The 57,411-nt window shown below is 43.2% G+C and carries 54 protein-coding genes, 2 pseudogenes, 1 riboswitch and 2 other annotated features (2 of these 59 only partly in view); of the genes and pseudogenes, 34 read left to right on the top strand and 22 right to left on the bottom strand.

The window, feature by feature from the left end; translation table 11 throughout:
• The 4 genes and pseudogenes from R8389_RS00595 to R8389_RS00610 form a co-directional block, all read left to right on the top strand.
• Positions 1–1,136 (top strand): annotated as a pseudogene (locus R8389_RS00595) (replication-associated recombination protein A); it begins 186 nt to the left of the window's first position.
• Between the two features lie 55 nt (positions 1,137–1,191).
• Positions 1,192–2,106 (top strand): alpha/beta fold hydrolase, encoded by a 915-nt coding sequence (locus tag R8389_RS00600; RefSeq protein ID WP_317637578.1) that lies wholly within the window; start codon positions 1,192–1,194, stop codon positions 2,104–2,106.
• A 126-nt stretch (positions 2,107–2,232) separates the two neighbouring features.
• A complete protein-coding gene (locus R8389_RS00605) occupies positions 2,233–3,492 on the top strand; it encodes an SLAP domain-containing protein (RefSeq protein ID WP_317637579.1) in 1,260 nt (419 codons plus the stop codon).
• Between the two features lie 213 nt (positions 3,493–3,705).
• Positions 3,706–4,764, top strand: a complete 1,059-nt coding sequence (locus R8389_RS00610) for a helveticin J family class III bacteriocin (protein WP_317637580.1) — start codon at positions 3,706–3,708, stop codon at positions 4,762–4,764.
• Between the two features lie 150 nt (positions 4,765–4,914).
• Here the strand turns inward: R8389_RS00610 and R8389_RS00615 are convergent, their stop codons facing one another.
• The 6 genes from R8389_RS00615 to asnA all read right to left on the bottom strand — a co-directional run bounded on the left by R8389_RS00615 (position 4,915) and on the right by asnA (position 10,962).
• On the bottom strand, positions 4,915–5,664 hold the full coding sequence (locus tag R8389_RS00615; protein ID WP_317637581.1) for an amino acid ABC transporter ATP-binding protein: 750 nt from the start codon (positions 5,662–5,664) through the stop codon (positions 4,915–4,917).
• Complete coding sequence (locus tag R8389_RS00620) at positions 5,664–7,274, bottom strand: ABC transporter substrate-binding protein/permease (protein ID WP_317637582.1); 1,611 nt, start codon at positions 7,272–7,274, stop codon at positions 5,664–5,666. Before R8389_RS00620 ends, R8389_RS00615 begins: the two co-directional genes overlap by 1 nt.
• A 384-nt stretch (positions 7,275–7,658) precedes the next feature.
• Positions 7,659–8,291 carry a DNA-3-methyladenine glycosylase gene (locus R8389_RS00625; RefSeq protein ID WP_317637583.1) on the bottom strand — a complete coding sequence of 211 codons (633 nt, stop codon included), beginning with the start codon at positions 8,289–8,291 and terminating at the stop codon, positions 7,659–7,661.
• 29 nt (positions 8,292–8,320) lie between these two features.
• On the bottom strand, positions 8,321–9,079 hold the full coding sequence (locus R8389_RS00630) for a TerC family protein (RefSeq protein ID WP_317637584.1): 759 nt from the start codon (positions 9,077–9,079) through the stop codon (positions 8,321–8,323).
• A gap of 49 nt (positions 9,080–9,128) precedes the next feature.
• Positions 9,129–9,833, bottom strand: a complete 705-nt coding sequence (locus R8389_RS00635) for an NAD-dependent protein deacylase (RefSeq protein ID WP_317637585.1) — start codon at positions 9,831–9,833, stop codon at positions 9,129–9,131.
• A 118-nt stretch (positions 9,834–9,951) separates the two neighbouring features.
• Positions 9,952–10,962 carry an aspartate--ammonia ligase gene (gene asnA / locus R8389_RS00640; protein ID WP_317637586.1) on the bottom strand — a complete coding sequence of 337 codons (1,011 nt, stop codon included), beginning with the start codon at positions 10,960–10,962 and terminating at the stop codon, positions 9,952–9,954.
• 54 nt (positions 10,963–11,016) lie between these two features.
• Positions 11,017–11,259 (bottom strand) — a binding site (T-box leader).
• A 122-nt stretch (positions 11,260–11,381) separates the two neighbouring features.
• Between asnA and R8389_RS00645 the strand changes: the two genes are divergently transcribed.
• Entirely contained in the window at positions 11,382–11,858 is a 477-nt protein-coding gene (locus R8389_RS00645) for a hypothetical protein (protein ID WP_317637587.1), read from the top strand.
• 748 nt (positions 11,859–12,606) lie between these two features.
• Positions 12,607–13,248: a nitroreductase family protein gene (locus R8389_RS00650; protein WP_425604638.1), complete on the top strand. Its 642-nt coding sequence runs from the start codon at positions 12,607–12,609 to the stop codon at positions 13,246–13,248.
• Between the two features lie 51 nt (positions 13,249–13,299).
• Here the strand turns inward: R8389_RS00650 and cls are convergent, their stop codons facing one another.
• Positions 13,300–14,757 (bottom strand): cardiolipin synthase, encoded by a 1,458-nt coding sequence (gene cls, locus R8389_RS00655; protein ID WP_317637589.1) that lies wholly within the window; start codon positions 14,755–14,757, stop codon positions 13,300–13,302.
• A gap of 22 nt (positions 14,758–14,779) precedes the next feature.
• A complete protein-coding gene (locus R8389_RS00660) occupies positions 14,780–15,715 on the bottom strand; it encodes an alpha/beta hydrolase (protein WP_317637590.1) in 936 nt (311 codons plus the stop codon).
• A gap of 71 nt (positions 15,716–15,786) precedes the next feature.
• Between R8389_RS00660 and R8389_RS00665 the strand changes: the two genes are divergently transcribed.
• Positions 15,787–16,575 carry a ribonuclease H family protein gene (locus tag R8389_RS00665; RefSeq protein WP_317637591.1) on the top strand — a complete coding sequence of 263 codons (789 nt, stop codon included), beginning with the start codon at positions 15,787–15,789 and terminating at the stop codon, positions 16,573–16,575.
• Position 16,576: 1 nt separating this feature from the next.
• Here the strand turns inward: R8389_RS00665 and R8389_RS00670 are convergent, their stop codons facing one another.
• Positions 16,577–17,542, bottom strand: coding sequence for a DUF1002 domain-containing protein (locus tag R8389_RS00670; RefSeq protein WP_317637592.1), 966 nt, complete (start codon positions 17,540–17,542; stop codon positions 16,577–16,579).
• 146 nt (positions 17,543–17,688) lie between these two features.
• Here R8389_RS00670 and R8389_RS00675 point away from each other — a divergent pair, with 146 nt between their 5' ends.
• The 5 genes from R8389_RS00675 (at position 17,689) to R8389_RS00695 (ending at position 21,994) form a co-directional block, all read left to right on the top strand.
• The gene (locus R8389_RS00675) at positions 17,689–18,537 is read left to right on the top strand and encodes a glycosyltransferase family 2 protein (RefSeq protein WP_317637593.1); all 849 of its coding nucleotides are present in this window, start codon (positions 17,689–17,691) and stop codon (positions 18,535–18,537) included.
• Positions 18,534–19,190, top strand: coding sequence for an alpha/beta fold hydrolase (locus tag R8389_RS00680; protein ID WP_317637594.1), 657 nt, complete (start codon positions 18,534–18,536; stop codon positions 19,188–19,190). The genes R8389_RS00675 and R8389_RS00680 overlap by 4 nt, the downstream gene beginning before the upstream one ends.
• 159 nt (positions 19,191–19,349) lie before the next feature.
• The gene (locus R8389_RS00685; protein WP_317637595.1) at positions 19,350–20,330 is read left to right on the top strand and encodes a ribose-phosphate diphosphokinase; all 981 of its coding nucleotides are present in this window, start codon (positions 19,350–19,352) and stop codon (positions 20,328–20,330) included.
• Between the two features lie 138 nt (positions 20,331–20,468).
• Positions 20,469–21,152 (top strand): TetR/AcrR family transcriptional regulator, encoded by a 684-nt coding sequence (locus tag R8389_RS00690; protein ID WP_317637596.1) that lies wholly within the window; start codon positions 20,469–20,471, stop codon positions 21,150–21,152.
• 11 nt (positions 21,153–21,163) lie between these two features.
• Positions 21,164–21,994, top strand: coding sequence for a hypothetical protein (locus tag R8389_RS00695; protein ID WP_317637597.1), 831 nt, complete (start codon positions 21,164–21,166; stop codon positions 21,992–21,994).
• 47 nt (positions 21,995–22,041) lie between these two features.
• On the opposite strand, the gene R8389_RS00700 is transcribed toward R8389_RS00695, so the two are convergent.
• The 3 genes from R8389_RS00700 to R8389_RS00710 form a co-directional block, all read right to left on the bottom strand.
• Positions 22,042–22,968, bottom strand: a complete 927-nt coding sequence (locus R8389_RS00700) for a LysR family transcriptional regulator (protein ID WP_317637598.1) — start codon at positions 22,966–22,968, stop codon at positions 22,042–22,044.
• Positions 22,969–23,098: 130 nt separating this feature from the next.
• Positions 23,099–23,587, bottom strand: coding sequence for a hypothetical protein (locus R8389_RS00705; protein WP_317637599.1), 489 nt, complete (start codon positions 23,585–23,587; stop codon positions 23,099–23,101).
• Positions 23,588–23,608: 21 nt separating this feature from the next.
• Positions 23,609–25,495, bottom strand: a complete 1,887-nt coding sequence (locus R8389_RS00710; RefSeq protein WP_317637600.1) for an FAD-dependent oxidoreductase — start codon at positions 25,493–25,495, stop codon at positions 23,609–23,611.
• A gap of 339 nt (positions 25,496–25,834) precedes the next feature.
• Here R8389_RS00710 and R8389_RS00715 point away from each other — a divergent pair, with 339 nt between their 5' ends.
• The 5 genes from R8389_RS00715 to R8389_RS00735 all read left to right on the top strand — a co-directional run bounded on the left by R8389_RS00715 (position 25,835) and on the right by R8389_RS00735 (position 30,480).
• Complete coding sequence (locus tag R8389_RS00715) at positions 25,835–26,923, top strand: D-alanine--D-alanine ligase family protein (RefSeq protein WP_317637601.1); 1,089 nt, start codon at positions 25,835–25,837, stop codon at positions 26,921–26,923.
• 24 nt (positions 26,924–26,947) lie between these two features.
• Positions 26,948–27,685 carry a MerR family transcriptional regulator gene (locus R8389_RS00720; protein ID WP_317637602.1) on the top strand — a complete coding sequence of 246 codons (738 nt, stop codon included), beginning with the start codon at positions 26,948–26,950 and terminating at the stop codon, positions 27,683–27,685.
• A gap of 110 nt (positions 27,686–27,795) precedes the next feature.
• The gene (locus R8389_RS00725; RefSeq protein ID WP_317637603.1) at positions 27,796–28,905 is read left to right on the top strand and encodes a YibE/F family protein; all 1,110 of its coding nucleotides are present in this window, start codon (positions 27,796–27,798) and stop codon (positions 28,903–28,905) included.
• A 1-nt stretch (position 28,906) separates the two neighbouring features.
• Entirely contained in the window at positions 28,907–29,668 is a 762-nt protein-coding gene (locus R8389_RS00730) for a YibE/F family protein (RefSeq protein WP_317637604.1), read from the top strand.
• Positions 29,665–30,480, top strand: coding sequence for an alpha/beta hydrolase (locus tag R8389_RS00735; RefSeq protein ID WP_317637605.1), 816 nt, complete (start codon positions 29,665–29,667; stop codon positions 30,478–30,480). Before R8389_RS00730 ends, R8389_RS00735 begins: the two co-directional genes overlap by 4 nt.
• 145 nt (positions 30,481–30,625) lie before the next feature.
• Here the strand turns inward: R8389_RS00735 and R8389_RS00740 are convergent, their stop codons facing one another.
• The 6 genes and pseudogenes from R8389_RS00740 to R8389_RS00765 all read right to left on the bottom strand — a co-directional run bounded on the left by R8389_RS00740 (position 30,626) and on the right by R8389_RS00765 (position 36,298).
• The gene (locus R8389_RS00740; RefSeq protein ID WP_317637606.1) at positions 30,626–30,781 is read right to left on the bottom strand and encodes a hypothetical protein; all 156 of its coding nucleotides are present in this window, start codon (positions 30,779–30,781) and stop codon (positions 30,626–30,628) included.
• Positions 30,778–33,357 carry a magnesium-translocating P-type ATPase gene (mgtA, locus tag R8389_RS00745; RefSeq protein ID WP_317637607.1) on the bottom strand — a complete coding sequence of 860 codons (2,580 nt, stop codon included), beginning with the start codon at positions 33,355–33,357 and terminating at the stop codon, positions 30,778–30,780. Before mgtA ends, R8389_RS00740 begins: the two co-directional genes overlap by 4 nt.
• 101 nt (positions 33,358–33,458) lie before the next feature.
• A riboswitch (M-box (ykoK) riboswitch) is annotated at positions 33,459–33,623 on the bottom strand.
• Positions 33,624–33,811: 188 nt separating this feature from the next.
• A pseudogene (locus R8389_RS00750) lies at positions 33,812–34,000 on the bottom strand (helix-turn-helix domain-containing protein); the annotation flags it as partial.
• 185 nt (positions 34,001–34,185) lie between these two features.
• The gene (locus R8389_RS00755; protein WP_317637609.1) at positions 34,186–35,001 is read right to left on the bottom strand and encodes an amino acid ABC transporter substrate-binding protein; all 816 of its coding nucleotides are present in this window, start codon (positions 34,999–35,001) and stop codon (positions 34,186–34,188) included.
• Positions 35,002–35,012: 11 nt separating this feature from the next.
• Positions 35,013–35,645 (bottom strand): amino acid ABC transporter ATP-binding protein, encoded by a 633-nt coding sequence (locus R8389_RS00760; RefSeq protein ID WP_317637610.1) that lies wholly within the window; start codon positions 35,643–35,645, stop codon positions 35,013–35,015.
• Positions 35,646–35,656: 11 nt separating this feature from the next.
• Positions 35,657–36,298, bottom strand: coding sequence for an amino acid ABC transporter permease (locus tag R8389_RS00765; RefSeq protein WP_317637611.1), 642 nt, complete (start codon positions 36,296–36,298; stop codon positions 35,657–35,659).
• A 42-nt stretch (positions 36,299–36,340) separates the two neighbouring features.
• Positions 36,341–36,571, bottom strand: a binding site (T-box leader).
• Between the two features lie 157 nt (positions 36,572–36,728).
• On the opposite strand from R8389_RS00765, the gene R8389_RS00770 reads away from it, so the two are divergent.
• Entirely contained in the window at positions 36,729–36,986 is a 258-nt protein-coding gene (locus R8389_RS00770) for a hypothetical protein (protein ID WP_317637612.1), read from the top strand.
• Between the two features lie 200 nt (positions 36,987–37,186).
• Here the strand turns inward: R8389_RS00770 and R8389_RS00775 are convergent, their stop codons facing one another.
• On the bottom strand, positions 37,187–37,672 hold the full coding sequence (locus R8389_RS00775; RefSeq protein ID WP_317637613.1) for a hypothetical protein: 486 nt from the start codon (positions 37,670–37,672) through the stop codon (positions 37,187–37,189).
• Between the two features lie 10 nt (positions 37,673–37,682).
• Positions 37,683–39,221 (bottom strand): FAD-dependent oxidoreductase, encoded by a 1,539-nt coding sequence (locus tag R8389_RS00780; protein ID WP_317637614.1) that lies wholly within the window; start codon positions 39,219–39,221, stop codon positions 37,683–37,685.
• Between the two features lie 120 nt (positions 39,222–39,341).
• Between R8389_RS00780 and R8389_RS00785 the strand changes: the two genes are divergently transcribed.
• On the top strand, positions 39,342–40,229 hold the full coding sequence (locus R8389_RS00785; protein ID WP_317637615.1) for a LysR family transcriptional regulator: 888 nt from the start codon (positions 39,342–39,344) through the stop codon (positions 40,227–40,229).
• A 23-nt stretch (positions 40,230–40,252) separates the two neighbouring features.
• Entirely contained in the window at positions 40,253–40,789 is a 537-nt protein-coding gene (locus R8389_RS00790) for a hypothetical protein (RefSeq protein ID WP_317637616.1), read from the top strand.
• A 58-nt stretch (positions 40,790–40,847) separates the two neighbouring features.
• On the opposite strand, the gene R8389_RS00795 is transcribed toward R8389_RS00790, so the two are convergent.
• Positions 40,848–41,213 carry an aggregation-promoting factor C-terminal-like domain-containing protein gene (locus R8389_RS00795; protein WP_317637617.1) on the bottom strand — a complete coding sequence of 122 codons (366 nt, stop codon included), beginning with the start codon at positions 41,211–41,213 and terminating at the stop codon, positions 40,848–40,850.
• A 158-nt stretch (positions 41,214–41,371) separates the two neighbouring features.
• Between R8389_RS00795 and R8389_RS00800 the strand changes: the two genes are divergently transcribed.
• The 4 genes from R8389_RS00800 (at position 41,372) to R8389_RS00815 (ending at position 45,330) form a co-directional block, all read left to right on the top strand.
• Positions 41,372–43,903 carry a M1 family metallopeptidase gene (locus R8389_RS00800; protein WP_317637618.1) on the top strand — a complete coding sequence of 844 codons (2,532 nt, stop codon included), beginning with the start codon at positions 41,372–41,374 and terminating at the stop codon, positions 43,901–43,903.
• An 81-nt stretch (positions 43,904–43,984) separates the two neighbouring features.
• Entirely contained in the window at positions 43,985–44,149 is a 165-nt protein-coding gene (locus R8389_RS00805) for a terminase gpP N-terminus-related DNA-binding protein (protein ID WP_317637619.1), read from the top strand.
• 189 nt (positions 44,150–44,338) lie between these two features.
• Entirely contained in the window at positions 44,339–44,518 is a 180-nt protein-coding gene (locus tag R8389_RS00810; RefSeq protein WP_317637621.1) for a hypothetical protein, read from the top strand.
• Positions 44,500–45,330 carry an IS3 family transposase gene (locus R8389_RS00815; RefSeq protein WP_317637622.1) on the top strand — a complete coding sequence of 277 codons (831 nt, stop codon included), beginning with the start codon at positions 44,500–44,502 and terminating at the stop codon, positions 45,328–45,330. The genes R8389_RS00810 and R8389_RS00815 overlap by 19 nt, the downstream gene beginning before the upstream one ends.
• 63 nt (positions 45,331–45,393) lie before the next feature.
• On the opposite strand, the gene R8389_RS00820 is transcribed toward R8389_RS00815, so the two are convergent.
• Complete coding sequence (locus tag R8389_RS00820) at positions 45,394–46,605, bottom strand: L,D-transpeptidase family protein (protein ID WP_317637623.1); 1,212 nt, start codon at positions 46,603–46,605, stop codon at positions 45,394–45,396.
• A gap of 123 nt (positions 46,606–46,728) precedes the next feature.
• Between R8389_RS00820 and R8389_RS00825 the strand changes: the two genes are divergently transcribed.
• From R8389_RS00825 to R8389_RS00870, 10 genes are all read left to right on the top strand, one after another.
• On the top strand, positions 46,729–47,523 hold the full coding sequence (locus R8389_RS00825) for a DUF4931 domain-containing protein (protein ID WP_317637624.1): 795 nt from the start codon (positions 46,729–46,731) through the stop codon (positions 47,521–47,523).
• A gap of 80 nt (positions 47,524–47,603) precedes the next feature.
• Positions 47,604–48,218, top strand: coding sequence for an ECF transporter S component (locus R8389_RS00830; RefSeq protein WP_317637625.1), 615 nt, complete (start codon positions 47,604–47,606; stop codon positions 48,216–48,218).
• 177 nt (positions 48,219–48,395) lie between these two features.
• On the top strand, positions 48,396–49,145 hold the full coding sequence (locus tag R8389_RS00835) for an ABC transporter ATP-binding protein (RefSeq protein ID WP_317638219.1): 750 nt from the start codon (positions 48,396–48,398) through the stop codon (positions 49,143–49,145).
• 10 nt (positions 49,146–49,155) lie between these two features.
• Positions 49,156–50,961, top strand: coding sequence for an ABC transporter permease (locus R8389_RS00840; RefSeq protein WP_317637626.1), 1,806 nt, complete (start codon positions 49,156–49,158; stop codon positions 50,959–50,961).
• Between the two features lie 37 nt (positions 50,962–50,998).
• On the top strand, positions 50,999–52,813 hold the full coding sequence (locus R8389_RS00845) for an FtsX-like permease family protein (protein ID WP_317637627.1): 1,815 nt from the start codon (positions 50,999–51,001) through the stop codon (positions 52,811–52,813).
• A 317-nt stretch (positions 52,814–53,130) separates the two neighbouring features.
• Positions 53,131–54,327 carry an ABC transporter substrate-binding protein gene (locus R8389_RS00850; RefSeq protein WP_317637628.1) on the top strand — a complete coding sequence of 399 codons (1,197 nt, stop codon included), beginning with the start codon at positions 53,131–53,133 and terminating at the stop codon, positions 54,325–54,327.
• A gap of 32 nt (positions 54,328–54,359) precedes the next feature.
• A complete protein-coding gene (locus tag R8389_RS00855; RefSeq protein WP_317637629.1) occupies positions 54,360–55,238 on the top strand; it encodes a branched-chain amino acid ABC transporter permease in 879 nt (292 codons plus the stop codon).
• Between the two features lie 8 nt (positions 55,239–55,246).
• Positions 55,247–56,200: a branched-chain amino acid ABC transporter permease gene (locus R8389_RS00860; RefSeq protein WP_317637631.1), complete on the top strand. Its 954-nt coding sequence runs from the start codon at positions 55,247–55,249 to the stop codon at positions 56,198–56,200.
• A gap of 4 nt (positions 56,201–56,204) precedes the next feature.
• The gene (locus R8389_RS00865) at positions 56,205–56,987 is read left to right on the top strand and encodes an ABC transporter ATP-binding protein (protein ID WP_317637632.1); all 783 of its coding nucleotides are present in this window, start codon (positions 56,205–56,207) and stop codon (positions 56,985–56,987) included.
• A protein-coding gene (locus R8389_RS00870) for an ABC transporter ATP-binding protein (protein WP_317637633.1) crosses the window boundary here: on the top strand, positions 56,988–57,411 show its 5' portion. The gene runs 287 nt beyond the window's last position; 424 of the gene's 711 nt are visible here — the first part of the coding sequence; it begins with the start codon at positions 56,988–56,990; the stop codon falls past the right edge of the window.

The raw sequence follows: 57,411 nt of genomic DNA on the forward strand, positions 1-57,411 counted from the left end.
AAGACCACACTGGCCGAAATCATTGCGCGACAGTCGCAGTCTGCTTTTTACCGTTTCAGCGCCGTTGACAGCAGCATTACCAAGATTCGCAAGATTATGAAGGAGGCTGAAGCCGCGCACGACTTGGGTGAGAAGACGCTGGTCTTCATTGATGAAATTCACCGCTTCAACAAGGCTCAGCAAGACGTCTTTCTGCCCTACGTTGAGCGGGGCACGATTACCCTGATTGGTGCAACCACGGAGAACCCATCCTTTGAGGTCAATTCGGCCCTGCTTTCGCGCTGCAAGGTCTTTGTGCTAAAGCCGCTCGCAGTTGCGGATATCGTCCAATTGCTCCAGAATGCGCTGCATAACCCCCAGGGTTTTGGTAAGTTGCACCTTGCAATCAGTGACCGGGAAGTTAAGGCGATTGCCCGGTTTGCTAACGGTGATGCCCGCACCGCACTCAACACGTTGGAGATGGCGGTGTTGAACGGCGACAAACAGGGCGACCGGGTGATCATCACCATGGATAGCTTGGGTCAGCTGATTACGCAAAAGTCTGTTCTCTATGACAAGAACGGCGAAGAGCATTACAACATCATCTCGGCGCTCCATAAGTCGATGCGCAACAGCGACGCCAACGCGGCCATCTACTGGCTGTCGCGGATGCTTGAAGGTGGGGAAGACCCGCTCTACATTGCCCGTCGCCTAGTGCGCTTTGCCAGCGAGGACGAGGTCTGGCCGACACGAACGCGCTCAACGTGGCCATCAACGTTTTTCAGGCCTGCCAGTTTATAGGGATGCCCGAGTGTGACGTCCACCTGGTTGAAGCCGTGACTTACTTGGCTCTTGCACCCAAGTCCAATGCCATTTATAAGGCCCGCCTGGCCGCTGCCAAGGACGTGAAGGAAACCATCGACGAGCCGGTGCCGCTGCAGATTCGCAACGCCCCGACCAAGCTGATGAAGGGCTTGGGCTACGGCAAGGACTACCAGCTGGCGCACGCTACTAAAGACAAGTTAACGACGATGAAGACGATGCCGACTAGCCTGGAGGGACACGAATACTATCTGCCAACCAGTCAGGGGCACGAGGACCGCTTTAAGGCGCGGCTGGAACAGATCAAGCAGTGGCACGAGAAGCATCCGGAATGAGTTGTATGAGAAGTAGTTAGAGTCAAATTTATTTTAAGAAAGAGATAGAGATTAAATGAGTACCTCTGTTATAGAAAATGTTCAGATCAACAATACTGAGCTTTATTTTTCGATTAGTAAAAATCAGAAAAATAAACCAATTATATTATATTTACATGGTGGTCCTGGCGATTCTTGTATTCCACTAACAAAAAAATTTAATGCTGAACTAGAAAACACTTTTACTTTTGTTAATCTTGAACAAAGGGGTAGCGGGCTTTCATACTACAGATTTTCAGAAACAGAAGACTTGACTATGAAAGTGATTTTAGATGATATTTATGAGTTTGTGCTTTACTTATTAAAACGCTTAAATCAAAGGAAATTAGTTGTCATGGGACATTCTTGGGGCTCAGTCCTTGGTATGTTGTTCATTCAGGCTCATCCAGAACTCATATCGCAATATATTGGAATTGGTCAAGTTATTAATATGAAGAAAACTATTGAAGCTCAGAAAGATTTTTTGACAAGTCAAAATAAAGTAAATCACAAAATCAGCCGTTTAGATTTTGATAGGAATCCGGAATATGCTAGTGTGACCTTGACTAAAAAAATTGTATCTAATGGAGGATCAATATATGGTGCTAAGAATTATCGAAAATTAATACTACCATTTATTTTTTCGAAAGATTATTCATTGACAGATTTGATCCATCGTTTGCAAGGTTCTAAACAGTCGATTCAGTTTTTTTGGAAAGATTTAATGAACATTAACTTTGAAAACAAGTTAAATTATGAGGTACCCATACTGTTTTGTGAAGGTCGCAATGATTTTCATGTCACATCTAAACTTGTTTCAGAATATGCCGAAAAAATTACCAGTCCATGTAGAATTATGTGGTTTGAAAATTCTGGTCACTTTCCACAGTGGGAAGAAGCATCTAAATTCAACTGCGATATTACAAAATTTCTAAATAATGAGCATAAATAAATCTTCTATCAAGTAAAAAGCAGTAAGTTATGGCGCTAATATAAAAATGGTATTGTCTTCAAGTTTAGGTTGCTCCAATGTACTATAATTAGCGTGAGAGATTAATTTTATGTTCGAGGTATTATTATGAAAATTAGTAAAAAACTCATCCTAGGAGCAGTTGCTGGTACCCTGGCTCTCGGTACAGCTATTCCATTAGCAACCACCACCAGTAACACAGTTACTGCTGCCACTTCAACTAATAAATTAAAATTAGCCCATGGTGCCTATGTTTTCAACAAGAAGGGTAAACGCCTGCGTACTTATCGCGGCAGCACATGGAAGACCCACCTTAAAAAAGGCGCTACCGTTAAATTTACTGGCACAATCGAACCGACCGAGCGCGATAGCAAACGCTTCTTCTTACTCGATGATGATAACTATAACCAGTCCTGGCTCCCTTATAAGCAAATAAAGGGACAATATTACTATGGCATTGGTGCTGGTGGCTACATTAAAGCTGGCAATGTCAGCCAAATTGCTGGCAAGCCGTTGTATACCTCTGAAGCAACTGTAACCATTACGAATATGGGACCAACGGTGAACCCAATTACCACTGGAACTGGTAACAGTAAAGTAATTTTGAAAAATGGCAAAACTTTTAAGGTTGACTACGTTTACTCTGACTACGGTGGCAATCAAAAACAAAATTATTACCATATATCAAATACAGCTGATGCAAGTTTTGCTTCTAGACTAGTTAAAAGTAAACCAAAACAGAGATTGGCAACACGAACGACAAACACATATGTCAGCTTTATTAATAATAGTAGCGCTTATAGTATTGCTGGTATCCTCAACCCCAATTCTACCAATCAAATTAGTGGCTTTAATAAAAATGAGTATGTTCCTGTAATCGAAGAGCTTTATATTTGGGTAGCACAAGATCAAAAAGCCGAATTATTTTATCGCTTAATGGACAACTCTCTTACAGCTTCTATAAATTCAGAAAGCGCTGCTTTAAACGGACTTCGTTATATTAAGGTTTCAGATACTAAATACTTATCAGGTCCTCAACAAATTCCAATTAACACAGCTGAAGAGGCTCGGCTAGACGCTAAAACAGCTAGTAAAAAGGATAAACAGGCCCTACAAGACCTAATTAACCAAGAAAATACAGTTAAAACTTCAATCAATTATCAAAATACAGATTATAATATTTATGCTTCAACTTATAATGATTACCTTAACAAAGCTAAAGATGTCAATGAATCACTTACAGCAAGTATAAGTGAAGTTAAGCAAACTACTTGGCTGCTATATGAAGCACAGCAAAATTTATTAAATGCGGGAATAGGTCTACCAATTACAGGCGGTACAATGCCAGTCATCTATAGTGAAAAATAAATATTTTAAGGTTACAAATTAAATTCTAATATTGAAATAAAAAACTGACAAATCAACGTTATAAACAACCGAGATTTGTCATTTTTTTATTTACATAATTATAATTTTAGAACATAGGTTTGCTTATTTAGAAAATATGTGCTAAATTAATTATGATCTCGAGATCAAATTAACTTGTTTCAAAATTATTTTTTAATATCGAAAGGAAAAATTATGAACGTTTTTAAAAATCTCAATATTTCATTGAAAGCAAACTTAAAAACTGGTGGAGCTACAGGAGTATACCAAAATGTAGTTCAAAAAGGACATGTCGGTTCAGGCTACATTTATGCCATGCAGTTACACAAAGATACAGATAAAAATGAACTTAATTCTGTTCTCCGTGCTACACCAACTTCCACTCCTTCTACTCCAATTACCTATGGCAATGCAATATTAAATATGAAAAGTTTGGCAGGCGGACATAGCCAAACTTGGGAGTACGCTGGGAAAAAAGGCCAATGGTTTATTGGTACTAAAGGAGTCAATACAGCTAATGATGGCTATAACTGGGCTACACAAATTGCACGGGTTACAATCCCACCTGATACTACAACTCATTATACAAACACTGATTTTCCAAGACTATCCCATTTGAGTAGTGCCGGTAACCAGGAAATCGAACTTAGACGTGCAGAAGCAGCAGTTTCACCTAATTACACATATTTCTTAATTGCAACAATTGATTTAGACGGTAACGGCTATTTCTCATTGTACTATCTAGATGATGTTAACAACGCTTTAACTGGTAAAAGTGCATACAGTATCGCTAACTTAACACCCGTTTCAGATTTTCCACCATTCAAAATTTCTAATATGACACAAAATGTATCAAAAACTATAAAACCTGGTGAGGTGAAAATTGGTTCTATTCAAGGTTACGACATTGATGAAACAGTAGATAAATATAATAACAAGCAGGTAAATATTTATATTTCTAGTGAGTACTCACCTGATAAAGGAGGTCAATCAGAAAAACGCCATATTTACAAAATTCCATGGGGCGCAACTGATAAGTCTGATTGGACTGATATAGACTTAAGCAGAGATGCTAGTGTTGATTACAATGGTTATCCAACTGAATTTGAAAGTGTTCAAGTTATTGGTGAAAACCATTTATACTTGACTGTAGCCTACCATGGCTACTATAACAAAGTAAAGAATGGTAAAAAAGTAAAGACATGGGGCACAATCGCTAATAGAATTTATGAAGTTTCTTGGGAAAACGAGTAGACCAATCGAACTTAACATAATACAGTTTAAACGAAGTAGGTTTAATACTTAGAGCCACAAGGCTCAATTTGGCAATAAATAATTGTTTGTGAATTTTAACTCAGATAGCAAAAGGGCAGACTGTTAACAACTCAGTCTGCCCTTTTGTATTTAACTGTTTTGGAAATTGCTAAGAAATTTTTCGGTCAGTTCATTTTGCGGGTGGTTGAAGAGCTGGTCAGGATTTCCCTGTTCGGCAATGATGCCGCCGCTAATGAAGAAAATTTGGTCAGAAATGTCGCGGGCAAAGGCCATCTCATGGGTGACGATAATCATGGTTAAGCCGGTTGTCGCCAGGTTTTGCATAACACTCAGGACTTCACCCACCATCTCGGGGTCAAGGGCACTGGTGGGCTCGTCGAAGAGCAGGATCTCCGGATCCATGCAGATGGCCCGGGCAATCGCTACCCGCTGCTGCTGACCGCCTGAAAGTTGATTTGGCCGCGCATTGATGTATTCTTCCATACCGACTTTGGTCAGGTTTTTGAGGGCAACTTCGCGGGCTTCTTCCTTAGACCGCTTCAAGACCAGTTCCTGGCCGACCATGCAGTTGGCGAGAACGTTCTTGTTTTCGAATAGGTCGAACTGCTGGAAGACCATGCCGACCTTGGCCCGGTAGATGTTGCGGTTGTAGCTCGGATCCAAGACGTTTTGGCCGTGAAAGATAACTTCACCAGCGGTTGGCTCTTCCAGTAAGTTGATGCAGCGCAAGGTGGTTGACTTACCACCACCGGACGGTCCAATAATCGTGGCAATCTCACCTTTGTTGATGTCAAGGGAGATGTCGCGCAGAACCTGGTGATCACCAAAAGACTTTTGAATCTGCTTTAAGCTTAAAATAGCTTCATTTGTTTCAGTCATTACTTGTTTCCTCCTTGTTTGCTAGTCGAGCCCACTTGTACTTGATTGGCCATTAAGTTGTAATTCTTGTTGCCTGCGAGCCGCCGTTCAATCAAATTGAAGATCCGCGTGATGGTAAAGGTCAGGATTAAGTAGATAGCGGAAATAGTCAGGTAAGTTGGGAAGAACTTGAAGGTCTGGCTGGCCACAGTAGTTCCGACAAAGAACAATTCAGAGACGGAAATGATGCTCAAAACAGAAGTATCTTTAATGTTGACGATAAACTCATTGGTAATGGATGGCAGACAGTTTTTGATTGCCTGCGGGAGGATAATGTGCCACATCCGCTGATTGTGGGTCATACCTAAGGCGCTAGCCGCTTCAAATTGACCTTCAGGCGTGGACAAAATTCCGCCACGAATTATTTCGGCTAAGTATGCGCCAGTGTTAATGGAAACAATGATTAGGGCAGCGGCCGTCCGGTCAATGTTAATGTGCCAGAACTGGGCAATACCGTAGTAGATTACGGCTGCTTGGACCATCATTGGGGTACCGCGGAAGACTTCAATATAGATTGAAAGTAACCAATTGATAACTTTCAGCAACCATTTTTTTCCTAAGGTTGCAGGAGTTGGAATAGTTCTAATAATGCCGACAACGAGACCGATGAAAAAGCCCGCGATGGTACCAACAAAGGCGAGTAGCAGGGTCATACCAATCCCGCTTAGTAGCATCCCGCCATACTGCTTCCACATTGAAACTAGCCAGTTCTCTTGGTTGCCTTTTTTGCCATTGTCAGTTTTGGGCTGCACTTTAATAGCATTGGTCATGAGCTTAGTACGTTCGGCTTCAGGAATAGTTGCCAAGGCATTATTGACCTTTTTTAAGAGGTCCTTGTTTGGCTTGGCAATTCCAATCGAAGTAACGGATTCTTCTTTGGTTACGTGGAAGCCCGGCATTTTGCTGATTGGAATCGCTTTGATATCAGGATCAACCAGCTTGAAAGAGGTTGCTTCTGTATCTTCTGCTAAGTAGCCGTCGATTGTACCCGAAATTAAGCTTTGCCGCATTGCCGCAAAGTCACGCATGGCAGTTTGTTTTTTGGCTCCGCGCAGCTGATTAATCATCGCATAGTGCGAAGTGCCCTGTTGCGCCGTTATTTTTGCGCCCTTAAAGTCATTAAGGGTCTTAGCGTTAGCATATTTGCTGTTAATTTTGGTGATAACGACAAATGTGCCGTGGCGGTATGGTTTAGAAAAGTTAATGGCCTTTTCACGCTCAGTAGTTGGACTCATGCCGGCAATAATCAGGTCGGCCTTGCCACTGGTTAAAGCGGGTAAGAGACCATCCCACTCAGTTTTGACTACTACCACTTTTTGGTGCAGTTTTTGACCAATAATTTTTGCGATCATGACGTCATAACCATTGGCATAGGTATGCGAACCCTCAATCGGAAGTGCGCCGTTGGCATCATTGGTCTGAGTCCAGTTGTAGGGCTGATAGTTAGCCTCCATTGCAACTTTTAAGACACCATTGTCCTTTTTGGCGTATACCTGATTAAAATTGGCCCCGAGGGCTAAACTAACTAGTAATGCGATGAAGATCGACATCCACTTGTATCTTGACTTCATTTTGAAAACCTCCGAAAATATTTTTCAAATAAAGCCAATACAATAAAAAGCGTAAATAAAAACCTCGTTGTGCTTCAAAACAACGAGGAGTGAAAATCTAATTTAGTTAGACAAACAGATAGCGCTCCCTAGCTACTAACTAGGACAGTCTGCAAGATCTTCTCCGGCAGCCCAACAAAAATATTGAAACGAACAATACTTTTATTTCGGCGGTAATTCTTACGGTAGCCTTCCTAGTGTTCGTTCACTCAGGCTATGTTCGTAATCACCGCGACCTCTATTGCATTGGTAATTATTTAATTGTAGCAAATGATAGGCTAAAATAGCCTGCTTGTCAACTTCCTTATTAAAAAAGCTGTTATTATTATTTCATCATTAACTTATTTATTGCCAGCCATGGTCAGTGCGCCAGTTCCGTTTCTTCATGCGGGAAACATAGGGATTACCAGCCACGTAAAAACGGAGCGGTTTGTCAGCCCATTCACGCTCGGACTGGTTGACCCCGATACGCGGGCTACGGACAATTTGGCGGGCCGGCCGCTGGTGTGAACTGTCAAGTTCGATGGTAAAGGGTGAAGCTTGTAGGGAATGAAGGTTCCAGCTTAGATCGTGGATACCGAAAGCCTGCATCATTTTAGCTGGTCCGTTGGTTAGCAACACCCCGCCCTTGCCATGGCGATTTACTAGCATTTGCTCAATGCCCCAAACGGGTTCAATGGCCCGAATTAGGATGCCCTGTGGTTCATTACCGGCCTGGGTAGCCACGTTAAAGAAGAAGTACTGTCTTTGGGCATAGAGATAGATAGTGCCACCACTGCGGTACAGGCCCTCATTGGCAAGACTACGGTGGCCGCCATAAGAGTGGGCCGCGCGGTCTTCTTTACCTAAATAGGCTTCAGCTTCGACAATGTAACCGCCCATTGTCTGGCTACCGGCAGTATAGGTCAAGGGCCGTCCAATGATGTCAGCTGTAATTTCAGTAGTTGATCGGTTGGTAAAAAAGGTTGAATAATCCATACTGACTCCTCTGTGGGGTAGATTAACACTTACTTACGTCCGTGTTGCTTAACTCGCCAGAAGTGAAAGACGATGGTGAGCAGCAACACGCCAAAGACAATTAAAGCAAAGATAGTGTTAGGTAACTCAAAGGGAAGAGGTGGCAGTGAAACTAGTAACTTGGTAGCGATGATGCCAATCAGGAGGTAGGCCATTGGCTGTAGTTCAGGGATCAGGTCCATCAATTTAATAATTGCTTCAGCAACACCCCGCATGCACAAAATGCCGATCATACCACCGATCAACACAATGACCGGATTGTTTGAAACGGCGAGTGCTGCCAATACCGAGTCAATTGAGAAAACAATATCCATGGCTTCAATGGAGATGACTGTGCGCCAGAAGAGCGAAAGGCCATGGCCGGCATTCTTTTTGATTGACTTGCCGGCAGCTGGCTGACTGGCTTTTTGGGGGTGGCGCTGGTCATAGTAGAACTTAAGTGCGAGGTAGAAGAGGTATAGACTACCAGCGAGTTTAATCTCCCAAAAGTTAATTAGGTAAGTGCCAAGCCCAATCACCACAAAACGAAAAATATATGCACCCCAAAGCCCATAAAATAAGGACTTCTCTTGTTGACGTTGATCTGGCAATGCCTTGGTTTGAGCGGCCAGCACAACCGCATTATCAACTGACAGGAGGCATTCCATCAAGATAAGGGTAAGAATAACCAGCCAGTCCTGACCGCTCGTTAGGACGTGGAGCCAGTTACTGCTATCAAAGAAGGGGGCATACATTTTGATAATTGACATTAATAACTCTTTTCTAGTTAAGGTTGAATCGTGACATTAGACAGGTAATTTAAAGCTGCTGAAAAACATCCAGGGCATCACCGATAATGGCGGAGATACCAGGAGCAGGGATCGCGGTCTTGTTGATGGCCCAGACTTTGGCGCCGCTTTGCCGGTAGGAGAGGAGCTGAGCGAAAGGGTAAACAACAAAACTAGTACCAGAAATAATGACTAAATCGGAATGTTGCATGGCATTAACAGCCTTAGCCAGGTTATCGCCGTTGATAGCTTCGCCGTATAGAACAATTCCAGGTCGAATAATACCACCGCACGCTTCATGCCGGTAAGACTGGGCGTAGGCTTCGTAGCTGACCGGGTTGTGACACTTAGTACAATAAATATTGTAGAGGCTGCCATGGAATTCAGTCAGGTGCTGATTGCCTGCTTTCTGATCCAGGCTATCAACATTCTGGGTAATAAGGTCACCTTTATCATGGCAAATTGCCGCGATTTTTTGATGGATAATATTAGGTTGGGCGGTGGGGAAATACATGTTATCCATGACAAACCGGTAGAAAAATTCCGGTCGCTGATAGAGCGTTTCTTCACTCAGGATGGTTTCCGGACTCTCTGCAACGCCACCATAGATACCATTTTTGGAACGGTAATCGGGGATGCCCGAGTGAGTAGATACACCTGCACCAGTCAAAAAAGTAATGTGCTGGGCTTGCTTAATATCAGTTGCTAGTTCATTGATTTGGGAAGAATTAATCATCAGTTGGGTCCTTTCTGTAGACTGCTTGCTTTATATGATAGTCTACTACAAGAATCCGAATTGGCCCCATCTTTATCACCAAAAAATCCGCCTGCTTTTACAGGTGGATCTGTTTGGCTTATAAAATTTGCATATGATTGTCCTGGCACTGCTTAATCATTTCTGCTGACCAGACACTGGCTTGGACTTCGCCGATATGGGCCTTGCCCAAAAGTAGCATGCAGAGCCGGGACTGACCGATGCCACCGCCAATTGAATACGGAAGTTTTCCGGCTAGAAGCATGTGGTGGAAAGTCAATTGTTCGCGGTCCAGGCAATTCGCCTTTTTAAGTTGGTCATGCAGACTTTCCGGGCTGACCCGAATACCCATCGATGATATTTCCATTTTTTGCTGGAGCGGTTCATACCAAAATAACAGGTCACCGTTTAGTTGCCAGTCGTCATAGTCGGGTGCGCGACCATCGTGGGGTTGGCCGCTTCGGCGCAGTTTATCACCAATTTTCATAATAAAGACCGCTTTTTCTTCTTGGGCAATCTTATTTTCACGCTCTTCAGGAGACAAGGCGGGCCACCGATCTTCCAACTCTTGTGTACTGACAAAATGGACTTCATCCGGCAAGCGATAAGTGGAGGCTGGATAGCGTTCGGCACATTCTTTTTCAATCTGCTTGATTGCAGCATAAATTTGCTCAACCGTATTCTTTAAAGTCACGGTGGTACGTTCTTCTTTGGTGATCACCTTTTCCCAATCCCATTGGTCGACGTAAAGCGAATGGAAGTTATCTAGTTCCTCGTCGCGTCGAATGGCATTCATATTAGTATAAAGCCCTTCATGAATCCCAAAACCATACTTTTTTAAGGCCAGTCTTTTCCACTTGGCGAGCGAATGAACAATTTCTAGATCGTCTTCCCTAATATCTTTAGCATCAAAGGCAACCGGGCGCTCAATTCCGTTTAAGTTATCGTTTAAGCCAGTGTGATGCTCAACAAACAGTGGTGCAGACATCCGTTGTAGATTAAGCTTTTCAGCTAGAATGGCCTGGAACTGTTCGCGAATAAAGACAATTGCGGCCTCCGTATCCCGAATGGTCAGGGTTGGTTGGTAGTCTTCCGGTAAAATTAAAGTCATAATGTTAACCTCCCAAGATTTGAGTCAAAGAAAAAGCCCTTCGCCCCTTAACTAAACAAGGACGAAAGGCTTTTTTCCGCGGTACCACCTAAATTGTCCCCTATGGGGACCAACTCATGAAGCACAATCATGCTTCACCAGCTTGATAACGTACTGGAGACGGCGCCACCTACTTTAACAATGATTTCAGTGTGCTGCTAAAAGGGTTTTTCAATAATCCAGGGTCTGCCGCCTTCCCACTATCGCCGGCTCACTTCAAGAGATAGATTATCTACTCGTCTTTTTCACTGCATTTAGTTTAATATTAATTTAACAAAACTATTAATTAAAAGCAAGTCTAAAATAAACGCAGCCGCACTAATCAACTAAAAATGACTTGTCTGTTATAATGAGTAAAAATAAAGGACGAGGAGTAAATTATGGTAAGTTTTTATCTTATTTTAGATGCCGTGTTGCTCTGCTATACCTGCTATAGCTGGTATTGGCAGGCTAATATTGACTTAAAAGGACAATATCGAACTTCTTCAGTAATTTGGATGGTAATTTTAATTTGGGCCGGTTTTGTTTGGCAATTTATTCAAAAAGGTGACCCCGGCCTAGGGGTCTTTTTGGCAATTTTTCTAATGATTGGGCTACTTGACGGCTTTACTGGTTTTGCGCCTAAGCGGGCCGTGGTATCAGGGTATTTTCGTCGGACCGTGCCCTATACTGAAATCATGATGGTAACTTTGATTAAAGTGCCCAATCCAAAGAAAGAAATGGTTATTTGCATCCTCACGACACAGAAAAACAAGCAGTATTATCTCCGCTTTACTCATGGTGTTACCCAGATTATTGGAGCAATTAAAGAACACATTCACCACGATATTAAAATAGAAGTCCAAGACATTTTATAAAAGTCCGTAGTCTGACCAGTTAGGGCTAAAGCAAAAATCAGTTGACTAAAAGCGGCAGATACTATAAGATGAGTTTTGTAACCGCTTTAAATATGGTATTACTGCGCCGTCAAACTGATAAAGAGAGTCTATAAAATCCCGCTACTAGAATATGCGCTAGCACCATAAACGGAGCCAGATGATGCGAAAAAACCTTACAAAATCACTACCTACGTCCTCGGATGTTTACTGGTACCTACACTGCTCTGCTTGATCAATGCCAGCAAAAATCCGGCTACTCCGACTCCTAGAGGGGACTTTGATAATAATGTCAATCCCCCCAATAATGTTCATGTTGCGGTGAACGTACATGAACATCAGGATTACATATTTTACTTTAATGGCGCTGAATTCGACCGGGGTACATACAAGAGAGCAATAGCTGACCCAAACAATGGTAAATTCAAACATGAGACCGATAAGCGTGCAAGCGATAATGCATATGTCTTAAAGCCCCAAAAGGGCCGTGGCGGCATTTTGGTCGTTACAAATAAAAAATCATATTTGTATTACCCCAAGTTAAGAGACCAGGTGATTGTTGTTGAGAAAACCTCGGATGTGCCAACAACGATAGGAGAATCGAAGTAATTTCATACGAATACCTAGAGAAGTAACGATGGGAAAATTCAATAGGAGTTAGATAAAGAAAGCCAGTAGTAAACGCTTTAAAACAAGTAAAATTGCATATAATATGGAAAGTGTGATAAATATGCGTAATAATGACTTTAATGATGTTGTTCAAAACCGTCATTCTGTCCGAAATTTTGACCGGACAGTTAAAATTCCACGGTTTGAGTTTAAACAGATGATTGAAGAGACAATTACTGCTCCCTCGGCCTGTAATTTGCAGGCTTGGCACTTTGAAATTGCAGATACAGCAGCCAGTTTAGCTAGGGTAAAAAAATACATGATGAAATTCAATTATCCGCAAGTGGATTCCTGTGCAGCTATTGTACAGCTTTTTGGTTATAGTGATGCTTATAAGGCTTACCGCAAAATGTGGACCAAAACTTATGAAGAGGGACATATCACTAAAGAAAAACTGGACGAAGTATTGAGTACTTTTTTGCCGCTCTATGAGAATGGGTCAAGACAAATGCGAGCAATGGATGCCATTATTGATAGTTCGTTGGCGGCAATGCAGTTTATGTTAGTAGCACGTAATCATGGTTATGATACTAACCCAATTGCTGGTTATGATGCTAATCAAGTTCCTGCCACTTTCGGCCTTGATCCAGAGCTCTATGTTCCGGTTATGGCAATTGCAATTGGCAAAAGCACAAAACAGATGAATGATGCAGTTAAGACAGTTCGTTATCCAGTTGAGCAAAATTATCATTTCGCAGATTAAGGTCCACGATTGACATCAGTAAAAAAGACTTCCAATCATTGGGAGTCTTTTTTAGAGAATTGGTGAGAGCATTCTTGAGAAGCTCTGAAGCGTCTTGAGCCAGCGACTTTGCTGGGCAATTGCTTGCGGCGTTAACAAAGTTGAATCCTTCATGTCTGCTTCAAAAGAGCGGGCGACCTCGCCAGTAAAGTCACGGTCATAGAAAACAGCAATATCTTCGAAGTTGAGATCATAAGAGCGGTAATCCTGATTCATTGAACCGACTGTTGAAAAGTTATCGTCCACCACAATGGTTTTGGCATGGATGAAGCCCTTGTTGTAGATATAGATCTTGACGCCATAACGTGACAATTCATTGGCATACCACTGTGTTGCCCGATAAATGAAAGGATGGTCAGGCTTACATGGGATCATGATGCGAAGGTCGACCCCCGACATGGCCATAGTAAGCATTGTAGCAAACATGGCGTCGTCAGGAATCAAATACGGGGTTTGAATCCAGACCCGCTTCTTGGCCATGGCCATCAACCGCATGACGCCGTTGCGCATGTTGGCATTATAATGGTCCGGCCCGTCAGAAACAATTTGAGTTGCGACATCACCAGGATGAATGTCGTTTTCGTCAAGATTAGGAAAGAGTAGCTGATTAAAGGTGATAATCTGCTCTTCCTTCTGGACCGAGGCATTCCAATCCATAACAAAACGCTCTTGCAAGAGCAGTGAGGCCGAACCAACAATTCTAACCTGACTGTCGCGCCAGTAGCCAAACTTCTTTTTTCGGCTCAGATACTGGTCCCCAATGTTGAAGCCGCCGGTCCACGAGGTTTTGCCATCAACGATGACAATTTTGCGGTGGAGGTGGTAGTTGATACGGTATCTAGTGATCATATTACGTGAGGTGATGAAGGGTAAGACTTGACCGCCTGCCTTACGTAGCTGATTGAACCAAGTTTTGGTGGCTCCCATCGAGCCCCAAGCATCATAAAGTACACGGACATTAACCCCCTCCTTAGCCTTATTAATTAACAGGTCAAGGAATTCATTGCCAATCTGGTCATTATAAAAAGTATAAAATTCAATGTTGACCGTTTGCTGGGCGTTTTTAATGTCACGCATCATATCCTGAAACATTGGCTGCCCATCGGTGTAGAGCTTGACGTGGTTGTTTTTGCTTAAGGGCGAATCACCGTTATGATCGAAAAAATGCACGACCATTTTAGCTTGATTGGAGGTATCAGAGGTGCTGATCTTTTTTGGGGCCTTGGTAATTGATTTTTGGACGTTACGCAAGCCAATGTGGTGTTGCTTATTAATAGCAAAAATATTTTCTTGCGAGATTCCCCGTCCAAAAAAGCCGTAAAGAATCAGGCCAATTACTGGCAGAACTAGCAGAATGATTAACCAAGCCCAGGTCGTTGAAACAGAACGGCGCCTGTGAAAGACAATGTAGAAAGCTAAAATGGTGTTAGTGATGATAATGATGCGGATGATGTCGTGAAGGATGATCACTGCTTACCTCCAAAAAGATTGATTATTTTGATAATCCGATGAACTCGTCAATAATGTTAATCACAAATGGGTTGTCATGCATCCAGCTGTGCTCAGCATACTTTTGCCCCCGAATTTCTACTTCATGGTAGGAATTAGCATTAGGTGCTAGAATATAGCGAATGCTTTTGGCGGAAGTAACAGAGATGAACTTGTCACTATTAGTGTTATCCAAAACATTGCCATAAATGTTGAGAATGGCAATATTGGGGTTGAAACGCTTGCGGTAAAGCAACAAGTAAAAGTAGTGCGGGTAGACTACAGTCGGACGGCCGTTTTGGTTGAAGCCATTGACGTTGGGGATATCTCCCATGTAAGTTGTGCCATTGAAGGGTCCAGCAACGAAAGCACACTTGGTTAGTCGCGGGAAGTTTGCTTTGCGAGCGGTGCGCATTTCCGTGCGGACAATGCAGGGGCAAGCCAGCGAATGGGCAACTGCAGCGTAGTTTTTGAAGTGATACCGGTTAGCCAAAAAGGGTAAAACAAAACTTAAGTAATAGTCAATCGTGTAAACGTTGACTAGGCGCTGGCGAAAGATGACCTGAACAATTGGATTAGGATCACCGGTCCAGGTACCCTCAAGCTTGAAGTTGCCGAGCAAGTCGGCAGTTACTTTAAGAAACTGGGTAGATCCCTTATCTTTTAGCGCCTGTTTGACCATTGCATTGGTAGTATAATCACCGCCGCGGAAGCCGTGGAAGTAGATAATGGGGACCTGGGCGAAGTCGCCGTGCTTGTCCTCGATGGTAGCCTGGTCGGTGACTGTCTTCTTAGGATGGAAACGGAGAAAAGCCCGCAGCGGAACAAAGGTAGCTAACGCAGCTAAAAAGAGCATATTGAACTGGCTGGGTTCTTTTGATAAATTGTGTTTGCGGTTTTTTTCCGCTTCTTCCTTATATTTTTTGGTATTGAAGAACATAATGGCCGCCTTAAAATTAAACTACTTGTATTTTAACATTGACGAGAACTTTTTAGGGAATAGAGGTACGGATGAAATTTTATGCAGTTAGAAAGGGCCGTAAACCAGGTGTTTATCGCACTTGGGCAGCGGCCAAAGAGCAAGTTGAGGGTTTTTCTGGAGCAGAGTATAAGTCATTTACCAAGGTAACCGATGCTACTGAATACCTGAATTGGAATCAGCGAAAAATCAACCAAGTTTTTCAAAAAGATGAAGAAGCATTAGAGCGAGCAATTGCCAAAATCCAGCAAACGAGCCGTACAGTTAACCAAGTTAGTCAAGATCAGGCAGGGCGCCGCGAACCAGCTGCTAAAAAAAGCAAGCCAGGTGGTTATTTTGCTACGACTTATACCGATGGCGGCACCCGTAACACGGGGAATTACAAGGGCGGGCACGTCCGCACCACGGATAAAGCGGCCTGGGCCTACCTGATCGAATGGCAGGATCACGGGCAGCAGCAGACAGTCCATGATGCCAATGGTGAATTGGGTGCAACTAACAATAAGATGGAGTTGACTGCCCTAATTGAAGCACTAAAAAAATTACTGGAATTGGGTTTTAACCAAAAACCCTTACTGTTTGTGCTTGACTCGCAGTATGTGCTAAATCCGATTACCAAGGGTTGGCTTAAGGGTTGGAAAAAACGGGGTTGGAAAAAAAGCACCCCAGGCGAAATTGCAAACCTGGAGTGCTGGCAAAAATTAGATCAACTACTTGAGCAATTTTCACAAAGTCACTTTGAGTGGACCAAGGGTCATGCCAATAATCGTGGTAACGAGTATGTTGACCATGCCCTGAATGAGGTTATGGATCAGATGTGAATCAACCGATGCGAATGACTGCAGATCCACCAAAGAGGTGACTGAAAAAGTCGGTAATATTGTGCCAAGCTTGCTGGAACCAGTTACGGTTTTCCGTAGTATTGATTTTAGCAAAAATATCCTTGGCGTTCTTTTCGATATTTTTAGAAAGCGTGGCGGCTTGGTCCTTAAAGCGGTGGTCTTTCAAAGCACCGGAGTCACGGATTTCAATCATAAAGTTAACGATTTCTTGTTTTTGGTTAGTGGTAATCACGTCACCGAGGTGGTTGATGTTGATTTGGTTATTCACAATGGTTTGGATTTGACTATTGGAAATATTGTTGCCAATTTTACCCATGTCTTGCTTGGCACCAGCCACTGCGTTATTCAATTGGGCGTCACTATAGCCATCTTTGTCCTGGTTTTCCTTGGTGATTTTGCTCAAAGCACCCATTTCATCTTGAGCAGCATTAACCTGGTCTTGATTTAAGTGTTCGCCCGTTTTACCGTATGCTGCATAAACGCTGGCCAGAGCACCAGAACCATCAATCGGAACGGCACTGGTCACGTAGATATTGGCATCAGTAATGCCGGCAGTTAAGGCAGCATTTTTGTATTGGTTGGCAGTGATGGTGGTAATGTTGTTGTGGCTCTGGTAATTTAAAATTTGAACATTGATTCCGCTGCCAGCAGCGGTTTTTTGAATCATGGCACTGGACCAAACACCAGAAGTGGTGGTAAAGTTGGCGCCCGAAGGGTTGAGATATTTGACTAGATCAGCACCAGTGATAGTAGTAGTCTGGTAACTATCGCCGTTCAGGGATGCGGCTAGCGTCTGCACGGTGCCACTTTTTTGTCCTGCTGTTAGTGATGTGCCCAGGCAAACAATGGGCAGGTCGTCTGCCTTGCTGGTCTGCCCGGATAAGGTGAGCGCGGTTGCCGAAAAGAGGACGGCAAGCAGCACTAGAATAACTTTGTTTCTTTTCATAAAGATGGTTAACTCCTTTTACGATAATGATTAATTATACTAAAGACAGCTTGGAAAAGTTCACTAATGAGGTCTTTGTTTTTTGGTTTTATGTTATTTTTAAGAATTATGATGGTATAATATAGAATTAGCAGAGGAGAGATGAAATGATTCAGCAACCTGAATTGACGGTTATCATGCCAGTTTATAACCTTGAAAAGTACCTGGGTCGAGCTTTGGACCACTTAGCTAAGCAAGACAATGCCAACTTTAAGTTATTAATTGTCAATGATGGCTCAACGGACAATACCAGAAAAGTAGCAGAGAGCTACCGTGATCAGTTCCGTTATTTTAAAATCATTAATAAAACAAATGGTGGGTTGTCAGATGCCCGTAATGTCGGTCTGGCTCACGTGGATACTCCATATTTTACTTTTCATGATGGAGATGATTGGGTTGCCCCCAGCTACACGGATTTCTTTGTGCGGGCCTTTCATGAACATCCAGACGCTGCCATGGTTTCGTGTGGTTTTTGGATAGATTATGAGAATAAGGAAGGCTCAGTACAGGTTGGCAGAAAAGTTGCTTGTGGAATGAAGCGTAAGGCGAGTGCGTATCGCTTAATTGTCAACTTTGTAGGCTCACTATTTAACAACCGGATTTGCCCTTCTCCCGTTAAAGGCTATACCTGGAATAAGGGTTATCGACTTGCAATTGTGCAGCAAAACCACCTATCTTTCATGAAAAATTTAGCTTTTATGGAAGATCAAATTTTCACTGTCCAATATTTAGCTGCAAGTAGCGGTTTTTATTGTGATAATCAGCCGCTATATCATTACTGGCAGCGTAAGGACAGTATGGTTCATAACTATAGCCTAAAAATGATTCCAGATAATTTTAAAACTAATTACATTGTGGGTAAAATTATCCTGAAAGATCTGTGGCAAGAACGCAGAAAGAAGAAACCTATTTCAGAGCAAGAACTTGCTGAGGTCACTGAGAGGAACCAGCAATGATTGAAAAAGTTAATGGGACCGAGCTTTATTACAGTAAACTAGGTAAGGGCCAGCCACTGTTATTGTTGCACGGCCACCACTTGGATGGTGGCATGTTTGATAAGATTGTTGCGCCCTTGGCCCTGTATTACACAGTTTATGTGCTCGATATGCGAGGCCATGGACTTAGTCGGGGCGAGAGTGCTCAACACTATCAGACTGAAGTTGCCGACCTGGCTGCTTTCGTTAAGCAGGTGGGGATTAGGGGCTGTTACTGTTTTGGTTTTGATGCTGGCGGCCTTGTTGCAATGATGCTAGCCAGTCAGGACCAGCAGATTTTCAAAAAGTTGATGGTTGCTGGTGTTTTTGTCAATGGAAATGGTATTAGACCGTACCACTACTTAACTGAAGGCTTTTTGCGCTTTCTGCAGATGAACCGTGATAGCCAGGTCGAATTAACTGAAAGTTTTATGTCAGTTGATAGTTTGAAGGCAATTGCAATTCCAACCTACTGTGTTGTCGGCGAAAAAGACTGGGTTAAGGTTGAGCATGTGCGCTGGTACAGCCAGATCATGCTGCATGGCCAGCTGCTGATTATGCCCCGTCAAAAGCATGACAGCTACGTAGTCGATAGTTTTAAGCTATTGGATTTAATGGAAGAATTTTTTAAATAAAAAAGTTTCAAAAACGCTGAACAAAAGCTAGATTAAAATTATGATTTGATACAGGAATGTTTTTTCGGATTTTTAAGTGAATTTCCCACTTTTTTCAACATTGGGGGCTTTTTTTGTTTATAATAGATGAGAAAGAATTATTTTAATAAAGAGGTAGCTATGAACAAAGAAGAAATTCTTCAATTGTTGCATCCAATGAAAGTGATTGGACTGGGCGGAAATCCCGCGTTAAACGAGAAAATTGCCACTATTTTGAAAAAACCACTGATTGAAACTGCGGTGCAGCATTTTAGTGACGGTGAGATTCAAGTTAACATTGGTGAGAGCGTCAGGGGCTGTGACGTCTTTGTTATTCAATCAATTCAAGACCCAGTGAATGAAAACTTTATGGAACTAGAAATAGTACTGGATGCATTGCATCGGGCCTCAGCGCATCGGATTAATGTGGTGGTACCATATCTAGCCTATTCCCGTTCAGATACCAAAACCAGATCACGTGAGCCAATTACAGGTAAGTTGGTTGCTAACTTGTTGCAAATTACCGGCATGGACCACTTAATTGTACTCGACTTGCATGCTGCCCAAATACAGGGCTTTTACAATGTTCCAGTTGACCATTTGCATGCAATGCCGCTCTTAGCTCAATATTTTCTCGATAATGGAATTGCTACCAAAGAAGACGATAACATTGTCGTAGTTTCACCGGATCATTCTGGTGCTAAGCTGGCACGTAACTTTGGGCAGTTCTTTAATGCTCCGATTGCAATTGTGGATCAGCGTCATGCGCGTTATGATGCCGATGTTCATGACATGATTGGTAACGTCAAGGGCAAGAAATGTATCATTGTTGATGACTTAATTGATACAGGCTCACGCATTTCTTCTTCCACCAAGTCAGTTTTGGCTGCAGGCGCCGAAAAGGTTTACGTTGCGGCTACGCACGCCCTGTTATCGCAAAATGCTACTGAGATTCTCAATGGGTTGCCCATTGAACAAATTGTGGTTACCGATACAATCAAGCATAACCGCTATCCTGATCGCATGGTCCGCATCTCAGTTGACTTACTTTTAGCGCGCGGCATTAACTATGTCTATAATGACCGTTCGATGCACTTACTGAGCGAAAGTGAACTAAAATAAGCAAATTACCAATAACCTAATAAAAATTTAAAAGGATAAATGCTCTAATGAGTGAAATCTATTCGTTATTTTTCGTTGATTTATCCAGTGGCATTGGTATGATAAAATAAAATCGTATATAAAAACGGAGAAATAACTATGGCTCGACGGAAAAACTATAAAAGAAGACGAATTATCTTGGGTAACACGCTCTCGTTGATTAGAGAAAATGGATTAGATAATGTCTCTTTCCAGATGATTGCGGAGAAATCTGGAATTTCAAAATCGTTGTTGCAATCATACTATCCATATAAGGCAAAATTAATTGATGATGTTGTGCGCAATATCCTCAATACTCTGGACGGAGAAGTTAAAAAGCTCAATTATCGTGATGGTGACAAAGTTTGCGCCCGGACCAAGGCTTTCATCTATACAATTGCGAAGCTCGGAATTTATGATCAGGGCTTGAAGCGGATCATTACCGAAGTTTTTAGCAGTAACGAAACTCTTGATATCTGGAGCGGGATGCTGAATGGTTGGATTAAGGAAAATCAGATTTTTGATAGCTCCTTCTTTGACCTCAATGATGTACAGCACGGTATTGCTTTTGTGGTTACTGGAGCAGGCCGCCTGTTTTATGATCGCAAAGAGTTTGATTTGAATGCGGAACAGCTGGCAGACTATGCTACTAGCTCTTTGATGTATAGTTTTCTGCATTCTGCCCCAAAGCAAATCGACCAAGCACTTAAAGACGGACATGAAATTATTTCTGTGATTGACATCAAAGATATTCATCATGCAATTGATACAATGTTTGATGAAGACAAGGAAATTGTCTGTTAGGAAGGAAGAATATGGCAAATGGCGTGCGGGATGGCTTACACAGAGTGAGTCAGGAGCAGAACAGCCAATACAAAACAACCCTAACTTTTCTTATTTACTTACTTGTTACGCTGCTGATGATAACGGCAACTTTTCTTAATCCGCCATTTATGAAGAGGCAGATTAGGACAAGTAATAACGAAGCTGTAGTTGTGAGACAAGTCAACAAGCATTTTAACACTTTGGCTAATACGATTGGTGCCAGTCAAAGTAGTAATGCTAACTTGCTGACTTCTAAGCAAACACAGCCGATTGCTGATCATATTATTGACTATGCTTTGGGTTTTCCCTGGATAAAGGTTAATAACACTAAGCTGGCGAGACAGATTTTGCATGACATTAACCTTTATATTGACCAGGGCTCGTCAAGTGACGCGCAATTAGTGCAGGAAAAATTGAAAGAGCAGGGAAGTAATGCCTTGTACGAGGTAGTCGATGCCTTTAGTTTAAATACTATGATGATTGGTGGTAATATCGCGTTTATCCTCTTGCTTGGCAACTTGACGATAATTGTGATGGTTGCCCTGAGCCTAAAATCGTTGCTGAGTGAAATGCGCATGGTGATGAACGGTAAAAGATTGCTCCATAATATCACGGCGGCTGGGATGTGGGCTGGCTTTTGGGTGATTCTCATTGCCGGTCTGTTGGCCCTTTTTCCAGTTATCTTTAACATTACGGGCTTGGCGGTGCTAGGTTACGTATTGGAAATTGCTAGCAGCATTTTCTTAGACTTTGTCATTGTCGGTGTCATCTTATATATTGTAATGGCAATTCCATGGGAGATTAGCTCGCCGAATAATTAACTAAAAAACCCCTCTAGCATTAAGGCTAGGGGGTTTTTTAGTTGCCGCTAGGTGATTTTAGGTTGTAAATTTTTATGCTTGAAGATAGTGACCAAGTTCTGCAAGGCTGGTGAAGTCTCTACGGAGTGCCTAGTTGCAATAAAGAAAATCAAGTTGAGGATACTACTGTCCAAAGGAAAAAGGTTGATTGGAGTCTGGGCAATCCGCTTGATAATACTGGCTGAGGAAATAGTTAGCCCAATGCCATGGATGGCCAGATTAGTCGCTGTGATCACACTCTTGGATTCCATGACAATGTTGCCCTCAATTCTTAAGCGCTGAAAGAGACCATTAACCTGGTGTCTGACTGCCGAACCAGCTGCACTCAAGACCAGTGGTTCTTGTAACAAGTCTCTCAAATTGAGCTCGCCTGGATCAAGAATAAAGCGTCCCGCTTGATAATACGGGGAAGCGGGCGAGATTACGACGTAATAGCGTTCCCCGCCATTGATTACAACATCAAGACTGGAGTTAATGGCCTCTGGAGTTTGTCCAATGTAACAATCAATTTCCCCATTTAGTAACCTTTTTTCGCTTTCTCGCGGAAAATCCTCAACTAATTGGATGCTGACTTGCGGATTATTTTGCAGAAATTGGGGCAGGAGTTCCGGTAGCAGGTAAGTACCCAAGCTTTCTAGGATACCAATGCGGATAACTTGTTGCTTCGGGTTAGTGTATGAAGCAAGGCGACGATTTAGTTGTTGCTTGTCATAGGAGATGCTTTCGAGGTAGTGGTAATAGATTAAGCCGGCTGGAGTTAAGGTATAAGGCGGTTTACTACGCTCAATTATTTTGACGCCAAGATTGCGCTCAATCCGGCCAATTAGTTGGGTAAGATATGGTTGCGAGATAAAAAGCTCTTTAGCCGCTCTGGTAAAGCTGCTCTCTTTGAGCAAGACATCTAAGAAATGCTGCAATTCTTCTGGATTGTTCATAATAACTCCATTTCTAAGCTGATGTTGTTGGTTTAAGGTTTAAATTTACTTTCTTAAATATACAAAAAAACTGATAATTCTGGCAAATATGATTGGCAAAAAATATCAGTTTTTAACTTCTAAAAGTGGCTTAGATTGACCGTGATGCTGGTTTACCCAAAATTACTGTAGCGGTCTTAGTACCAACCCAAACAGCAACAAAGGAAGCAAGATATGAAATAATAAAGAAAATTAGCCAATCATGTGTCCAACCGTTAATCCAGGTTTGCATCCGGATTGACTGGGGAATTTCAGCGTTATAGAAAATACTCTGGCCACTACAAATCAAGGTATTGAAAGTGTTCAAAATAGCGGAAGGGATGATAGCCTGGACCAGCTTAAAGCTCAAGGTTCCTGGCTTCAAGCCTAATAATTGGGCAAAGCGGTCACCCCAACTGTTATATGGAATGAAAAGACTAACAACGAAGACAATAAAGAAAATTTCTGCCCAGAGCTTGAATAAAACTGTCCAGGTCAAGCCAAGTTGGTCAACCAGGATAACAGCAATTGCCATGATGAAGCCCATCACTAGAGCTAAAATGGCGGTAATAATAGTGCCGAAGTGGCTTTTTAAAAACATGGTTTGTTCCTTTCTTAAAGCTTAATTTTGGGAAGCTGCGCTAGCTGCATCTAGGTCCTGGCTTTCTTCATAAGCGGTGTTAGCAGCAATCCGGCCGAAGGTGAAGATATCGGCAAGTGAGTTACCCCCCAAACGGTTACCGGCATGAAGCCCGCCGGCATTTTCACCGGCTGAGTAGAGGCCGCTAATGATTTGTCCCGCTGGGTTCAAAACTCGGGCCTGGGGATCAATGGTCAGCCCGCCCATGGTGTGGTGGATGGCTGGCTTTCTTGGTGTGGCATAGAAAGGTGCAACTTCGCACTTAAGACCAAAGACGTTCTTGTGGAATTCAGGATCATTTTTTTGGTCGACAGCGTGGTTGTAAGTTTTAATGGTTTTAACTAAAGTGTCTGGATCCATACCTGCTTTTTGAGCTAGTTCTGTGAGTGTGTCTGCCTTGAGTAAGGAACCAGCCTTGACTTGGGCATCAATTGCTGCCTGACTAGTATTATAGGCAGTTTCCTTAATCTGATCGTCAGCAATCAGGTAGAATAAGCCCCCATTGTCAATCGCTGCCTTGGCCAAGGTATCTCGTTCGGCAAACTCGTTGACGAAGCGTTGGCCCTTTTGGTTGACCATGATGAAGTTGGCTGGAGGTGTTTGTAGTCCGGTAAATAATTCCCCCGTCTGCGGATCAGAAACGGGCATTAACTGAATAAAGCCCATGCCGAACAAGTCAGCGCCAGCCTCAAGCCCTAGTCGAATACCATCGCCAGTGATTGCAGGGGAATTGGTGGTAGCAATGTCGTCAGCAATGCTGGTCCAGTACGTATTGAACTTTTGGACCATCTTGGTGTTAGCGCCAAAGCCGCCGGCCGTTAAAATCACTGCCTTGGCGTGGACAGTTAACATACTACCGTCAGCGCGGGTGGCAATTACGCCGCAGACCTTGTCGTGCTCAATAATTAAGTGCTCAGCTTGAGTTTCCAGGTGTGGTTCGACGCCATGATTTTTCACCCAATCGCCCAAGATATGAATGTAGGCATAACCCATCGGTTCTACCGGTTTGTGCCCGCGCCGCCAGAGTCCGCCCACCGGCTCGGTAACCTCACTATTATCAAACTTAACGCCTAAATCCGTCAGCCACTTAACCGAGTTCAGAGCGTTGGTAACTAACTCATGGACCAAGTTATACTTGCCGTGAATTTCATTACCTTTTAAGTCGGTGCGCTTTCCGCCAAGATAGGTTTGGATTTCGTGCAAGAGGGTGGAATCAAATAAGTGGTCTGCCCCAGTTGCCACATAATCCTTGATTTGTGCCTGCAACTGCTCAAAGTCTTCCTGGTATTCTGGGTCAATCTGATCGAGCGGCAGTGCTGCTAGTTCCTCCAAAGTTTCTTTTTCACCAGGCAGAGCCGCGAACTTGCCCTGCCACTCTGGATCAGCTGCATTCAGAGGACCACCAGCCCGGCTTGTGTTGCCGCCAACTTGTGGGTATTTTTCAAGGATGACGACCTGTTCACCGTGTTGAATAGAGCGCACCGCTGCAGCCAGGCCAGCACCACCGGCACCAACAATAACCACATCAGTGGTTATCACTTCGTCTTGCTGTTGAGCAACGGCCGGTTTTGGCCGGTGCTTCCAAGCGGCAGCATCACCACCGGCTTGGGTAATTGCAGCGGCTACACCAGCGATCACGCCGTGGCTAGAAATGGTGGCACCGCTGACCGCATCAAGGTTGAGCGTTTGGTTGGCGACAATCTCTTGGGGGAGTCGGTGAAAAACCTCATCCGCCACGCCCTTAGTCTCGCTAGCTGAATCAACCGTGATCTTAGTAATTTTATTATCATTAATTTCCACCGTCATCGGCATGGCTTCAGATCCGTGTCCCATCGCCTTGACATTGTATTGACCACTTTTTAGTTCCATTTTTTACTACCTCGCTAATGTTTGTTTTAAATCCTTTTGAAAATAGCATAGCGCTTACAGCTGGGGCGAATCAAATAGTTTTTTTGCAATTTTTAAATAACAAAATTGCTATAACTAGATTTTTTACAACACTGTAGGGATTACTACTATCCTGTATAGTTAGACTAAATTTAGCTTGTTTCTACATAACATAGCCATTAAATTATTGGCGCTTTAAGGCCGGCTCGATGAGGTTTTAACCGGATCCGAAAATTATTTGCTAAAAATTAGTGAATTTGTAATTTTTCTGCTAGTAAATGCCGTATAATAAAAAAAGCTAAAACATATGAGGTAGAAACAATGACTAGGAAAACACAGGTTGGTCTTATTTTTGGTGGTAATTCATCTGAGTATGAAGTTTCAATTATGTCGGGCCACAACATTTATAGTGCGATCGATAAAAACAAGTTTGAAGTTCATCCGATTTGGATTACTAATTCAGGCTATATTGCTAGCGAAGAGGATGCATTCAAGGTACTTGAAAATCCGCAGTACACGGTTAAAAATCCCCATCAGGCAGCTAATATCGCCAACTTGGTGGAGTTAGCCAACTTGGCTGAAATTGATGTTTTCTTTCCGATTGTTCACGGCAATCTAGGCGAAGATGGCAGTTTGCAAGGCCTTTTTCGCGTGCTGGACAAGGCCTTTGTCGGTGATGATGTATTGTCTGCCGCGGTAACGATGGATAAGGAATTCACTAAAATTCTGGCCCAACGAGTTGGTGTGCCTGTAGCGAATTGGATTGCGATTAAACGGTTTGAATATGAAGATCCAAGCAATGATCACGATGCGTATGCTAAAGTTAGTGCCAAATTAGGTAATGACCTCTTTGTTAAGCCTGCTAACCAAGGCTCGTCCGTTGGCGTACACCATGTAACTACTGCCAAGGAGTATGAAGCAGCTTTGGCTGATGCATTTAGATATGACGACAAGGTTTTGGTCGAAGAGACTATCCACGGCACTGAAGTTGAGACTGCGGTGTTGGGCAATGACCAACCGCAAGTTTCAGGGGTGGGTCAAATTATCAACGCTGAGGGTACTTTTTACAGTTATGAAAACAAGTACGATGAAAATTCAACTACAACTTTGCAGATTCCGGCTGCTATTCCGCCCGAGATTGCAGAGCAGGTTAGGACCAATGCCCTGAAAATTTACCAGGTAACAGAGTGTAGTGGGTTTGCGCGAATTGATTCGACGTTGCGTGCAAGCGATCAGAAGGTTATCTTGACCGAGGTCAATGCCCTGCCAGGATTTACTAATATCAGCATGTATCCTAAACTTTTTGAGCAAGTAGGTATTTCCTATACCGCTTTGATTACCAAACTGATTGAATTGGGATTAGAGCGATATGAGCATAAACAGACCTTGTTGCACAAGATTGGTCAATAACAATGGGTGAGGGAGTATTCTTTTATGACTAGTGACAAGCATCATTTTGAAGAATTAACCGCGCCGGCGGCGACTGCCAAAGAGTTGCAGATTAGTGTTGCGACCTTACGTAAGTATTCGCTTATCGTTGAGCGCGTTACCGGTAAAGCAGATTATTACGTCAGAACCAAGCAGAAAGCCCGGTTATACAGCAAGCAAGACTTGCAGGATTTAAAGGACTTTCATCAGTTGGCTCAAGAGCATGGTCTAACCTTGCAAGAGGCGGCCCAGCAAGTTTTTGCAGTTAGTGACCAGAATACAAAAACTGAAGCTGAAGACAAGGGCGCAAAACAGGAAGTAATGTCGACACCGCAAATGACCAAATTGCTTAATGCCTTCCAACAAACAATTGAGCAGCAAAATACGGAACTGGCTAATTTGCACCAGCAGTTAGACCGGATTGAAAAGCAAAATCAAGAACTCCTTGAAAACCAGCAAACTGCCGTTGATTCAGAAAAGTTGGCTGCCCTGCCGGATATTTCGGGGATTGTGAGTGAAACCGGCCTTGAGGCTGAAGTGCCAGTAGAGCGGCCGCTGACTGCAACCGAGAAGCGGGCTCAAGTTATGCAAGACGAACAAAAGCCTAGCGACCAAGTACACGAAGAAATTTTGTCTAAGGCCAAGGAAAATGCTGAAAAAATTGCTAATGACCACCGAACTTTAGCGGATATGCAGGTAGAACCAACAAAGCAGCATTGGTGGCATCGCTTTATTGATATGTAAATGAAAACGACTTTTAATAAAAGTCGTCTTTTTGATGAAATTTAAGTAAATTTTTAAGGAAGTGGACCTACTTTTGGGGTACAGTAAACAGAAGAGATCGGACTGATGAAATGAACAAGATTAAGCATCGCCATTTGCTTGCACTAGTTGTGGCCGTTATTGGACTGGTGTTAACAGCCGGGACTTACTTTGCCACTAATATTTATGTCAAAGATGATGTGGCGGTTATTACCGACAAGACAATCAAAGATACACTGGTGGAAAAAAGTACAGATGTCTATGGTAATAAGGATGAAACCAGAAAACAAGTCTTACACTTAAAGGTCTTATCAGGAGAGCACCAGGGTCGGCACTTTACGACGCAAAACTTTTACTATCCGTCCCAGCTAGTAACGCAAAAATATCGAGCGGGTCAGCGGATTTTTGTTAATATCAAAAAAGGTGAACCCGCCATCCAAAATCCGAAACGAGACTGGGTATTGGTGCTGGCGCTGACCGTTACAGCGGCTTTATTAATTGCCGTTTCAGGCAAAAAAGCGCTCGGTCTAATTGCTTCTATGACGCTGAGCTGGGTGCTCTTCTACCTGGTTATTATGCTGAACATTAAATTAAACGGTTCTTACATTGTCTTACTATTTGGTGTTGCCGATGTGGTCTTCTCCTTCTTCAGTCTACTGCTGGTACAGGGCTTTAATCGCAAGATGCTGGCAACCTGGGCCGCGACCCTGCTGGGGGTGTTTGTGTCGTTTGTTTTGTGTTATGTGATTATGCGCCTGACGGGCGAGTCTGAAATCAAGTATGAGACAGGTGACTATGCTACCCAAGATCCGCGCGGGATCTTCTTAGCCCAAACGCTATTGGGTATACTGGGTGCGGTTATGGATGAGGCAACGGATATCGTTTCCAGTCTGTATGAGTTAGTCCAGACTACGACAGACCTGACTGCCAAGCAATTAATTAATAGTGGGCGGACCATGGGGCAAGAGATCATGGGTCCGCTAATCAATGTTTTAGTGTTGATTTTTATGTCGGAAGCTTTGCCGCAGACAATTATTTATTTGCGCGATAATAACAGCCTTAAATCGGCCTTTGGTTTTACGTTGTCATTAGGGGTCACCCAGAGTGTTATTTCTGCCATTGGGATTGTTTTGACCGTGGTCTTTGCGACGGGTTGCAGTCTTTGGTTTTTGGAAAATAAACCAGCAAAGGTGGGTGAATAAAATGAGCACGTTAACAGCCTTATTAATTGTCCTAGCCGTCTTGATGGCTGTGGTTGGTGGTGAAACTGGAATTCGCAGTTTTTTCAGTGTCTTGATTAATACTTTACTACTAATTTTATTGGCCGTTTTTATTTCTTGGGGAATCAGTATTCCCATTCTCATTCTAATTTTTATTCCGCTAAAGCTGGTGACGATAATCTTCTTAGGTACACATGACTATCTAGTTGCCAAAAATTCCTTTTTTTCGGCATTGTGGATTTGCTTGACGGTCAGTGTACTGATTCTGGGCTTTGAGTGGTTGGCTCAAGCGGCCGGTTTGGGACCGGAGGCCGGTGAAATGCTGGTGGGCTTATCACAGATGCCAGGCCTTAGTTATCCCTTGATTGCAGTTGCGGTGGCAATTTTTTCAATGCTCGGTGCGGTTGCGGAGGCAGCCGTCGCAATGAGTTCGGGTTTGCTTGAAATCAAGAAGCACAAGCCGGAGATTTCGACTGCAGAATTACGGGCAAGTGGAGTTAAGATTGGCGATGACGTTTTGGGCACGGCCATGAATACGATTTTGTTTGGGATGTTTGGCAGCTTCTTATCGCTGTTTTTATGGTATATCCGCTTAAACTATACCTTGGGTGAGGTTTTGAACGAAAAAATGTTTGTTAATGAAGCGCTAATTATCTTGTATTCACTCATTGGTGTATTATTAACAGTACCATTATCAACCGCCTTGATCACAAGAGCAATGGCAAAAAATAAGGTGAAAAAATGAAAGTAACAGATTTAACATTAACTAACTTTAATGGACGTAAGTTCAAGGTTCATACCTACACTTTGGCGACAATTGGTGACTTGGTTACCCCCCAGCATCCACTGGCAATTGTGATTCCAGGTGGCAGCTTCGATCACCTCTCCAAGCGAGAGGGCGAACCCGTTGCACTTGCCTTTAACAATTATGGTTTCAATAGTGTGGTAATGGAATACAACTTGGTGCAGGAAGGAGACATTTACCCTGATGCGGGGCTTGATGTCTTAACGACGATCAAGTATTTCCGCGACCACGCCGCAGAATACCAGATTGATCCAGAAAAGATTGTGACCATTGGCTTCTCAGCTGGCGGCCATGTTGCAAGCTTTGCCAATAGCATGGCTAATGCCGCTGCTTATCAAGAACAGTTTGCCTTTAAGCAAGTAGATGTGTTGCCCAATAAGACCATTTTAGGTTATCCTTTGATTAACTTGGCTAAGTTGGGCTTTGAAGTTCCGGAAGGAGAAGTGGATCTGGTACCGGAGGATGAATTTATTAAAAACAGCTCGTTAGGGGTCACAAGTGACACACCGGCGACCTTCATCTTTCATGCTTGGGATGATCCAATTGTTTTAGTCACTAATACGTTGGAATATGTCACTGCTCTCCATGACCAAAACGTACCGTGCGAGGTTCATCTCTTTAACCGGGGCGGCCATGGTTTTTCGCTTGGCCGCACGGATATGGTCGTTAAGGGACAGGAGTGGCAAGATAATCCGCATGCCGCCCACTGGTTTGACCTGGCCCAAGAATGGCTGGCCAGCGAGTGGCAGTGAGAAAGGTGCACTGATAAATAGTTGAAATCGCAAAAGATAACCGCTGTCCGGTTATCTTTTGTTGCGTGACTAGTGCTAGTTTGAAAATCAATTGGATAAAATAAAACCCACCAGGAAGAATTGTCATTGCCTAGTGGGTTTTTGGTTAATTCATGATGGTATCAACCAGCATAAACGCACCTGAAGTGGTAAATAAAATTGCTGGTGCAAGCTGTTGATGCAATAACCAGGCGATTCCCAAGCCTATCCATGTTAGTGCAAGTGCGGTTTGGACAGGGTAAGTAATAGTTTTTCTTTTCATAATAATGCTCCTGTTTTGTTAATGTACCAGCGTTTGACGATGGTGACTAGGATAATGTAAGCAAGGCAGGTAACTGTCAGTAGGCACCAGAAACTAGCGGGTAAGGGGGACAACTGCAAGAACTGGCCAATTACTGTGAACGGCAGAACGGAACCGAAGACCAAGGCAAGTGAGGTTACCAAGGTGACGAGGCCAGCAGCGCGGCTTTGGATAAAGGGGATTTTTTCCGTGCGCAAAACGTGCAAGACCAGTGTCTGCGTCCAGAGCGACTCGACAAACCAACCGCTATTAAAGAGCTTGATGAAGTTTTGCTGCATAGTTCCTGAGGTTGCTCCGTAGCCATGTCCAATCACGGCTGGACAGATGATAAAATACATTGCTAAATAGGTGGTAATGTCAAAGACGGAACTAGTTGGACCAATATATTTCATGAAACTGGCAATGCTTTTAGCCTCCCATTTGCGCGGAACTTTTAGGTATTCGGGATCCATGTTGTCCCAGGGAATCGAGAGACAGGATAGATCATAGACCAAGTTGAGAAATAGTAATTGCATTGGCTGCATGGGTAGAAAGGGGAGAAATGCGCTGGCACATAAAACCGACAATACGTTACCAAAGTTAGAAGAGCAAGTTGCCTTGATATATTTCATAATATTGCCAAAGGTTTGTCGTCCGACCACAACGCCCCGTTCTAAGATCATTAAATCTTTTTGGAGTAAGACAATCGATGGTGCATCATTAATTCCATCACCTAAGAAGCCGACCACGTGACCATTATCACGGAGAGTCTTAACGATCAGTGCCTTCTGCTCGGGAGAGACTTTGACAAAAACGTTGCTGCTTTCGACTGCCTGACCTAATTCATGTGGACTGAAACTTTGGATGTCCCGTCCAGTGATAATATTGGTGACGTCGAAGCCAATGTTGCGGCACACGGCCTCTGTAACTGGGAGACTATCGCCAGTGATGATTTTAACTTTGGTTCCGTGTTCAGCTAACGCCTTAATGGCTTTGGCCGCGGTGTTTTTGGGTGGATCCAGAAAAGCTAGATATCCTAAGAAGATCATATTAGTTTCATCGGTTGTGGATAATTCATCACCTGCACTTGGCTGAGGATTATTTTTGATGGCCAGACCTAAAACTCGTAACCCGTCCTGATTTAAATCGGCTACCTGCTGCAAAATATTTTTCTTCCAGTCCTTGGTCAGGATTTCTTCTTGGCCGTGTGACAATACGCGATTAGACACTGAGAGCATTTCCTCGATTGCTCCTTTGGTGACCATTTGTACCAATCCATCAGCTGTTTCTACGATTGTGCTCATTCGGCGCCGGGAAAAATCGAAAGGCAATTCATCAATTTTTTCGTATTGCCGATCGTCAATTTTTAGTTCGCTTGCAGCCGCTTTAATAACTGCCTGGTCCATTAAATTTTTCAGGCCAGTTTGAAACCGACTATTTAAATACGCATATTTTAGAACCTGGTCTTCTTCCTGATGATTGACGTTATAATGATACTCTAAAATGATCTTGTCTTGGGTTAAGGTACCAGTTTTATCGGTACACAATACGTCCATGGCTCCAAAATTTTGGATTGAATTAACATTTTTTACAATGGTGCCACCCTTTGACATGCGCAAAGCTCCCCGCACTAAGTTGGTCGTTACAATTACCGGGAGCATTTCGGGGGTCAAGCCTACTGCGGTTGAAAGTCCAAATAACAATGCTTGCCCCCAATCGCCTTTGGTTAGACCATTCAGAATACAGACAATCGGGGCCATCACTGCCATGAAGCGAATGAGTAGCCATGACGTCTTGCTGATTCCCAGGTCAAAGTTAGTGGGGGTGGGTTTATTATTGGTGATGCTTTGGGTAACTTGTCCGAAACGGGTATTTTGTCCAACCGCGATCACTAGACCGGTTGCTGTCCCACTGACGACGTTACTCCCCATAAAGGCGAGTGTCGGATAATCGGTTATGTCTTCATAGCTGCCCTGCTGGTGTTTAGCACGTTTTTCAACGGGGTAACTTTCTCCCGTCAGCGCAGCCTGAGAAATGAACAAGTCCCGAGTGTTGATCAGCCGGATATCAGCCGGAATCATATCACCCGCCGATAGCTTGACTAAGTCACCAACAACTAAGTCTTCGAGCAGAATTTCCTGGAGCTCGCCATCACGATATACATCGGCTTTCACTTTGACCAATAATTGAAGCTTGTCAGCGGCATTGTTGGATTTAACTGTCTGAATTAAGGACATAACCCCACTGGTCAAAACCATGATTGAAATAATGATTGTCCCCGTTAGATCACGATCGGCTGGAGCACTCCAGAGATAATCGGTACAGAATGAGATTATCCCTAACACGGTTAATACAAGCGTAAACGGGGTGACAAAGGCTTGTAAAAATTGGACGGATAAGGGCGTTTTGCGCCGGTAAGCAAGTTTGTTGCTGCCGTACTTTTTACGGTGTTCGGCTAGGTCTTGTCGTCTGAGCCCGCCAGGCCCAGAAGCAAATACCTTTAATGCCAACTGCGGGGCTTGTTGGGCGACTCTGTTGTAATCTTCTGTCTTATACATAATAAAAAAACCTCCTGACAATTAAGTCAAAGAGGTTCCTACAAAAAGCCGCAATTATAAATACAGCAACAAAAATGCCGCGAATAAATCGCGGCTCCCTAAAATAAATCTTGTTATTTTAGCACTACCCGGCGTAAAGACGTCAGTCATTAGCTACTTGGGAAATAACCTTCGTTCGGTTATTTCTGTCCTATACATTGGCGTTTCGCAACGTTTCTGTACAGTAGCTTATGTCCGTGTAGGAGCCTCGTATATTAAATCAACGTTGTGAATTTACCATGCCAATTAGTTAATGTCAAGGAAGAATTATAATTAAATTGAAAATTGCAATTTTAAGTTGAACACCTTACTTGATTTGATAGATGCAATCTAATCTTCTCTTCTCTCATATAATTCATCGGGTGTGTGGTAGGCTAAGATTTTGCGCTGCTTGGGCATCATAGCGGTGCCGTTAACCATGGTATAAAGAAATTTGGCTCCGTTCAAGCTCATATTTCACGGTTGTGGGCGAACAAGTAAGACTAGCGGCAATTTGACGCAGGGACTGGCCCTGCTGGCGCAAGACTTGGATAAGCACGCGGTCTTGCCAAGCAAGATGTTGGCCCTTTTGGTGAGCAGATATGGTAGAATTAAGCGAGTTCATTGGCAACTTCTTTCTAGAATTTGGTGTGTTAATTACATTCTATCAGAGAAGTCCAATGGACTTTTTTTCATTTTCTAATCAGGGCAAGTGTTCAACTTCATTTTACAATTTACCATGATTTTTAAGTTCTTATTTCAATCCACTTGGATTGAAACTAGCAAAAGATAAATCGTTAACTTTTTGACTTAGTCTGGGCGCTCTGTGCCAAACCACTTATGTTTAATTTTGGCTAGTTTACCGGACCTTTTTAAGGTTTTAAGGCCAGCGTTAAGCTTGCGCGATAATTCGCGGTCGGACTTTCTGATCCCAACGACAAAACTTTCATGCTTAAAGTTACCAGCTACCAGTTTGTACCTGGCAGGATTGCGGTCATGGGACAAATAATAGTCGGCGTACGTCCGATCGATTAGTAAACCGTCAATTCTACCCGCGTTCAAGTCCATAAAGGCTTCGTTAAAGCTATCATATAGAACAGGGGTCCGGTTTTGGATGAAGTCTTTCAAGAGCTGGGGTTGTTGTTCGAAGCGATCATAACCGGAAGACCCGTTTTGTACGCCCAGTCTCTTCCCCTTCATGTCGTTAAACCGGCGAATACCCCTTTTTTTGAGGGCGACGATAACTTGGTCATTTTTCATGTAGCTGTTGCTAAAGTTGACTTTTTTAGCTCTTTCAGCCGTCTTGGAATAACCGTTCCAAATCAGGTCAATGGTCTGATTTTGCAACTCGTTTTCCTTCATGGACCAGTCAATCGGTTGAAAGTCGACCTTAACCCCGTATAAGTTAAAGACAGCCCTGGCCAGGTCAACATCAAAGCCCACAATCTGCCCAGCCTTATTCTGGAAACCTAGTGGTACAAATGTATCATCAAGGCCGACAATGACGCGCTTGGTGGCCTTAATGCGCGGCCACTGGTCAGTGTTGGTTTTAGCCCGGCCACAAGCAGTTAGCAGGGGGAAAAGCAAAAATAGCAGTAGCGGTAGCCAAATTTTTTTCTTCTTCATGGTGACCTCCCTTAAATTGCTTCCACTTTCAACATCTCATCGGCGATGTGCTTGGCAAAGTCAAAATCATGGGTCACCACGATTTGTGTAATGCCTTGTTCTTTCAGGGTCAAGATTACCTTTTCCACTTGTTCACGCAGCTCGGGGTCAAGGGCACTGGTCGGCTCATCATAACCGATTACCTTAGGCTTCATGGCTAGGGCCCTAGCCAAGGCAACCCGCTGCTTCTGTCCGCCCGACAGCTGGTAAGGAAACAGTTCTTCCTTGCCAGCTAGCCCCAAATCCGTCAGCAAATTTTGGGCTTGAACAATACTGGCTTTTTTAGACTGCTGTAAAACCAGACGCGGGGCCAGAGTGATGTTTTCGATAACGGATAGGTGGGGGAATAACTGAAAGTCTTGAAAGACAATGCCCACCACTTGATCGGCATTGGCCATTTGCGCGGGGTCGAAGGGCACACCGTCCATCGTTAATTCGCCGGCATCAATCGTTTCCAGTCCGGCCAGGCAGCGCAGCAAAGTTGTTTTTCCGGCACCGGAAGGACCAACAATGGCAAGGATTTCGCCATCCGTAATTTCTAGGTTTAAATTGGCAATAATTTTGCGACCATTAAAGCTTTTAACTAAGTTTTTGATTTTAAGCATGGATCGTCCTCCTACTTGTAATACTGATAGTGCTTTTCTAGTTTTCTTGCTAGAAAGGTCAAACAAGCGGTTAATAGCAAGTAGATGAAACCGACTAAAAAGAGGGGGATTAGGGTAACATCGCGGCTCATGGCAATTTGGCCGGCCCGCAATAAGTCGCCCAAGCCTAAAACGTAAATTAGCGAGGTATCCTTGACGAGGTTAATAACCTCATTGCCGATTGAGGGCAGCACGATCTTGATTACTTGGGGCAGAATAATTTTCGTAATGGTCTGCTTTTTGGTCAAGCGGAGTACTTTGGCCGCTTCATACTGACCCTCTGGAATAGACTGGATGCCCCCACGGAAAATTTCGGCAAAGTAGGCCGCATAGTTGAGAAAAAAGGCAAATAGGGCTGCATCATACCGTTCAAAGACAATGCCCATTAACGGTAGACCATAAAAGACAAAAATCAATTGGAGCAATAAAGGGGTCCCGCGCATTAACCAAATATAAAAATTGATTAGCCAGCGCAGAGGCTTAACCCTTGTCAGTAGGGCAAAAGAAAGCAATATCCCGAGCGGAACGGAGCTTAAAAAGGTAAAGCAAAATACTTTCAGGGTCATTCCAACACCATTAAACAAGGCTGGAAAAATTTCTAGAGCATAGTTCATTTAATTTCTCCTTAAAACAAAAAAGTCCTTTAGCTCTAAGAGCTAAAGGACGAATAACCGTGGTTCCACCTTTGTTCGCTATTGCCTCGCGACAATAACCTCAAGAAGTCTAGCAACTTCTACAGCGCTAACGGGCCAGCCCGTCCCCTCTTACTAACTTTCAAAGGAGATACTTCCAGATGTGATTCACTTTATTCTTCTGCCTTTTTCCATCAACCAAAGGTTCTCTGTTCTAGAATAAAATAAAGCTACTCTTCTGTTCAAAGTAGTTAATTTTTATCTATGTTACCTGATTATCCGATATTTTAAAAGACCTGTTTTTTTCAGGGAGATTAATTACCAAAAAATCAACTTTTTTCAGCTCATGTCTTGCAATTATTTTATAAAGGTATATAATACGCATATTTACATCGAAAGAAGGGACATGGTTTTGAAGTTGACCAAGATAAAAATTTTAACAGCGGTAAACGGTTTATTAACTTTGAGTAGTCTAATCATGTTATTCTTTGGATTATGCAATCAAGTTAATGAGCCCCATCGTCTGCTTAATGAAAGCCAGACGTTTACATTGAACGGCAACAGCATGATGATTATGGGTGCGGTGGTTGCATTTACCGTATTTGGCTTAGCCTTTTTTGCTACTTGGCTGCGATGTGGACGCGTGAAGGCCCACTTGTCTCACCACTAGTATTAAGTTAAGAAACTGTGCTTTAGGATAAAGCACAGTTTTTTGGTGGACAAAGTAGAGTCTGGGGTAAAAATCAAAGCTAATCAAAAAGACTGATAAATCACGGTAATAAACGGTGATTTATTAGTCTTTTTAAATTATGGAATTTTTTAGTTTAAGTTAAGGAGCATTTTTTCCAGATTTTGCATGATCGTATTCAGTTAACGCTCAAGTGCTGGTGTCGGTACGAATTTTTGGGCAATCGTCTTACCCAGCCAAACACCAATAAATGAAGCAAAATAAGAAACGATGAAACAGGGCAACCAGGCCTTGGCGCAACTTTGCAGATAGACCGTCATTCTAGCGGCTTTCGGAATAGCATCATGGTAAAAAATGCTGGTGCCGGTACAAATCAAGGTATTGCAGCTGTTTAAAACGATAGAAGGGATGAGTGCTTGAAGCAACTTAAAAAGTGGGCTGTCCGTTTGGACGGGGAACAAGTTAGCAAACCAATCGCCCCAAGCGTTATAGGGCACGAATAAACTGACCACAAAAACAATTAAGTTTATTTCAGCTGTAAGTTCAAATAAGTTGACCCAGTTAAAGGGGAGGGCATTTAAAACAATGATAAACATGGCCATCACGAGTCCCATGAAGAGGGCTAAGACAGAGGTTAGAACGGTCCCAAAGTGACTTTTATAAAACATCAGTTGGCTCCTAATTATTGAGGTATTGAACAGCATGTTCTGCTGCCATCCGCCCTGAATTCCAGGCAAAAGCACAGGTTACGCCCTCAACGTCCGAGTATGAATTATCATACATCCCAGTAGCATTGGCGCCAACAACATAGACACCTGGAATAACTTGCTCATTTTCACCAATTGCCCGACAATTTTCATCAATTTCGATGCCACCAATTGTTCCTAGAACAGCTGAGCGGACTTTAATGGCATAAAATGGTCCGTGGTCAACCCCAAATTGCAAGAGGACCTTGTCCTTGTTGAATTCTGGGTCATACTGATTGGCGATTGCTTCGTTGTAACGTGCTACCGTACTTTCCAAGTTACTTACGGGTACGCCCATTTGTTGGGCTAATTCCGTTAAGTCATTGGCTTTCAGTACATAGCCATCGGTCGTTGCCTGCTGCCAGTCACGGTCTAGAGTTGATAGCGGACCAGTAGTGGCATCACAACTCCATTGCCGCATTAGCTGGGTCGGTTCGTTAACGTCTTCAGGTTTTAAGCTATCGATGAAGTTCTTGGCAGCGCCATAGCGCGTGTATGAATTCAACATCGGAACTTTTTCTTGGCTAAATTTATCAAGAGTTGCCTGGTCCAAAATTTCAAAATACTTACCGTTTTGTTTGGCCGTCACATTTCCCCACAGCACACTGTCGTAGACGACCCGTTCGTCGGTAAATCGCTCACCGCGGCGGTTAACCCAGAGCAATGGCAAAGAATATAGTTGATTAATCGAATAATTTCCCTCTTCGCCGCCGGTAGCCTCAAAAGTAGGGTAAACACAGGCATTGTGGTTTTGGAAGTTATAAAAGCCGCGCATCTGGCCCCCAACCGCATGAACCATTTGAATACCATCACCGGTAGCCTTAGTTTCTCCGGCAACATACCAGTCACTAATATCCTGGTCGACGTATTTTTTGACCATTTCTGTGTTACCAATGAAGCCGCCATCAGCGACGATTACTACCGGTGTATTAGCTAGCAGGCTTTGACCATGATGCTCATATTTAACCCCAGTTAGTTTTCCCGCAGTCATAACTAATTCTTGACCACTTGCCTTAGTTAAGACGTCACCGCCATGCGCTTGAAAATAGCTGACCAAGTTGTCAAAAGAGTTAAGCTTATCAATAAACATATGGTAAGTTCCAGGCTTGCCCCAATGGTAGTCCTGCACATCTCCGACTAATAAAGTCTTCAAACCATGATCTTGGAGCCAGTCGATCGTGTCCGCTGACTTGTCAATAAACTTACGGACTAGCAGGCCATTATTACGCCAATGAGCCCAGCTCATGAGGTGATGGAACATGTCATCACGCGTGGTATAATCGCCAGCATTAATCTGTTGTTGCGACTCAATAGCAAAAATACCTTCAGCTGCCCACTTAGAAGCGCCACCCCAGTCTTGTCCTTTTTCTAACGCTAAGACGGACTTTCCTTGCTCAACTAACTCTACACCGGCAGCTAGTCCGGCGCCACCTAACCCAATAATTACTGCATCATAATTTTGCTTAGCCATCTTTCAATTCCTCCATAGCTAAATTAATTAAATTTATCACAAGCTTATAATATAGCGTTTACAAACTTCATAATAGGCATTATTCTTTTGGATAGAGGAAAAAAGATTTCGGGTGGTATGATGGATTCAAACCAATTACAAAACTTTATTGCGGTAGTTGATGCTGGCAGTTTTCAAAAGGCAGCGAAGTTGAAATTTTTAACGCAACGAGCCATCTCAATTAGCATGGCTCAACTGGAAGCTGAATTAGGTTTTAAGTTGTTTTTGCGCGGAAAAAACAAAATCGTGGTGACACAGGCGGGACAACAATTCTATGCCCATGTGCGTGACATGATGCAAAACTTAGGCTCAACGATTGAAATTTTAAAAACAAACCAGCAGGCGGAGTATCAGGAGCTAAATATCGGCTATTTTTCTCCTTTTGATGGGCTCTTGTTAGCTCAGCATCTCAACGCAACGCAACTAAAAGGAAAGGTAAAAATCAATGTTAGTGAAGAAAGTGTCGAAAATCTGATTTCAGATGTGGTGCTGGGTGTTTTGGATGGAGCTTACGTGATGGATTACCATAGCCAGAATTCTTACTTAAAACACCCGCTGCAAACGACGACGATTTTTAACAATCAAATTATGATTGGGATTAGTCGGCAAAATCCCTTGAGCCAGATGCCATTTTTAGATGTCGAAATTTTAAGCCAGTACCCGCTACTTTATTATGCACCTGAAGATTCGAATTATATTAAGAATGGTTTTGTCAGCCATCTCCATCTTGAACTTAAGCAACTGGATATTAGGCGCGCGCCCAGTATTGAGCATATGCAGCTTCTTGTAGCTGCCAACCAAGCAATTGCCCATTATGCGGGTGGGCTAATTGATTTGCCCTTAAACCAGCGGGTCGCTTATCTTCCGTTGGACGGTGTGGATACCAGTTACTCAATCCAGTTTATCTACCAAAAGCAAGGGCCCAAAGCCGACTTAATTAAGAAGTATCTGTCGGTTATTCAGCAGTAAAAATCAGATATCATGAGGTAACGATGATGAATAAACTTAAAAGCACGATGTACGACCCATTTTTGCCCACCTTGTTAATCTCGATGCATGGCGAATATGTTCAGCAAATCCTGCAAGGGCAGAAGATTATTGAATACCGCAAGCGTTTTTTTAAAGACAGTTTCCAGGCCTTTGTCTATACTACCGGGAGCAGGGGCGGAATTCAGCTTTTCCTGAAATGCAGTCCCGCGATTAGCAGTGATGCTGCTACTCTGGCCAAGATCGGGCAAGTCATCCAGGGCGATGAATATACGGAAATCTATGATTACTTCAAGGAAAAAGATGAGGGTTGCATTATTCCGATTGTCGAAACTTGTGAAATCGCCAAAGTTTCACTGGCCCAGTTACGTAGTCTTGAGCCCGCGATTACGATGCCACAAAATTATCTTTTTTTGGAGCGGCCAGAAAAGAAAAAAATTTTTGACTTTTTAATTAATCAAAGTTGTCAAAATAAGCAAGTCCACGATTGGGCTGAGCGCTTTAAGCAAATTCAGCAGGTGGTTCAGCCAAGAAGCAGATAAAAACACAGCTTAGTAAGTAACTAAGCTGTGTTTTATGAGCACAAAATTATTGGAGTTTTTAGTACCAGCGGTTGACCAGCCAAAACTTCTTGGCATTAACCCATGAACCATATCGGCTGTATACGTAGTTGTCAGCCGTTTGTTCTTGATTTTTCGGAGATAAATCACCACGGAGGTAAGCAACATTTAATTGGTATTTGCCGTAACAAACACCGTTTTTAGCATTATATTTGCCGCCTGATTCGTGTTGAGCGATCCATCTTTTGGCAGCTTGTTCTTTCTTTGATAACTTTCTTGCGGCTTGAACGGTTTGAACGCTTGCATCACTATTACTAGTTTCGATAACTGCAACCAAGCTAAACGTAAGCGCCAGCGCTGCGATTAACTTTAAAATCAAACTTTTACTTTTCTTCAATTTGTTCATTCCTCATAATTAATTCAAATCTTATTATCGTCCATGATACACAGCCAATGTTTCATTGCTGTTACAGAAAGAACACGCATCGCTTACAATCAGCTTTTAATGTTATCTTGGGGTAACTTTGGTAGAATTAAGACAATAAACTATTTAGGAGGCAGAATATGTCAGAAAAACATTTTTATGAAACTTTTCACCCTGAACACTATGAGCTGTTAATTGACGTTAATCGTAAGCAAAAGACCATTACTGGTACTACAACCATTACTGGTGAGGCAATGGAAGACACCATTTTGGTTAACCAAAAGTACATGACCATTACGGCGGTGAAGTGCGGTGGCCAAAGTCTGCCCTTCACTGTTGATGACGAGCGTGAAGCCATTAAGATCAGTCTTGGTAAGACGGGTCAAGTAACAGTTGAAATCGCTTATACGGCTCCCTTGACTGATACGATGATGGGCATTTACCCGTCATATTACACCCTTGATGGAGTAAAAAAGCAGATTATCGGTACGCAGTTTGAAACTACTGCGGCCCGCCAGGCCTTTCCTTGTGTCGATGAGCCAGAAGCAAAGGCGACTTTTTCACTTGCCCTGAAATATGATGAGCAAGCCGGCGAGACTACGATTGCCAACATGCCTGAAGTTAAAGTCGAAAACGGCGTTCACTATTTTGCTGAAACAGTCAGAATGTCTAGCTACCTAATTGCCTTTGCCTTTGGTGACTTACAGTCCAAGCTGACTGAAACTAAGGATGGGGTAAAGGTTGGAGTTTTTGCCACTAAGGCCCACCAGGCTAAGGAATTAGACTTTGCTCTGGACATTGCCAAGCGCGCAATCGAATTTTATGAGGATTTCTACGAAACAAAATACCCTCTGCCTCATTCCTGGCAACTAGCTCTGCCAGACTTTTCTGCTGGTGCAATGGAAAACTGGGGCTTAATTACTTACCGTGAGGCTGCTATCTTACTCGATCCAGATAACGCGACGGTTGAGCAAAAAATCTATGTAGCAACAGTCATCGCCCATGAGCTGGCCCACCAGTGGTTCGGCGATCTGGTTACGATGAAATGGTGGGACGACCTGTGGCTCAATGAAAGCTTTGCCAACATGATGGAGTATGTTTCAGTCGATGCATTAGAGCCAGAATGGCATGTTTGGGATAATACCTACCAGATATCTGAAGTTCCGGCAGCCTTGCGGCGAGATGCAACAGATGGTGTCCAATCCGTTCACGTGGAAGTTGAACATCCAGCTGATATTGATTCACTTTTTGATAGTGCCATTGTTTACGCTAAGGGGTCGCGGATGCTGGTCATGGTGCGGGCCCTGATGGGTGATGACGCCTTGCGTCAGGGGCTCAAATACTACTTCAACCAGCACAGCTACGGTAATGCAACGGGCGACGACTTGTGGAATGCCTTATCTACCGCGACTGACCTCGACATTGGTAAAATCATGCACACTTGGCTGGATCAGCCGGGCTACCCAGTAGTTAGGGTCAAGGTTAATGACCAAGGACACCTGGTTCTGCACCAGCAACAATTCTTTACTGGCGCTGGCCAGGATATAGGGCGGAAGTGGGCAATTCCTTTGAACGCTAACTTTACCGCACCGCAGATTATGGAGGATCCCGATCTTGATCTGGGTGACTACCAGGAACTGCGCGCAGCAGCAGGGCATGCGCTGCGCCTTAACGTGGGCAATAGCTCACACTTCATTGTTAATTATGATGAAACCTTGATGGCAGATATTATGGCTAGCCTTGACGTCCTCCAGCCAGTTGACCAATTGCAGCTACTTCAAGACCTGGGGCTGCTGGCTGAAGGCAAGCAGATTTCCTTTGCTGAACTGGTACCGCTTTTGCCTAAGTTTGCCGATTCTCGTTCAAACATTGTCATCAACGCAATGTTTAATGCAGCTGAAAAATTACGGATGTTCACTAAACCAGATTCAGCGGCAGCAAAGAATTTGCAGTCCTTTACCCACAAGCTGGCGCACCAGCAAATGGCTCGCCTTGGGTGGCAACCTAAAGCGGCAGACAATGCTGATGACCGATTAATCAGACCAATGGCCTTGTCAGCTGAACTATACGCTGAAGACCAGGCAACGATTGAAGCAGGCCACCAACTTTTTATCGCCAATGAGCAAAATCTGGCAGCCATTGATGCGGCGATTCGGCCCTATGTGTTGATTAATGAGGTCAAGAACTATCATAAGTCCGGCTTGATTGATCATCTGCTAGAGGAATACCAAACGACTGTTGACCCATATTACAAGGGTGACTTGCTGGCTGCAATCCGGTCAGCTAAAGATGCCAACGATCTTAAGCAAGTCGTTGCCAACTTCAAAAATGCCGATATCATTAAACCGCAAGACTTACGCAGTTGGTACTTCGGTGTCTTGGCTAATGCTAAAGGTGAGCAAGCCGCTTGGGATTGGTTACGGCGTGAATGGTCCTGGCTGGAGAAGACAATTGGTGGTGATATGGAATTTACTACCTATATCACGATCACGGCGCGGGCGTTCCATACGGCTAACCGACTCAAAGAATTCCAGGAATTCTTTGAGCCGAAGGTTGATCAACCTGGCTTAGGCCGTGAAATCAAGATGGATACCAAGGTGATTGCGACCAAGGTAGACTTGGTTGAAAACGAGCAGGATGCAGTTAATAAGGCAGTTCAAGCCGCAATCTGATGGAATTAAAGACAAAGAAAAAGCATTACCAATGAAGTTAACCCTCTAGATTGGACCAAAATCCATCTGGAGGGTTTTACTATGGTTAAATTTACCGTTGAACAAAAATTACAAGCACTTAACTTGCTCAAAGAAGGCTATAGCAGCTGCTCTGTGGCCCAAATAATTGGTGCTGGCTCACATCAAACAATTGATACTTGGGCAGGGCAATACCAGCACTTTGGCGTGCAGGGTTTAGAAATTTAGCGCACTTGGCAAAATTATCGTGGTCAATTCAAGCTCCAAGTCTTAAACTGGAGAAAAGAACATGACGAGACCTATCAAAATACCGCCATTCACTTCAAGATTTCCTCCCCTAGCTTAATTTATACTTGGGAAAAACGTTTTGACGAGGGCGGACTTGATGCACTCTTTACCAAACGAGGCCGACCACCGATGAATAAATCACCTAAAAAACCAGGTAAGTATACCAGCAGCGAGTTATCTGAATTAGAGCGGCTGCGCTTAGAAAATCGCCAGCTCCACATTGAGAACGACTACTTAAAAAAAGTCGAGGCCTTAGCTCGGCGCAAAGACGCTCAACGCAAGAAGAACTATTGCACTATAGCTTTTTAGCCAAGAGCACCTATGAGTATCACCCGCGCAGCAGGCGGAAAAGTTACAACGATCTGGCTTTACTGTCGCTAATTAAAGTGGTTAAAAGGCATAATCCCAGCTTTGGCTACCTGCCCATGACTGATACGCTAAAAATCAAGTATGGTCTCAAGGTAAACCATCAGCGGGTTTACCGGTTGATGAAAGAACAAGGTCTGCTGGCGTGCAAATACAACCTGCGTGCAGGCAAGTATGATTCATCCAAGGGTCCTCAAGGCAAGAAGGCCAAGAATCGCTTCCACCAAAAGTTTAAGACGAATCGGCCCTATCAAAAGATAGTCACCGATATTAGCGAGTTTCGCTATGGCAATAAGAGCATGAGTGAACGGATATATTTCTCACCTTTTAAAGACCTTTACAGTGGTGAAATCATCAGCTACACCATTAGTCAGCGGCCACAGACCAAGTATGTGCTGGATGGACTCAAACAGGTTTTGGTCAGCCGGCCTAAACTGCCTTACCGCATGACGATTCACAGCGACCAAGGCATTCAATACCAGTCCAAAGCATATTGCCAGACCCTAAAGCAGCATCACGTTTTTCAAAGCATGTCGCGGCGAGCCACCTGCCACGACAATGCGGCCTGCGAGAGTCTCTTTCACATCATGAAGGTTGAGTTAGACTACTACACCTATACCTATCCTACTAAGAAGGTGCTGCAGGAGGCCATGGAAAAGTGGATCAAATACTACAATCAAACTAGAATAAGGCACACGCTAAAAGGCCGCACCCCGATTGAATATCGGAACACGGCCTTAGCAAATATGAAATAATGTTAATGTCCAATTCTAGGGGGTAACTTCACAAAGCAGGTAATGCTTTTTTCTATTATTAAGTTAGTCATAAATAATAACGGCCTCGTGCTTGCTGACATTTTGCCAAACTCGTTTAATTTCGTTTGGCTTGATGTTAATACAACCGTGCGAGCCACCACGTAAGTAGGCGGTCTTAGACCAGTCACCACGCCAAGCAGCATCATGTAATCCGCAGCCACTTAGCGTAAACGGCATCCAGTACTTAACCGGTGAGGCGTACTTGGAGCCATCGTTATTGAGGCCGCGTAAGACAGTGTGTTTTTTCTTATAGTGGATGTACCAGACACCTTGCGGAGTGCGGTTACCCTTGTTGCCGTCCTTAGTGCCAGTTACCACGTCAGTTAAGTGCACGGCTAGTTTACCATTTCTAACAATCCAAAGTTCTTGCCTTTTTAGGGAAACTACAATGTAATTATCGCCAATACCATGGTTACTCTCGCCGTAGCCTAGGCCGTAGGTGCTGTAACCCAGGCCATAAATGTAATTCTTCCCGTCAAGGCTCTTGGTCCCATTCAAAAAGGCTTGTTCAACGGCTCCTTGGGCTTTTTTAACATTGACCGCCCACCCGTAACTCTGATTCTTAACCGTGATTTGCTGTTGGTTCAACTTGTTTTTGACCGGGACGGCAAACTGATAGCTCTTGTGGAAGGTCGAGACGGTCTGGTCAATAGCACTTAATTTGGCAGTTAGGCTTTCAGAATTAATGAAAGTGTATTTGCCGTTTTTGTAGATGGCCTTGTCAATTAAGGTCCGTGCTTTTAAGGTGTAGGTCTTGCCTGCAACGTGATAGTCAACGGTGGCGCGGCTGACATTTTGCATCTTGTTGCGAGCAGTATCTAGTTCCGAATAGTGGTAAGTGTAATCCTGTTTGTTGGGCATGGCGGTGTGTTGTTGGTTAAAATAGTTGGCCACGGTCTGGTGGTCAATAGTATTAATACCAGGGTCGCGCTCAATTGTGACCTTACCCTTTTCCAGAACCACAATGTTATTGGCCCGCTGATTAATCTTCTTAGTTGCTTTAGCGACCGTCAGATTACCGACGTCTACCCCATAGATACTGACGTTAGGATTAAAATGGTTAGTAGCAAATTCTCTGGCTTGCTTTTGAGTAGCAGTGTGATGGTTGTATAAAACGACGCCAAAGACGACTGCCAAAATCAAGACGCCAGCAATGATAATCAAGTAGAGATTACTGCGATTATGATATTTCTTAAGGTTTTTTCTAGATTGCATAACTTACCTACCGTAAATGTAACTATAAAATAATTGCGAAAATAATTGCGGTTTAAGTTTATCATCTATCACGAAGCTAGTAAAATACAATGGTTAGGAAAAGTATTTTTAAGGAGACGGGTAATGGATGACGAACCGCTAATTTTTGATGTTAATATTGCTAAAGACAAGCCTAATTCCTATCATAAGACCAGAGAAGATTTGGGGTGCCCTTTTTGTCAAGTTGCTACTTTAACCGACATTTATGAGCGTCAAGGGGAAATGATCTGGCTACGTAATAAGTTTCCTACCTTACAAGCAACCGTCCAGACGGTGTTAATTGAGTCAAGTGACCACAATGGTGACATTACTACTTATACGGCCAGCCATAACCGTGAACTAATGCACTTTGCACTCAAGTGTTACAGGCAGATGGTCGCTAGTGAACAATTTAAGTCGGTGCTGTGGTACAAAAACTTCGGCCCTAATTCTAGTGGTTCGCTGACCCATCCCCACATGCAGCTCGTGGGCTTAAAAAAGCAGGATGGTTATCGCCATCTGCAGCCGGACAACTATAAAGGAATTAGTCTGTTTAATAATCACAGGGTAGAAGTAAACGTTGCGACCCATCCCGTGCATGGCTATGTGGAGTTGAACTTTAACTTGCTAGCAACATCTGGCGTTGATTGCTGGGCCGACTGGATTCAGAGCGGTGCCAAATACCTGCTTAATGTCCTGTCTAGTGGTCGCTGTGATTCCTATAACTTGTTTTTTTATCCATTAGAGCAGGGCGGTACCTGTGCCAAGTTGATTGCTCGTTTTCCTGCTTCGGCCTACTTTGTTGGTTATAAGTTGTCTCAAGTTGATGATGAAAAGAAGCTTAATGAAGAAGCAAAACGATTTAAGCAATTTTTTGCTAACGGCTCCAAGCTAGTTTGAACAAGTTTTGGGCTAGCAGGATAATTGCGGGCCCGTACATTTAGCACTATAATTAATCAAGTGATTTTAAGGAGGAAACCATGCAAAAAACCCAAACCCGCAACCTGGCGATTACGGCCCTCTTTGTTGCATTATTTTTATTACAGACTTTTGTTCCTAATATTGGCTACATCAGGATATTGCCAGCTTTGCCGGCCATCACCACCGTACCCTTGACAGTTGCCGTCTATTCCTTATTAATGGGGCCTAAAGCGGGCACCCTATTTGGCTTGTTTTGGGGCTTAATGCGGTTGTTTCAAGCGTACACGCAACCGGGCGATATGGTTAGTTTAATGTTGTTTCAGAATGTTTTCATTGCGATTGTTCCTAGTGTTTTTGCTGGTTTGCTACCGGGGCTTATTGGACGTATCTTTGCCAAAAAATCAACCCAGGCCCGTGAAGTTAGCTATGTGTTAGCTGGTGCCGCTACTTCTTTAGCTAATACCATCTTCGTTATTCTGCTCACTAGCCTGTTTTTTATGGACAGGTCAACCCAACTACTTGGTTATATGGGTAACTTCAACCAGGGCACTCCGCTGATCCTGGCACTTGTAATTGCGCTAGGAATGAACGGCTTGATTGAAGCTGTTTTTACTGCAGTACTAACCCCGTTGATTGTCACTCCGTTAAAAAAGATGTTAAGGCGTTTGCAGTAAGTTTTACAGTAAAAGTATCAAACCGACTAGCTGGTCTGTACTAATCATCAAAAGATAAGGCTCTTTTAAAAGAGCCTTATCTTTTTTTAATAAATAAATTGACAAATCCCAGTCATTGAATTAGTGTATTAGATATATAATACAAAGCAATAGCAGAAAGGAATAATTATGACTGAGATGACAGAAATTTTACGGGTCGACCAAGCCACTAAAACCTACGGAAAACGCGGAGAAAAACAGTATCAGGCGCTCAAAGGTATTAACTTTGCAGTTGTAGCGGGTGAATTTGTAGCCATTATGGGCGCCTCAGGATCCGGTAAAACGACCTTACTAAATATTTTATCAACTTTGGATAAACCGACCACGGGTCATGTTTTTATCAATCATGAAGACAATAGTACACTAAATGCTAACCAGTTGGCTGACTTTCGGAGTAGGCAGATTGGTTTTATCTTTCAAGATTTTAACTTGTTAGAGAACCTAACTAATCGCGAAAATATTGCCTTGCCGTTGACCTTGCAGGGCATGGCAAGTAACCGGATTGATCCACTAGTTGACAAGATTGCTACTAGATTAGGAATTGAAGCAATTTTGGCTAAGTATCCGGTTGAGGTATCAGGTGGCCAAAAGCAGCGGGTGGCTGCGGCCAGGGCCCTAGTACATGAACCAGCCATCTTACTAGCAGATGAACCAACTGGGGCTTTAGACTCAAGGAGTGCGCGTGAGTTGCTTGATACGATGGCTGACTTAAATCAGCATGATGGCATTACAACCTTGATGGTAACGCACGACCCCTTTGCTGCCAGTTTTGCCAGTCGCATTTTGTTCATTAAGGATGGGAAAATTGGTACGCAATTGCTCAAAGATGGGTTGCCGCGGCAGCAATTTTATCATCTGTTGATTGACCACCTCGGAACGGCGGAATAAGGAGCTAGCAATGGTTTGGAAACTAGCTATGACAGGGGTTAAAAGTCGCCTTAAAGATTACTTGGTTTTGTTTTCGGGCTTAGCTGTTGCGAGCATGACCTTTTATATGTTTCTGACAATCGCCATTAACCCAGCTTTTATTACTCAGGATGTTGAGGCACCGAGCAACTATTTGAACTTTATCTTTACTTTTGGCATTGTCTTGTTGGTGATAATTGCCTTGGTATATCTGATTTATGCAAATTCATTCTTGCTCAGCCTGCGGCAGCATGATTATGGTATGTTCATGATGCTAGGCGCTAAAAGCAGCCGAATAGGTCTTTTGATTTTTGGCGAGACGCTGATTATCGGTCTTGTTGCAACGGTGATCGGAATTGTTTTAGGTTTTGGCTTGACGGGCTTGGTTTCGCAGTTACTAATCAAGAAGTTGGAGTTACCCATTAGCCATTTTCAGGTGATTTTACCGCAGGCCGTGCTCTGGACAATCATCTTCTTTATTATCATGTTTAGCTTGGGAGCGCTCCGAAACGCGCGCAAGTTAACGCATACCCCGGTGATTAAGCTGCTGCGTGAAGACCAAGAACCGGTTAAAATCAAGTCTCGCCCGCTGGCCCAGGCCGTTGAGGCCGTTCTTGGCCTTACTTTACTAGCAGCCGGCTACTTCATTCTGAGCCTACCCGGTAGTCAGATTTTCTTTATTATTCCAACGGCTCTAATTACGATTGTGGTTGGTTCTTACTTAACTTTTAAGGCCTTTTTCAGTGCATTGATCAATTTTTTGCTGCGGAAGAACAGTTTTTCTTATCACGGCTTGCGGATGTTTACACTAGGGCAGTTAAAGTTTCGCCTGCGTGAATATACCCGGATGTTGACGATGATCTCGCTACTTTTTGCGCTTGCCCTTGGTGCTATTACGGTTGGTCTGAACTTTGATACGCTCAAGGAACAGGCCAAGGTTAGCACCTACTATGACACAACTTTGGTCAGCAATTCGGCCCTAGTGCAAAAAGAAGTGGCTAAATTAACCCTGAAGAGTCAGCAAACTTATCATTACAAAGAGACTAGCCGCTTCCTTTACTTTAAGCAGACCGAATTTACCGGCAAGCCGATCAAAAACGCCCATTTTTACCTAAAAAACGGGAAACCTGGCTATCGCATTGAAAGCTTGCCCGTAGCCAAATTAGCTGTAGCAGGTACTAGGGCTAATAATGTTTTTTCAACAATGATTCCTAACGGTCTACAGAAAAAAATCCGCTTAGTTCCAGCAGCTAAGTGGCGGGAACTGAAGGGCCAGAATAAATTCATCTCCTTGCTGAAGGTGAAAGACTTTGACCGTGATTACACTACTTTATTAAAAATTCAAAAAGCGCAATTGCAGGAAAATCGCCATTATTCCTACCTCTATGACAATAGTAAACCAAGTAACTATAGCTTTATTGTTCATTTCAGCGCTGGCTTTGAATTTATGGGCTTTTTCCTCGGGTTTGCCTTTTTGACGATGCTTGCTTCGACTTTGATGTTCAAGGTCTTAAGTGGGGCAGCAGCTGATCGTAGTCGTTACCAGATGCTCCACCAGCTGGGCGCCCGCAATCAGCTACTTGGCCGGTCAATTACCCAAGAATTGGGGACGCTGTTTCTTTTGCCCGGGCTCTTAGGCGTGGTTGATGTGCTCTTCGGACTCAAGCTATTTAGGGTTTTCCTACCGGATCCATACAACAATATCTGGATTCCCTTTACCGTCTTTTTCATTCTGTATCTTTTTTACTACTTCATAACAGTGAAACTCTATAAAAAAATCGTTTTGAACTACAGGTGAAATTATCCCCGTTATCAGTGCTTAATAAGGAGAAACAATGATTTGGAAATTATCCCTAACCGGAATAAGAAAAAGACGTAAAGATTACATGGTGTTGTTTTCCGGTTTAGTTGTTGCCAGTATGATTTTTTACATGTTCTTGACAATTGCAACTAATCCAGCCTTTATTTCTCAGGATATTCGGGCGAAGACCAGTTTTTTAAACTATATCTTTATTTTTGGTCTGGTCTTGCTGATGATTATTTCATTTGTCTATCTGCTATATGCTAATTCCTTCTTACTGAGTATGCGTCAGCACGACTACGGGATGTTTATGATGTTAGGCGCAAAAAACAGTAGAATCGGTCTCTTGATTTTTGGTGAGACACTGTTGACGGACCTCTTGGCGGTCTTTGTTGGAATTGTGTTGGGTTTTGGACTGACTGCCGCCGTGGCCAAAATGCTGATCGATCAGCTAAGCTTGACCATTGGCCACTTTCAGGTAGTCTTGCCGACAGCTATTTTGGGTACTCTGGCTTTTTTTGTTGTAATTTTCTTTCTAGTTGCTCTGCACAACGTCTACAAGTTAACCCACAGCCAGGTAATTGACCTCTTACATGAAGACCAAGCTCCAGTTAAGTTCAACCGTCATCCAATATTGCACGGACTTGAGGCCATCCTTGGTATCGTCTTGCTGGGGGCGGGCTACTACTTTATGGCGATGAAACGTAATGAAATTTTTATTCTCATTCCGGCGGCCTTGGTTACGATTGTGACTGGTTCTTACTTTATCTTCAATGCTTTTTTCAGTGCGCTTACCAGTGCTTTGCTCAAACGCAGGAGCTTTTCTTATCGGGGCATCAGGATGTTTACGCTGGGTCAACTGAAATTTCGCTTGCACGACTATACCCGTGTGCTAACGATGATCTCCTTGCTGTTTGCCCTGGCTTTAGGTGCTATCACGGTAGGACTTAACTTTAGTACTCTGAAAAACGAGGTGATAAAGAGTAGTTATTACGATACCACTCTTGTTAGTGATGCGCCTGCCGTGAAAAAAGAAGTGGCCAAGCTGACCGTTAAAAGCAGAGATACATATTATTATAAGGAAAATAAGAAATACCTATACTTTAACCGTGCCGACTTTGTTAACCATCCAATCAAAAATAAGACCATGATTGATCAAGCAGATAATCGTAGTTTTCCCGCTTACCGGGTTCAGACGCTACCAACGGCTAAGCTGGCTGTTCCAGAGACTGAGGCCAATAATACCTTTAGTTTTATGGTTCCTAACGGTGTATCCAAGAAGATTCGCCTATTGTCAAAGAAAAAGTGGCAGCAGCTTAAGGGTCAAAGTAAATTTGTTTCCTTCCTCACGGTGCAGGACTTTAAACATGATTATGCAACGATAATGCAGATTCAAAAGTTACAGTTAAAGGAGCAAGCATCTTTAACCAGTATATACTATACGCCCCTAAATAAAGTGAATGCTTATTCAGAAATGAATGCTTATAGCAGTGGTTTTGAATTCATGGGTTTCTTCCTGGGCCTGGCTTTTTTGACCATGCTCGCTTCTACTTTAATGTTTAAAGTGCTAAGCGGGGCAAGAAGTGACCGCATTCGTTATCAGATGTTGTCCAAAATGGGGACACGAGTGCAGGTGTTGCGGCGATCAATTAACTGGGAGATCGGAACGTTGTTTTTGCTACCAGCTCTTTTGGGCGTGATTGATGTGCTTTTCGGTCTTAAGCTCTTTTATTACTTTTTGCCTTATCCTTACAGCAATATTTGGATACCATTTACGCTCTTTGCAGTCTTATACTTGTTCTACTACATATTAACGGTTAAGCTCTACGAAAAAATTGTGCTACAGTAAAAACTTTTTTAGAATAAGCTTGACAGATAAAAATGGTTTGCTTATAATTCTAAGCATTAGATTAAATTTTGAGGAGGAACTCTTAATGAAAAATGTAAATATGACAAAAAAATATATCAGAAAGATTTCTGCCCAAGATTTAATTACCTTGTTGTTGCGGCATAGGACTTAGCGAGCAAAACACTTTAGTGATTTGACCAGGTTAAGCCCTTGTTTGCATTCTTGATGATTGGGGCTTAAGTAACAGCTAATTTAAACCTCATTCATCGAGTTGAATGAGGTTTTTTGTAACCACGTTAGTTTGAAATAGGAGAAAGATGATGAATAAAATCATAAAGGGAGTAATGAGTACTGCTATTGCAGGAATGGCGGCCATGATGATGACTGGTTGTGGCGTTGCGAAGAATAGTAGTAACGGCACTCACCAAGATAGTAAGGTGATCAAGCTGGGGGTCAATATGGAGTTGTCCGGTGCAGTAGCGGGTTATGGAAATGCTGAGAAGCAGGGGATTCAACTGGCCGCTGACGAAATCAATAAGAATGGTGGAATTGATGTTAACGGCCACAAAAAGAAAGTTAAACTGATTATTCGAGATAATAAGAGCTCGCTTGCAACTTCTTCATCGGTTGCAGCGCAACTTACAACCAAAGACAAGGTTGCAGCGGTTGTGGGACCTGCGACTACTAATATGGGTACGGCTGAAATTCCTAATATTACTAAGGCAGCTGTTCCTTTCGTTAGTCCTTCTGCAACTGATCCTAAATTTACCTTACAGAAAAATGGTCAAGTTCATAAGTATGTTTTCCGAGCTTGCTTCCAAAATAACTTCCAGGGCAAGAGCGCGGCCAAGTTTGTTACCAATAAGTTAAAAGCTAAGCGAGTAGCCATTTATGCTGATAATTCAAGTGACTATGGGACCGGATTAGCTAAGGCCTTTAAAGATGTCTATCAAGGAAAGGTCGTTGACAGCCAGACATACGCAGCGGGAGACAAGGATTTCAACGCGGTTTTAACTTCATTTAAGGCCAAAAAGCTTGATGCTATTTACATTCCAGGCTATTACACTGAAGTTGGTTTAATTGTTAAGCAGGCTCGTCAAATGGGTATCAAAATTCCTATTGTTGGTGGTGATGGCTTAGCCGATCCGAAATTTGCTCAAATTGCTGGTAGTCAAAATGCCACTAATGTGTATTACACTACGCCATTTTCAAGACAGGTTGCAGCTAAAAATAAGCGTGCAACTGAGTTTATGAAAGCTTTCAAAGACCGCTACAATGAGGAAGCGCCGACTTTTTCAGCTTTAGCTTATGATGCGGTTTACATGGTTAAAGCTGCAATTGAAAGTGAAAAATCTGATGATTCCACGAAGATTAGGGCTGGTCTAGCGAAGATCAAGGATTTCGATGGAATTACTGGCCGAATCACGATCAATAAAACGCATGATCCGGAAAAACCAATTGCAGTCGAAAAAATGACTAATGGAAAAATAAGCAACGCATTTAGTGTGGAATAAACGGAATTGTTTAACGTAAAGGAGCAATCAATTTGCAAACAATTTTACAGCAAATCATTAATGCCCTCTCATTAGGTTCGATTTATGCTCTTTTAGCCCTTGGCTATAGCATGGTCTATGGAATCATCAAGTTAATTAACTTTGCTCACGGTGATATTTATATGCTTGGCGCATTTTTTGCCTATTTTGCAATTAACGCCTGGCACTTTAACTTTTTACTAGCCTTATTGTCAGCTATGGTAATTAGTGCCATCAGTGGCGTTGTAATTGAATATTTAGCCTATCGGCCGCTACGCAAGTCTCCTAGAATTGCAGTTTTGATTACTGCAATTGGGGTATCATTCTTGCTTGAGAATGGGATGTCCTACTTTGTTGGTTCTAATGCGCGTAGTTTTCCTCAAGTCATAGAACAGGTTAATTATGAATTTGCTGGAGTGCAGATATCTAATATTCAACTGCTTATTTTAGCTACGGCATTAACCTTGATGGTACTGTTACAAATGATTATTAAAAAAACTAAAATGGGTCGAGCAATGCGGGCTGTGTCAGTTGATCCAGAAGCAGCTGAACTGGTTGGCGTAAACGTTAATCATACGATTTCCTTTACTTTTGCATTAGGTTCGGCTTTGGCTGGTGCAGCTGGGGTCCTGATTGGGATGTACTATAACCAGATTGATCCGTTAATGGGTATGACGCCAGGAATTAAGGCTTTTGTAGCTGCAGTGTTGGGTGGAATTGGTTCCGTTCCGGGCGCAGCCTTAGGTGGCTTCTTAATTGGAACGCTGGAAACCTTTTTCCAATCAATCGGTTTGTCAGCATACAAGGATGCAGTAGTTTACCTGACTTTAATCGTCATTTTGCTCTTTTTACCGGCTGGCATTTTTGGCAAGAATACTAAAGAGAAGGTTTAGGTGGCAGAATGAAAAAGAACTGGAAATACAGCCTGTGTTGGTTAGTCTTGCTAATAGCTGGTTTTTACTTGATAAATACCTTGATAATGTTCGGCGTGATTGATGATTTTATTGAAAACATGTTAGTCACAATTGGTATTAATATTATTTTGGCGACGGGCTTAAACCTGATTATTGGTTTCAGTGGTCAATTTTCGCTCGGACATGCCGGTTTTATGGCCATCGGGGCATATACAACGGCAGTTATCACGCAACATATAACCAGCGAACTAGGCTTCATACTTTCCGTATTGGTTGGCATGGTTTTAGCAAGCGTGATTGCGGCAGTAATTGGGACTGCCACCTTTACCCGCTTAAAAGGTGACTATTTAGCAATCGCTACCTTAGGTGCAGCAGAAATCATTCGTAATGTAATTAATAATTTAAAAATCACGGGTGGTTCTGCTGGAATGTTTAATATTCCGCAATTATGTTCATGGCCAACAGTTTATCTTTTAGTCTGCCTGACGACGATTGTTCTGACTAACTTTATCCGCTCGCTCGATGGTCGAGCAATTAAAGCCGTCAGAGAAGACGAGTTGGCAGCAGAAGCAATGGGCATTAACACGACTAAATGGAAATTAGCGGCCTTTGTCATAGGTGGCGCTACGGCTGCCATTGCTGGTAGCTTATCTGCTTCTTATGTGCAAACAATTTCACCTTCAAACTTTGGTATTATGGAATCTATTTCAATCTTGGTGATTGTGGTCCTAGGGGGCGTTGGCAGTATGACGGGAACAATACTGGCAGCAATCGTTCTAGGAGTTTTGGATACAATCTTGCAAAACTTTGGTGCCCTAAGAATGGTGATATACGCTATTGTTTTAATTGTCATGATGATTTTCAAGCCATCCGGATTATTAGGAAATTGGGAGTTTTCATTGAAAAACATCGGTCACTTTGGCAGGCAGGAAAGGGGCTAAATTCATGGAACACTTATTACAAGTTGAGCATGTTGTGCGTAAGTTTGGTGGCTTGACTGCCGTTAATGACGTATCGCTGCACTTAGACCAGCATGAACTTGTTGCCCTAATCGGTCCTAATGGTGCTGGGAAAACCACCTTATTTAACCTATTAACCGGCATGATACCGGTAACTAGTGGCAAAATTGACTTAACAACAGAGCAGTCGCGTTACGATTTAACGCGTAAGAGCCCAGTCCAGATTGCTGAATTAGGCCTATCCCGGACTTTTCAGAACATTCGCTTGTTCAAAAGCCTGACGGTAATGGATAATGTGCTTGCTGCAATGACCAACCAGTACAAGGAAAACTTCGTGACTACCATTATGCGCCTACCTGGATTTTATCGAACCGAAGAGGAAATGAGGGTAGCTGCTAAGCAACTCCTAGATTTGTTTGACTTAACGAATTATGCGACCACGCCGGCAGATAAGCTGCCTTATGGTACACAGCGGCGTTTGGAAATTGTGCGGGCCTTGGCCACCCATCCCCAAATCTTGTTTTTAGATGAACCGGCAGCAGGGATGAATCCAGAGGAAACAGCTGATCTGACCAATCTAATTAAGCATGTTCAGGAAGAATTCCAGATTACGGTTCTCTTAATTGAGCATGATATGTCCTTAGTAATGAATCTGGCTGAGCGGATATATGTGCTTGACCAAGGTCAGATTCTGACTGCGGGCCCACCGGAAGAAGTTAAGTCAAATCCAAAAGTGATTGAGGCCTACCTAGGCGAGGGGGAAGATTAGATGGCGATGCTCGAGGTACAAAATCTATCGGTTAGTTATGGAGTTATCCAGGCCGTTAAGGATGTTAGCTTTGACATCAATGAGGGCGAGATTGTTACGCTAATTGGAGCCAATGGTGCGGGTAAGTCAACTATTGTTAAGACTATTTCAGGCTTACTTAAACCCCAGAACGGTCAGATCACTTATCAGGGGCAGGATATCGTTCACCGAAAAGCCCCGCAGGTTGTGCAGGCTGGTATTTCTCAAGTTGCTGAAGGACGTCATATTTTTGCTGAAATGACCGTTAAGGAAAACCTGCAACTAGGTGCTTTTTTGCAAAAAGATCACGATCAGACGGATAAGACTTACAAGGAGATCTTCGAACGCTTTCCGATTTTACAAAAACGACAAAATCAAGATGCGGCTACCCTGTCAGGTGGTGAGC

Source organism: Lactobacillus xylocopicola (assembly GCF_033096005.1).
Lineage (GTDB): Bacteria > Bacillota > Bacilli > Lactobacillales > Lactobacillaceae > Lactobacillus > Lactobacillus xylocopicola.

What these genes read in the sequence shown, in the direction of transcription:
- R8389_RS00700 (WP_317637598.1), bottom strand. Translation starts at nt 22,968, where the DNA reads ATGAACAATCCAGAAGAATTGCAGCATTTCTTAGATGTCTTGCTCAAA.
- R8389_RS00765 (WP_317637611.1), bottom strand. Translation starts at nt 36,298, where the DNA reads ATGAACTATGCTCTAGAAATTTTTCCAGCCTTGTTTAATGGTGTTGGA.
- R8389_RS00790 (WP_317637616.1), top strand. Translation starts at nt 40,253, where the DNA reads ATGATGAATAAACTTAAAAGCACGATGTACGACCCATTTTTGCCCACC.
- R8389_RS00675 (WP_317637593.1), top strand. Translation starts at nt 17,689, where the DNA reads ATGATTCAGCAACCTGAATTGACGGTTATCATGCCAGTTTATAACCTT.
- R8389_RS00615 (WP_317637581.1), bottom strand. Translation starts at nt 5,664, where the DNA reads ATGACTGAAACAAATGAAGCTATTTTAAGCTTAAAGCAGATTCAAAAG.
- R8389_RS00625 (WP_317637583.1), bottom strand. Translation starts at nt 8,291, where the DNA reads ATGGATTATTCAACCTTTTTTACCAACCGATCAACTACTGAAATTACA.
- R8389_RS00800 (WP_317637618.1), top strand. Translation starts at nt 41,372, where the DNA reads ATGTCAGAAAAACATTTTTATGAAACTTTTCACCCTGAACACTATGAG.
- R8389_RS00830 (WP_317637625.1), top strand. Translation starts at nt 47,604, where the DNA reads ATGCAAAAAACCCAAACCCGCAACCTGGCGATTACGGCCCTCTTTGTT.
- R8389_RS00600 (WP_317637578.1), top strand. Translation starts at nt 1,192, where the DNA reads ATGAGTACCTCTGTTATAGAAAATGTTCAGATCAACAATACTGAGCTT.
- R8389_RS00785 (WP_317637615.1), top strand. Translation starts at nt 39,342, where the DNA reads ATGGATTCAAACCAATTACAAAACTTTATTGCGGTAGTTGATGCTGGC.
- R8389_RS00740 (WP_317637606.1), bottom strand. Translation starts at nt 30,781, where the DNA reads ATGAAAAGAAAAACTATTACTTACCCTGTCCAAACCGCACTTGCACTA.
- R8389_RS00645 (WP_317637587.1), top strand. Translation starts at nt 11,382, where the DNA reads ATGGTAAGTTTTTATCTTATTTTAGATGCCGTGTTGCTCTGCTATACC.
- R8389_RS00660 (WP_317637590.1), bottom strand. Translation starts at nt 15,715, where the DNA reads ATGTTCTTCAATACCAAAAAATATAAGGAAGAAGCGGAAAAAAACCGC.
- R8389_RS00620 (WP_317637582.1), bottom strand. Translation starts at nt 7,274, where the DNA reads ATGAAGTCAAGATACAAGTGGATGTCGATCTTCATCGCATTACTAGTT.
- asnA (WP_317637586.1), bottom strand. Translation starts at nt 10,962, where the DNA reads ATGACTTTAATTTTACCGGAAGACTACCAACCAACCCTGACCATTCGG.
- R8389_RS00605 (WP_317637579.1), top strand. Translation starts at nt 2,233, where the DNA reads ATGAAAATTAGTAAAAAACTCATCCTAGGAGCAGTTGCTGGTACCCTG.
- R8389_RS00845 (WP_317637627.1), top strand. Translation starts at nt 50,999, where the DNA reads ATGATTTGGAAATTATCCCTAACCGGAATAAGAAAAAGACGTAAAGAT.
- R8389_RS00760 (WP_317637610.1), bottom strand. Translation starts at nt 35,645, where the DNA reads ATGCTTAAAATCAAAAACTTAGTTAAAAGCTTTAATGGTCGCAAAATT.
- R8389_RS00820 (WP_317637623.1), bottom strand. Translation starts at nt 46,605, where the DNA reads ATGCAATCTAGAAAAAACCTTAAGAAATATCATAATCGCAGTAATCTC.
- R8389_RS00865 (WP_317637632.1), top strand. Translation starts at nt 56,205, where the DNA reads ATGGAACACTTATTACAAGTTGAGCATGTTGTGCGTAAGTTTGGTGGC.
- mgtA (WP_317637607.1), bottom strand. Translation starts at nt 33,357, where the DNA reads ATGTATAAGACAGAAGATTACAACAGAGTCGCCCAACAAGCCCCGCAG.
- R8389_RS00755 (WP_317637609.1), bottom strand. Translation starts at nt 35,001, where the DNA reads ATGAAGAAGAAAAAAATTTGGCTACCGCTACTGCTATTTTTGCTTTTC.
- R8389_RS00685 (WP_317637595.1), top strand. Translation starts at nt 19,350, where the DNA reads ATGAACAAAGAAGAAATTCTTCAATTGTTGCATCCAATGAAAGTGATT.
- R8389_RS00705 (WP_317637599.1), bottom strand. Translation starts at nt 23,587, where the DNA reads ATGTTTTTAAAAAGCCACTTCGGCACTATTATTACCGCCATTTTAGCT.
- R8389_RS00825 (WP_317637624.1), top strand. Translation starts at nt 46,729, where the DNA reads ATGGATGACGAACCGCTAATTTTTGATGTTAATATTGCTAAAGACAAG.
- R8389_RS00630 (WP_317637584.1), bottom strand. Translation starts at nt 9,079, where the DNA reads ATGTCAATTATCAAAATGTATGCCCCCTTCTTTGATAGCAGTAACTGG.
- R8389_RS00715 (WP_317637601.1), top strand. Translation starts at nt 25,835, where the DNA reads ATGACTAGGAAAACACAGGTTGGTCTTATTTTTGGTGGTAATTCATCT.
- R8389_RS00735 (WP_317637605.1), top strand. Translation starts at nt 29,665, where the DNA reads ATGAAAGTAACAGATTTAACATTAACTAACTTTAATGGACGTAAGTTC.
- R8389_RS00795 (WP_317637617.1), bottom strand. Translation starts at nt 41,213, where the DNA reads ATGAACAAATTGAAGAAAAGTAAAAGTTTGATTTTAAAGTTAATCGCA.
- R8389_RS00840 (WP_317637626.1), top strand. Translation starts at nt 49,156, where the DNA reads ATGGTTTGGAAACTAGCTATGACAGGGGTTAAAAGTCGCCTTAAAGAT.
- R8389_RS00680 (WP_317637594.1), top strand. Translation starts at nt 18,534, where the DNA reads ATGATTGAAAAAGTTAATGGGACCGAGCTTTATTACAGTAAACTAGGT.
- R8389_RS00805 (WP_317637619.1), top strand. Translation starts at nt 43,985, where the DNA reads ATGGTTAAATTTACCGTTGAACAAAAATTACAAGCACTTAACTTGCTC.
- R8389_RS00710 (WP_317637600.1), bottom strand. Translation starts at nt 25,495, where the DNA reads ATGGAACTAAAAAGTGGTCAATACAATGTCAAGGCGATGGGACACGGA.
- R8389_RS00835 (WP_317638219.1), top strand. Translation starts at nt 48,396, where the DNA reads ATGACAGAAATTTTACGGGTCGACCAAGCCACTAAAACCTACGGAAAA.
- R8389_RS00695 (WP_317637597.1), top strand. Translation starts at nt 21,164, where the DNA reads ATGGCAAATGGCGTGCGGGATGGCTTACACAGAGTGAGTCAGGAGCAG.
- R8389_RS00780 (WP_317637614.1), bottom strand. Translation starts at nt 39,221, where the DNA reads ATGGCTAAGCAAAATTATGATGCAGTAATTATTGGGTTAGGTGGCGCC.
- R8389_RS00610 (WP_317637580.1), top strand. Translation starts at nt 3,706, where the DNA reads ATGAACGTTTTTAAAAATCTCAATATTTCATTGAAAGCAAACTTAAAA.
- R8389_RS00670 (WP_317637592.1), bottom strand. Translation starts at nt 17,542, where the DNA reads ATGAAAAGAAACAAAGTTATTCTAGTGCTGCTTGCCGTCCTCTTTTCG.
- R8389_RS00720 (WP_317637602.1), top strand. Translation starts at nt 26,948, where the DNA reads ATGACTAGTGACAAGCATCATTTTGAAGAATTAACCGCGCCGGCGGCG.
- R8389_RS00810 (WP_317637621.1), top strand. Translation starts at nt 44,339, where the DNA reads ATGAATAAATCACCTAAAAAACCAGGTAAGTATACCAGCAGCGAGTTA.
- R8389_RS00730 (WP_317637604.1), top strand. Translation starts at nt 28,907, where the DNA reads ATGAGCACGTTAACAGCCTTATTAATTGTCCTAGCCGTCTTGATGGCT.
- R8389_RS00775 (WP_317637613.1), bottom strand. Translation starts at nt 37,672, where the DNA reads ATGTTTTATAAAAGTCACTTTGGGACCGTTCTAACCTCTGTCTTAGCC.
- R8389_RS00635 (WP_317637585.1), bottom strand. Translation starts at nt 9,833, where the DNA reads ATGATTAATTCTTCCCAAATCAATGAACTAGCAACTGATATTAAGCAA.
- R8389_RS00850 (WP_317637628.1), top strand. Translation starts at nt 53,131, where the DNA reads ATGATGAATAAAATCATAAAGGGAGTAATGAGTACTGCTATTGCAGGA.
- R8389_RS00725 (WP_317637603.1), top strand. Translation starts at nt 27,796, where the DNA reads ATGAACAAGATTAAGCATCGCCATTTGCTTGCACTAGTTGTGGCCGTT.
- R8389_RS00690 (WP_317637596.1), top strand. Translation starts at nt 20,469, where the DNA reads ATGGCTCGACGGAAAAACTATAAAAGAAGACGAATTATCTTGGGTAAC.
- R8389_RS00665 (WP_317637591.1), top strand. Translation starts at nt 15,787, where the DNA reads ATGAAATTTTATGCAGTTAGAAAGGGCCGTAAACCAGGTGTTTATCGC.
- R8389_RS00860 (WP_317637631.1), top strand. Translation starts at nt 55,247, where the DNA reads ATGAAAAAGAACTGGAAATACAGCCTGTGTTGGTTAGTCTTGCTAATA.
- R8389_RS00650 (WP_425604638.1), top strand. Translation starts at nt 12,607, where the DNA reads ATGCGTAATAATGACTTTAATGATGTTGTTCAAAACCGTCATTCTGTC.